54 protein-coding genes (2 of these 54 only partly in view) are annotated in these 54,963 nt (G+C 65.4%); 21 read left to right on the top strand and 33 right to left on the bottom strand.

What is annotated here, in order from left to right:
- From DSD28_RS12100 to DSD28_RS12085, 4 genes are all read left to right on the top strand, one after another.
- Positions 1-1,630 carry the 3' portion of an alpha-D-glucose phosphate-specific phosphoglucomutase gene (locus DSD28_RS12100; RefSeq protein WP_119256649.1) on the top strand. It extends 2 nt beyond the left edge of the window, so 1,630 of the gene's 1,632 nt are visible here — the last part of the coding sequence; the start codon is cut by the window's left edge — 1 of its three bases falls inside, at position 1; the stop codon is at positions 1,628-1,630.
- Between the two features lies 1 nt (position 1,631).
- Entirely contained in the window at positions 1,632-3,605 is a 1,974-nt protein-coding gene (gene glgX, locus DSD28_RS12095) for a glycogen debranching protein GlgX (RefSeq protein WP_119256648.1), read from the top strand.
- A 112-nt stretch (positions 3,606-3,717) separates the two neighbouring features.
- The gene (locus DSD28_RS12090) at positions 3,718-4,206 is read left to right on the top strand and encodes a MaoC family dehydratase (protein ID WP_119256790.1); all 489 of its coding nucleotides are present in this window, start codon (positions 3,718-3,720) and stop codon (positions 4,204-4,206) included.
- Complete coding sequence (locus tag DSD28_RS12085) at positions 4,203-4,727, top strand: GNAT family N-acetyltransferase (RefSeq protein WP_205536197.1); 525 nt, start codon at positions 4,203-4,205, stop codon at positions 4,725-4,727. The genes DSD28_RS12090 and DSD28_RS12085 overlap by 4 nt, the downstream gene beginning before the upstream one ends.
- Before the next feature lie 4 nt (positions 4,728-4,731).
- Here the strand turns inward: DSD28_RS12085 and DSD28_RS12080 are convergent, their stop codons facing one another.
- Genes DSD28_RS12080 through DSD28_RS12060 form a run of 5 tightly spaced genes read right to left on the bottom strand, consistent with a single transcriptional unit; the run spans position 4,732 to position 10,234 of the window.
- Positions 4,732-5,280 carry a sarcosine oxidase subunit gamma gene (locus tag DSD28_RS12080; RefSeq protein WP_119256647.1) on the bottom strand — a complete coding sequence of 183 codons (549 nt, stop codon included), beginning with the start codon at positions 5,278-5,280 and terminating at the stop codon, positions 4,732-4,734.
- Positions 5,273-8,266 (bottom strand): sarcosine oxidase subunit alpha, encoded by a 2,994-nt coding sequence (locus DSD28_RS12075; protein ID WP_119256646.1) that lies wholly within the window; start codon positions 8,264-8,266, stop codon positions 5,273-5,275. The genes DSD28_RS12080 and DSD28_RS12075 overlap by 8 nt, the downstream gene beginning before the upstream one ends.
- A complete protein-coding gene (locus tag DSD28_RS12070; RefSeq protein ID WP_119256645.1) occupies positions 8,263-8,607 on the bottom strand; it encodes a sarcosine oxidase subunit delta in 345 nt (114 codons plus the stop codon). Before DSD28_RS12070 ends, DSD28_RS12075 begins: the two co-directional genes overlap by 4 nt.
- 3 nt (positions 8,608-8,610) lie before the next feature.
- On the bottom strand, positions 8,611-8,970 hold the full coding sequence (locus DSD28_RS12065; protein WP_119256644.1) for a hypothetical protein: 360 nt from the start codon (positions 8,968-8,970) through the stop codon (positions 8,611-8,613).
- Positions 8,971-8,980: 10 nt separating this feature from the next.
- Entirely contained in the window at positions 8,981-10,234 is a 1,254-nt protein-coding gene (locus DSD28_RS12060; RefSeq protein ID WP_119256643.1) for a sarcosine oxidase subunit beta family protein, read from the bottom strand.
- Between the two features lie 339 nt (positions 10,235-10,573).
- Here DSD28_RS12060 and rpsU point away from each other — a divergent pair, with 339 nt between their 5' ends.
- Both rpsU and DSD28_RS12050 read left to right on the top strand, forming a co-directional pair.
- A complete protein-coding gene (gene rpsU / locus DSD28_RS12055; protein ID WP_119256642.1) occupies positions 10,574-10,801 on the top strand; it encodes a 30S ribosomal protein S21 in 228 nt (75 codons plus the stop codon).
- Between the two features lie 296 nt (positions 10,802-11,097).
- Entirely contained in the window at positions 11,098-11,922 is an 825-nt protein-coding gene (locus tag DSD28_RS12050) for a tetratricopeptide repeat protein (RefSeq protein WP_245424822.1), read from the top strand.
- A 53-nt stretch (positions 11,923-11,975) separates the two neighbouring features.
- Here the strand turns inward: DSD28_RS12050 and DSD28_RS12045 are convergent, their stop codons facing one another.
- Complete coding sequence (locus DSD28_RS12045; protein ID WP_119256641.1) at positions 11,976-12,293, bottom strand: hypothetical protein; 318 nt, start codon at positions 12,291-12,293, stop codon at positions 11,976-11,978.
- Positions 12,294-12,469: 176 nt separating this feature from the next.
- On the opposite strand from DSD28_RS12045, the gene DSD28_RS12040 reads away from it, so the two are divergent.
- Positions 12,470-13,039 (top strand): recombinase family protein, encoded by a 570-nt coding sequence (locus DSD28_RS12040; RefSeq protein WP_119256640.1) that lies wholly within the window; start codon positions 12,470-12,472, stop codon positions 13,037-13,039.
- A gap of 303 nt (positions 13,040-13,342) precedes the next feature.
- Here the strand turns inward: DSD28_RS12040 and DSD28_RS12035 are convergent, their stop codons facing one another.
- The 6 genes from DSD28_RS12035 to DSD28_RS12010 all read right to left on the bottom strand — a co-directional run bounded on the left by DSD28_RS12035 (position 13,343) and on the right by DSD28_RS12010 (position 20,138).
- The gene (locus DSD28_RS12035; RefSeq protein ID WP_119256639.1) at positions 13,343-14,740 is read right to left on the bottom strand and encodes an NAD(P)(+) transhydrogenase (Re/Si-specific) subunit beta; all 1,398 of its coding nucleotides are present in this window, start codon (positions 14,738-14,740) and stop codon (positions 13,343-13,345) included.
- 10 nt (positions 14,741-14,750) lie between these two features.
- Complete coding sequence (locus tag DSD28_RS12030; protein WP_119256638.1) at positions 14,751-15,161, bottom strand: NAD(P) transhydrogenase subunit alpha; 411 nt, start codon at positions 15,159-15,161, stop codon at positions 14,751-14,753.
- Positions 15,161-16,315: a Re/Si-specific NAD(P)(+) transhydrogenase subunit alpha gene (locus tag DSD28_RS12025; protein WP_119256637.1), complete on the bottom strand. Its 1,155-nt coding sequence runs from the start codon at positions 16,313-16,315 to the stop codon at positions 15,161-15,163. The genes DSD28_RS12030 and DSD28_RS12025 overlap by 1 nt, the downstream gene beginning before the upstream one ends.
- 83 nt (positions 16,316-16,398) lie before the next feature.
- A complete protein-coding gene (locus tag DSD28_RS12020; RefSeq protein WP_119256636.1) occupies positions 16,399-16,623 on the bottom strand; it encodes an aa3-type cytochrome c oxidase subunit IV in 225 nt (74 codons plus the stop codon).
- Positions 16,624-16,874: 251 nt separating this feature from the next.
- The gene (locus DSD28_RS12015) at positions 16,875-17,648 is read right to left on the bottom strand and encodes an N-acyl amino acid synthase FeeM domain-containing protein (protein ID WP_119256635.1); all 774 of its coding nucleotides are present in this window, start codon (positions 17,646-17,648) and stop codon (positions 16,875-16,877) included.
- A 180-nt stretch (positions 17,649-17,828) separates the two neighbouring features.
- Entirely contained in the window at positions 17,829-20,138 is a 2,310-nt protein-coding gene (locus DSD28_RS12010) for a putative bifunctional diguanylate cyclase/phosphodiesterase (RefSeq protein ID WP_119256634.1), read from the bottom strand.
- A 454-nt stretch (positions 20,139-20,592) separates the two neighbouring features.
- Between DSD28_RS12010 and DSD28_RS12005 the strand changes: the two genes are divergently transcribed.
- A complete protein-coding gene (locus DSD28_RS12005; protein ID WP_119256633.1) occupies positions 20,593-21,372 on the top strand; it encodes a gamma-glutamyl-gamma-aminobutyrate hydrolase family protein in 780 nt (259 codons plus the stop codon).
- Between the two features lie 15 nt (positions 21,373-21,387).
- On the opposite strand, the gene DSD28_RS12000 is transcribed toward DSD28_RS12005, so the two are convergent.
- Complete coding sequence (locus DSD28_RS12000) at positions 21,388-22,587, bottom strand: MFS transporter (RefSeq protein ID WP_119256787.1); 1,200 nt, start codon at positions 22,585-22,587, stop codon at positions 21,388-21,390.
- A gap of 93 nt (positions 22,588-22,680) precedes the next feature.
- Here DSD28_RS12000 and DSD28_RS11995 point away from each other — a divergent pair, with 93 nt between their 5' ends.
- Positions 22,681-23,154, top strand: coding sequence for a winged helix-turn-helix transcriptional regulator (locus DSD28_RS11995; RefSeq protein WP_119256632.1), 474 nt, complete (start codon positions 22,681-22,683; stop codon positions 23,152-23,154).
- On the opposite strand, the gene DSD28_RS11990 is transcribed toward DSD28_RS11995, so the two are convergent.
- The 4 genes from DSD28_RS11990 to DSD28_RS11975 all read right to left on the bottom strand — a co-directional run bounded on the left by DSD28_RS11990 (position 23,108) and on the right by DSD28_RS11975 (position 26,240).
- Positions 23,108-23,539, bottom strand: coding sequence for a hypothetical protein (locus tag DSD28_RS11990; RefSeq protein WP_119256631.1), 432 nt, complete (start codon positions 23,537-23,539; stop codon positions 23,108-23,110). The genes DSD28_RS11995 and DSD28_RS11990 overlap by 47 nt on opposite strands.
- 81 nt (positions 23,540-23,620) lie before the next feature.
- Complete coding sequence (locus DSD28_RS11985; protein WP_119256630.1) at positions 23,621-24,589, bottom strand: 2-hydroxyacid dehydrogenase; 969 nt, start codon at positions 24,587-24,589, stop codon at positions 23,621-23,623.
- A 28-nt stretch (positions 24,590-24,617) separates the two neighbouring features.
- Complete coding sequence (locus DSD28_RS11980) at positions 24,618-25,646, bottom strand: LacI family DNA-binding transcriptional regulator (protein WP_119256629.1); 1,029 nt, start codon at positions 25,644-25,646, stop codon at positions 24,618-24,620.
- Positions 25,647-25,703: 57 nt separating this feature from the next.
- Positions 25,704-26,240, bottom strand: coding sequence for a MarR family winged helix-turn-helix transcriptional regulator (locus tag DSD28_RS11975; RefSeq protein WP_119256628.1), 537 nt, complete (start codon positions 26,238-26,240; stop codon positions 25,704-25,706).
- A 91-nt stretch (positions 26,241-26,331) separates the two neighbouring features.
- Between DSD28_RS11975 and DSD28_RS11970 the strand changes: the two genes are divergently transcribed.
- The 4 genes from DSD28_RS11970 to cysE all read left to right on the top strand — a co-directional run bounded on the left by DSD28_RS11970 (position 26,332) and on the right by cysE (position 30,192).
- The gene (locus DSD28_RS11970) at positions 26,332-27,123 is read left to right on the top strand and encodes a creatininase family protein (protein WP_119256627.1); all 792 of its coding nucleotides are present in this window, start codon (positions 26,332-26,334) and stop codon (positions 27,121-27,123) included.
- Between the two features lie 99 nt (positions 27,124-27,222).
- Positions 27,223-28,347 carry a CobW family GTP-binding protein gene (locus tag DSD28_RS11965; protein ID WP_119256626.1) on the top strand — a complete coding sequence of 375 codons (1,125 nt, stop codon included), beginning with the start codon at positions 27,223-27,225 and terminating at the stop codon, positions 28,345-28,347.
- 31 nt (positions 28,348-28,378) lie between these two features.
- Entirely contained in the window at positions 28,379-29,368 is a 990-nt protein-coding gene (locus tag DSD28_RS11960) for a WD40 repeat domain-containing protein (RefSeq protein WP_119256625.1), read from the top strand.
- A 14-nt stretch (positions 29,369-29,382) separates the two neighbouring features.
- Positions 29,383-30,192: a serine O-acetyltransferase gene (gene cysE / locus DSD28_RS11955; protein ID WP_119256624.1), complete on the top strand. Its 810-nt coding sequence runs from the start codon at positions 29,383-29,385 to the stop codon at positions 30,190-30,192.
- Positions 30,193-30,277: 85 nt separating this feature from the next.
- Here cysE and DSD28_RS11950 read toward each other — a convergent pair whose 3' ends face one another.
- Positions 30,278-30,580 (bottom strand): hypothetical protein, encoded by a 303-nt coding sequence (locus DSD28_RS11950; protein WP_119256623.1) that lies wholly within the window; start codon positions 30,578-30,580, stop codon positions 30,278-30,280.
- A 249-nt stretch (positions 30,581-30,829) separates the two neighbouring features.
- Here DSD28_RS11950 and DSD28_RS11945 point away from each other — a divergent pair, with 249 nt between their 5' ends.
- Positions 30,830-31,996, top strand: coding sequence for a hypothetical protein (locus DSD28_RS11945; protein WP_162911364.1), 1,167 nt, complete (start codon positions 30,830-30,832; stop codon positions 31,994-31,996).
- 3 nt (positions 31,997-31,999) lie between these two features.
- Here DSD28_RS11945 and DSD28_RS11940 read toward each other — a convergent pair whose 3' ends face one another.
- The 3 genes from DSD28_RS11940 to odc2 form a co-directional block, all read right to left on the bottom strand.
- Positions 32,000-32,446, bottom strand: a complete 447-nt coding sequence (locus DSD28_RS11940; RefSeq protein WP_119256621.1) for a glyoxalase superfamily protein — start codon at positions 32,444-32,446, stop codon at positions 32,000-32,002.
- A 189-nt stretch (positions 32,447-32,635) separates the two neighbouring features.
- A complete protein-coding gene (locus tag DSD28_RS11935; RefSeq protein ID WP_119256620.1) occupies positions 32,636-33,223 on the bottom strand; it encodes a GNAT family N-acetyltransferase in 588 nt (195 codons plus the stop codon).
- Positions 33,224-33,312: 89 nt separating this feature from the next.
- Positions 33,313-34,446 (bottom strand): ornithine/lysine decarboxylase, encoded by a 1,134-nt coding sequence (gene odc2 / locus DSD28_RS11930; RefSeq protein ID WP_119256619.1) that lies wholly within the window; start codon positions 34,444-34,446, stop codon positions 33,313-33,315.
- A gap of 601 nt (positions 34,447-35,047) precedes the next feature.
- On the opposite strand from odc2, the gene DSD28_RS11925 reads away from it, so the two are divergent.
- The 3 genes from DSD28_RS11925 to DSD28_RS11915 all read left to right on the top strand — a co-directional run bounded on the left by DSD28_RS11925 (position 35,048) and on the right by DSD28_RS11915 (position 37,652).
- A complete protein-coding gene (locus tag DSD28_RS11925) occupies positions 35,048-35,953 on the top strand; it encodes a LysR family transcriptional regulator (RefSeq protein WP_119256618.1) in 906 nt (301 codons plus the stop codon).
- A gap of 74 nt (positions 35,954-36,027) precedes the next feature.
- Positions 36,028-36,669 carry a DUF1007 family protein gene (locus DSD28_RS11920; protein ID WP_119256617.1) on the top strand — a complete coding sequence of 214 codons (642 nt, stop codon included), beginning with the start codon at positions 36,028-36,030 and terminating at the stop codon, positions 36,667-36,669.
- On the top strand, positions 36,663-37,652 hold the full coding sequence (locus DSD28_RS11915) for a nickel/cobalt transporter (protein ID WP_119256616.1): 990 nt from the start codon (positions 36,663-36,665) through the stop codon (positions 37,650-37,652). The genes DSD28_RS11920 and DSD28_RS11915 overlap by 7 nt, the downstream gene beginning before the upstream one ends.
- Positions 37,653-37,712: 60 nt before the next feature.
- On the opposite strand, the gene DSD28_RS11910 is transcribed toward DSD28_RS11915, so the two are convergent.
- The 4 genes from DSD28_RS11910 to DSD28_RS11895 all read right to left on the bottom strand — a co-directional run bounded on the left by DSD28_RS11910 (position 37,713) and on the right by DSD28_RS11895 (position 40,171).
- Positions 37,713-37,925 carry a hypothetical protein gene (locus tag DSD28_RS11910; RefSeq protein WP_119256615.1) on the bottom strand — a complete coding sequence of 71 codons (213 nt, stop codon included), beginning with the start codon at positions 37,923-37,925 and terminating at the stop codon, positions 37,713-37,715.
- On the bottom strand, positions 37,922-38,614 hold the full coding sequence (locus DSD28_RS11905) for a GNAT family N-acetyltransferase (protein ID WP_119256614.1): 693 nt from the start codon (positions 38,612-38,614) through the stop codon (positions 37,922-37,924). The genes DSD28_RS11910 and DSD28_RS11905 overlap by 4 nt, the downstream gene beginning before the upstream one ends.
- Before the next feature lie 97 nt (positions 38,615-38,711).
- Positions 38,712-39,404, bottom strand: coding sequence for a tellurite resistance TerB family protein (locus DSD28_RS11900; protein ID WP_119256613.1), 693 nt, complete (start codon positions 39,402-39,404; stop codon positions 38,712-38,714).
- A gap of 128 nt (positions 39,405-39,532) precedes the next feature.
- Positions 39,533-40,171 carry a 2-dehydro-3-deoxy-phosphogluconate aldolase gene (locus DSD28_RS11895; RefSeq protein ID WP_119256612.1) on the bottom strand — a complete coding sequence of 213 codons (639 nt, stop codon included), beginning with the start codon at positions 40,169-40,171 and terminating at the stop codon, positions 39,533-39,535.
- Positions 40,172-40,324: 153 nt separating this feature from the next.
- Between DSD28_RS11895 and DSD28_RS11890 the strand changes: the two genes are divergently transcribed.
- Together DSD28_RS11890 and DSD28_RS11885 are read left to right on the top strand one after the other, a co-directional pair.
- Positions 40,325-40,810, top strand: a complete 486-nt coding sequence (locus DSD28_RS11890) for a CYTH domain-containing protein (protein ID WP_119256611.1) — start codon at positions 40,325-40,327, stop codon at positions 40,808-40,810.
- A 54-nt stretch (positions 40,811-40,864) separates the two neighbouring features.
- On the top strand, positions 40,865-41,803 hold the full coding sequence (locus DSD28_RS11885) for a rhodanese-related sulfurtransferase (protein ID WP_119256610.1): 939 nt from the start codon (positions 40,865-40,867) through the stop codon (positions 41,801-41,803).
- A gap of 187 nt (positions 41,804-41,990) precedes the next feature.
- Here DSD28_RS11885 and DSD28_RS11880 read toward each other — a convergent pair whose 3' ends face one another.
- On the bottom strand, positions 41,991-43,364 hold the full coding sequence (locus tag DSD28_RS11880) for a GH1 family beta-glucosidase (RefSeq protein WP_119256609.1): 1,374 nt from the start codon (positions 43,362-43,364) through the stop codon (positions 41,991-41,993).
- A gap of 748 nt (positions 43,365-44,112) precedes the next feature.
- Here DSD28_RS11880 and DSD28_RS11875 point away from each other — a divergent pair.
- On the top strand, positions 44,113-45,012 hold the full coding sequence (locus DSD28_RS11875) for an HD-GYP domain-containing protein (protein ID WP_162911363.1): 900 nt from the start codon (positions 44,113-44,115) through the stop codon (positions 45,010-45,012).
- A gap of 6 nt (positions 45,013-45,018) precedes the next feature.
- On the opposite strand, the gene DSD28_RS11870 is transcribed toward DSD28_RS11875, so the two are convergent.
- From DSD28_RS11870 to DSD28_RS11845, 5 genes are all read right to left on the bottom strand, one after another.
- Entirely contained in the window at positions 45,019-46,203 is a 1,185-nt protein-coding gene (locus DSD28_RS11870) for a Gfo/Idh/MocA family protein (protein WP_119256607.1), read from the bottom strand.
- 181 nt (positions 46,204-46,384) lie between these two features.
- Positions 46,385-47,437, bottom strand: a complete 1,053-nt coding sequence (locus DSD28_RS11860; RefSeq protein ID WP_119256606.1) for a sugar phosphate isomerase/epimerase family protein — start codon at positions 47,435-47,437, stop codon at positions 46,385-46,387.
- Positions 47,438-47,737: 300 nt separating this feature from the next.
- Entirely contained in the window at positions 47,738-48,688 is a 951-nt protein-coding gene (locus DSD28_RS11855; RefSeq protein ID WP_119256605.1) for a substrate-binding domain-containing protein, read from the bottom strand.
- A 60-nt stretch (positions 48,689-48,748) separates the two neighbouring features.
- On the bottom strand, positions 48,749-49,753 hold the full coding sequence (locus tag DSD28_RS11850; RefSeq protein WP_119256604.1) for an ABC transporter permease: 1,005 nt from the start codon (positions 49,751-49,753) through the stop codon (positions 48,749-48,751).
- Between the two features lie 36 nt (positions 49,754-49,789).
- Entirely contained in the window at positions 49,790-51,316 is a 1,527-nt protein-coding gene (locus tag DSD28_RS11845; protein WP_119256603.1) for a sugar ABC transporter ATP-binding protein, read from the bottom strand.
- A gap of 207 nt (positions 51,317-51,523) precedes the next feature.
- On the opposite strand from DSD28_RS11845, the gene DSD28_RS11840 reads away from it, so the two are divergent.
- Entirely contained in the window at positions 51,524-52,555 is a 1,032-nt protein-coding gene (locus DSD28_RS11840; protein ID WP_119256602.1) for a LacI family DNA-binding transcriptional regulator, read from the top strand.
- 109 nt (positions 52,556-52,664) lie between these two features.
- On the opposite strand, the gene xylA is transcribed toward DSD28_RS11840, so the two are convergent.
- Positions 52,665-53,975 carry a xylose isomerase gene (gene xylA, locus DSD28_RS11835; RefSeq protein WP_119256601.1) on the bottom strand — a complete coding sequence of 437 codons (1,311 nt, stop codon included), beginning with the start codon at positions 53,973-53,975 and terminating at the stop codon, positions 52,665-52,667.
- A 27-nt stretch (positions 53,976-54,002) separates the two neighbouring features.
- Positions 54,003-54,963: the 3' portion of a xylulokinase gene (gene xylB / locus DSD28_RS11830; protein ID WP_119256600.1), read on the bottom strand. Its footprint extends 494 nt past the window's final position; the window shows 961 of its 1,455 coding nt (coding positions 495-1,455); its start codon lies off the right edge, out of view; its stop codon occupies positions 54,003-54,005.

Here is a 54,963-nt window from a genome sequence, read left to right as displayed (position 1 = left end):
GACCATCAAGACCGTCCCGACCACGCCCTACAGCGACCAGAAGCCCGGCACCTCGGGCCTGCGCAAGAAGGTCCCCGTCTTCCAGCAGAAGAACTATGCGGAGAACTTCATCCAGTCGATCTTCGACAGCCTGGAAGGTTTTGCCGGCGAAACGCTGGTGATCGGCGGCGACGGCCGCTTCTATAACCGCGAGGTCATCCAGCTCGCCATCAAGATGGCCGCCGCCAACGGCTTCGGCCGCGTGCTGGTCGGCCGCGGCGGCATCCTGTCGACGCCCGCCGCCTCCAACATCATCCGCAAGAACAAGGCCTTCGGCGGCATCGTGCTGTCGGCCAGCCACAATCCGGGCGGCCCGACCGAGGACTTCGGCATCAAATACAATATCGGCAATGGCGGCCCGGCGCCGGAGAAGATCACCGACGCCATCTTCGCCCGCACCAAGTCCATCGACAGCTACAGGATCGCCGACGTCGCCGACGTCAATCTCGACCTCGAGGGCACCCATGAAATCGAAGGCATGACGGTCACGGTCATCGACCCCGTCACCGATTATGCCGAGCTGATGGAACAGCTCTTCGATTTCGACGCGATCCGTGCCCTGCTGGCCGGCGGCTTCCGCATCGTCTTCGACGCCATGAGCGCCGTCACCGGCCCCTATGCCAAGGAAATCCTCGAAAACCGCCTCGGCGCCACCAAGGGCTCGGTCCTCAACTTCATGCCGCTGCCGGACTTCGGCGGCCACCACCCGGACCCGAACCTCGTTCATGCCCGCGCGCTCTACGAGACCATGATGGCCGAGGATGCGCCCGACTTCGGCGCGGCCTCGGACGGCGACGGCGACCGCAATCTCATCATCGGCAAGGGCATCTTCGTCACGCCCTCCGACAGCCTCGCCATGCTCGCCGCCAACGCCCATCTCGCCCCCGGCTATGCCAAGGGCCTCGCCGGCATCGCCCGCTCCATGCCGACCTCCGGCGCGGCCGACCGTGTCGCGGAGAAGCTCGGCATCGGCATCTACGAAACGCCGACCGGCTGGAAGTTCTTCGGCAACCTGCTCGACGCGGGCCTTGCCACGATCTGCGGCGAGGAGAGCGCCGGCACCGGCTCCAACCATGTGCGCGAGAAGGACGGCCTCTGGGCGGTGCTGCTCTGGCTCAACATCCTCGCCGTGCGCAAGGAAAGCGTCATCGACATCGTCCGCCAGCACTGGGCGACCTACGGCCGCAACTACTATTCCCGCCACGACTACGAGGAGGTCGACAGCGATGCCGCGAACGGCCTGGTGGCGAACCTGCGCGACCAGCTCGCCACGCTTCCCGGCAGGAGCTTCGGCGCGCTCAGGGTCGAGACGGCGGACGATTTCGCCTATCACGACCCGGTCGACCAGTCCGTCAGCAAGAACCAGGGCATCCGCATCCTCTTCGAGGGCGGCTCGCGCGTCGTCTTCCGCCTTTCCGGCACCGGCACGTCGGGCGCGACGCTGCGCGTCTATATCGAGCGCTTCGAGCCCGACGCCACCCGCCACGACATCGACACGCAGGAAGCCCTTGCCGACCTCATCGCCGTCGCCGACGAGATCGCCGGCATCAAGAGCCGCACCGGCCGCACCGAACCGAGCGTGATCACGTAAGATGACCTTCACCGCCCCCTCCTTCGCACCGGGCGCCACGCTCTCCGGGGACGGGGTGGAATTCGCGGTCTATTCGCGCGACGCCGCCCGCGTCGATCTCTGCCTGTTCGACAACGAGGGCGAGAAGGAACTCGCCCGCCTCGCCATGGGGCGGGGCGAGAACGGCTTCCACCGCGTCTTCGTCGAGGGCGCGACGGCCGGCACCCGTTACGGCTTTCGCGCCGACGGCGTCTATTCCCCCGACCACGGCCTCTGGTTCGATCCGGCGAAGCTGCTGGTCGATCCCTATGCCAGGGAACTCGACCGCCGCTTCGTGCATGACGGGCGGCTCGCCGTCTTCGGCGCGGAGACGGCGGACATCGTGCCGAAGGCCATCGTCACCCGCGACCGCCCCGTCGCGGTGAAGCCCCCGCTCTTCCGCCCCGGCGGCTTCGTCTATGAAGTCGCCGTGCGCGCCTTCACCATGCTGCACCCGGACGTGCCGGAGACGATGCGCGGCACCGTCGGCGCGCTCGCCCATCCCGCTGTGCTCGCCCATTTGAAGCGCCTCGGCGTCGATGCCGTGGAGCTGATGCCGATCACCGCCTGGATCGACGAGCGCCACCTGCCGCCGCTCGGCCTGTCCAATAGCTGGGGCTACAACCCCATCGCCCTGATGGCGCTCGACCCGCGCCTCGTGCCCGGCGGCATGAAAGAGCTGGCCGACACCGTCGCGGCGCTGCGCGCCGAGGGGATCGGCACCATCCTCGACCTCGTCTTCAACCATTCCGGCGAGAGCGACCGCCACGGCGCGACGCTCTCCATGCGCGGGCTCGATAACCTCACCTATTACCGCCACGTGCCGGACCGGCCGGGTGAATTGATCAACGACACCGGCTGCGGCAACACGATCGCCGGCGAGCACCCCGTCGTGCGCCAGCTCGTGCTCGACAGCCTTGGCCATTTCGTCCGCCATGCCGGCGTCGACGGCTTCCGCTTCGACCTCGCCACCATCCTCGGCCGCGAGGCGGACGGCTTTTCCGCCCGCGCGGCGCTGCTCTCCGAAATCTGCGCAGACCCGCTCCTGAAGGACCGCCTGCTGATCGCCGAGCCGTGGGACATCGGCCCCGGCGGCTATCAGCTTGGCAATTTCCCGGCACCGTTCCTCGAATGGAACGACCGCTTCCGTGACGACGCCCGCCTGTTCTGGCGCGGCGACAGCCACAGGCTCGGCCCCTTCGTCACCGCCTTTGCCGGCTCGGCCGACATCTTCTCCCGCCACGGCGGCACCAGCACCCGCAGCGTCAACTTCCTCGCCGCCCATGACGGCTTCACGCTGGCCGACCTCGTCTCCCATGCGGTGAAATACAACGAGGCGAACGGCGAGGACAACCGCGACGGCCACAACGAGAACCATTCCTGGAACAACGGTGAGGAAGGCGCGACGACCGACGGCATGGTGCTCTCCGCAAGGCGAGCGGACGTGAAGGCCCTGCTCTCCAGCCTCTTCCTTTCCCGCGGCACGATCATGCTGACGGCGGGCGACGAGGGCGGGCGCAGCCAGGACGGCAACAACAACGCCTATTGCCAGGACAATGCCATCACCTGGATGCACTGGGACCGGCTGGACGACGGCTTGATCGAGCACGCCGCCATGCTCTCGGCGATCCGCAAGCGCTTCCCCGCGCTCGGCGACACGGCCTTCCTCACCGGCGAGGGCGACGTCGAATGGCTGACGCTGGCCGGCGCGCCGATGACCGTGGCGGACTGGGAAGCTCCCTTCGCCGGTACGCTCCTCGTTCTCCTCAAAACGCCCGACCGCCAGCAGAAGCGCACCGTCCGCCTCGCGATCGCCATCAACCGCACGCATGGCGAACAGGCGCTCGCCCTGCCGCCGCCGGAAGGGCGGGACTGGGTGAGCCTGCTTGCCGCCAACCAGCCGCCAACCGGCGCGCTTCCTGCGCGCATGGTGGAGATTTTTGTCGAAAACTATTGAAATTCATTGCCCTGACAAACCGCGTCTCTAAGAGCATTCCCAGCAAAAGTGCGAAGCGGCTTTGCGTTCGGACATGCTCTGGAAAAGACCCGATCGATCGATGGAAGACCGGATGCCTGCCAATATTCATTTGAAAGATGTCGCCGCCCTCGTCGGAACGGAGCTGGGCGTATCCCGCTGGTTCACCGTCGATCAGACCATGATCGACCGCTTCGCCGATGCGACGGAAGACCACCAGTTCATCCACACCGATCCCGAGCGCGCGGCGGCCGAAACGCCCTTCGGCGGCACCATCGCCCATGGCTTCCTCACCCTGTCGCTGCTGTCGGCGATGAACTTCGACTGCGTGCCGCGCATCATCGAGCAGACGATGGGCATCAACTACGGCTTCGAGAAGGTCCGCTTCATAACGCCGGTGAAGAGCGGGGCGCGCGTGCGCGGCCGCTTCGTGCTCGACGAGGCCCGCTTCCGCGGCGCGGGCATGGTGACGATCCGCTACAATGTCTCGGTCGAGATCGAGGACGAGCGCAAGCCGGCGCTGACGGCCGATTGGATCACCATCATACAGTTCGATCCGAAGGACCGGCCGGAGGATGTGTGAAGGTCCGCCCCGCCATACAGGAAGACACGGCGGCGCTGGCCACCTGTGACTTCTCCTTTCTCGTCACGCGGGAAGCCATGCCGCCCTTCGAAGACGAGTGGCTCGCCCATGCACGCCCCGTCGAGCCCTACCCCAAGAGCTACGGCTTCGATACGGCCGAACTCGCCTCTTGTCTGGAAGACGAGGACAAGGCGCTGTTCGTCGTCATCGGAGACGAAACGCCGGTCGGTTACATCGCGCTTTCAACGGGCTGGAACAATCTCGCCTTCATCGACGATCTCGCCGTCGATGCCGAATGGCGCGGCACGGGAGCGGCCCAGCGCCTGATGCAGCAGGCAATCCAGTGGACGCGGGAAAAGGGCCTGCCCGGTCTGCGGCTCGAAACCCAGACGAACAATGTCGCGGCATGCCGCTTCTACCTGCGCCAGGGCTTCGTGCTCGGCGGCCACGACCGGCACCTGTACGAAGGGCTGTCCCCCGGCACGCGGGAGACAGCCCTGTTCTTCTACCGTTTTCTCTGAAGGATCAGAGCCCGGCGTCCTCGGCGCCTTCCGCCAGCAGGCCGAAGGCATAGGGCGAGAACGAGCGCCAGCACTCGACCCGGTAATCCTCCTCGCCCGAGCGGAACAGCACGATCTCGATCTTGCCGAGCACCGTGCGCGCCGCTGCGCCGACCGGGAAGACCGCATTGCCGATGTCGAGCGGGCAGCCGCTGGCGATCGCGCCGGCCGCATCCGGGCCGGAGACGATGATCGCCGTATTGCGGTGGGAGACGTCCGTCGCCGAATGCAGCGCGGAAACGCCCGAGGCGATGCCCATGAGGTCCGCCTCGTTCTCGTCGATCAGCAGCCATTCGTCCGGGCCGAGCCAGAGCGCGTGGCGGCCGTTCGCCGAGGCCGAGCCCTTCGGACGCGTCGGCAGCTGCAGGCCGAAGGCCGCCGAAAGGGCGTCGATGGCATCGGCGCCGGTACGCAGCGACAGGCGGGTTGCGGGCGCGGCGGGCGTGACGCGCGCGCCGGCGGAGCCGCCATGGCGGCCGGCAAGCGGCGCCTTGCGAAGAGCTTGATCAGCCATTGAGGCGTCCTCCTTCCTTGTCGATAAACACCATGTCGCTGACCTCGACCGCGATGGTGCGGTCCGGCATCGGCACGTAGAGCGTCTGGCCCATGCGGGCCTGACCGCCGGCAACGAGCGCCATGGCGATCGACCGGCCGCAATTCTCCGACCAGTAGGACGACGTGACATGGCCGAGCATGGTCATCGGCTTCGGCTGGTTCGGATCGGCGACGATCTGCGCCCCCTCTTCCAGCACCACGCCGGGATCCTTCGTCAGGAGGCCGACGAGCTGCTTGCGGCCCTCCTTGACGAGGTCCGGCCGCTTGAGGCCGCGGATGCCCACGAAGTCCGCCTTCTTCTTGGAGACGGCCCAGCTGAGGCTGGCATCGTGCGGCGTGACCGTGCCGTCCGTGTCCTGCCCGACGATGATATAGCCCTTCTCGGCGCGCAGGACATGCATCGTCTCCGTGCCGTAGGCGCAGGCGCCGAGCGGTTCGGCCCGTGCCCAGATGGCTTCCCAGACGGCCTGGCCGTAATCGGCGGGAACGTTGACCTCGTAGCCCGCTTCACCCGTGAAGGACATGCGGAAGAGCCGGGTCGGCACGCCGCAGATCTTGCCTTCGCGCACGCTCATATGCGGGAAGGCCTCGTTGGAGATGTCGATGCCCTCGACCAGCGGCTCGAGGATTTCACGCGCCTTCGGACCCTGCACGGCGATGACCGCCCACTGTTCCGTGGTCGAGGTCAGCCAGACCTTGAGATGCGGGAATTCCGTCTGGAGATAGTCTTCCATATGGTGCATGACGCGCGGCGCGCCGCCCGTCGTGGTCGTGACGTGGAAGCGATCCTCCGCCAGACGCCCGACGACGCCATCGTCGTAGACGAAGCCGTCCTCGCGCAGCATGATGCCGTAGCGGCAACGGCCGGGCTTCAGCGTATCCCAGGCGTTGGTGTACATGAGGTTCATGAACTCGCCCGCGTCCGGGCCGACGACCTCGATCTTGCCGAGCGTCGAGGCATCGAACAGGCCGGCGGCGTTACGCACCGTGCGGCACTCGCGGTTGACCGCGTCGTGCATGGTCTCGCCCGAGCGCGGATAGTACCAGGCGCGCTTCCAGTTGCCGACATCCTCGAAGACGGCGCCATGCGCTTCCTCCCAGGCATGCATCGGCGTCTTGCGCGCCGGGTCGAACAGGTCGCCGCGCGAATGGCTGATCAGCGCGCCGAAGGTGACGGGCGTATAGGGCGCGCGGAAGGTCGTGAGACCGATCTTCGGGATCTCGCGGTTCAGCACTTCGGAGGCGATGGCAAGGCCGTGGATGTTGGACAGCTTGCCCTGGTCCGTCGCCATGCCGTTGGTGGTGAAGCGCTTGATATGCTCGATGGAGTGCATGCCCTCGCGCACGGCAAGGCGGATATCCTTGGCGCAGACGTCGTTCTGGAAGTCGACGAAGGCCTTGACCGTCGTGTCGACGCCGGCGCCTTCGCCGGCACCGGCCATGCCGCCGGTCCATTCGAAGGCGTTCTCGCCGGAAAGCTCGACCTTGCCGCCGCCTTCGTTGCCGGTGGCGCGGGCCATCAGCTCGCCGGCCGCCAGCGATTCTTCGATCGTCGCCTGCAGGCCGTCCGTGCCGTTGCACGAGCCGACCGAAAGGCAATCCTGCGCATAGGTGCCCGGCAGGAAGCGGCTGGTGGCCGCGTCATAGGCGACCTTGCCGCGCGACTGCGAGAAGAGGTGGACGGAGGGCGTCCACCCGGCCGACATCAGCAGCGCATCGACCGGGATCGAGCGCGCCGAGCCACCGCCGTTGCGGGCGACCGACATGGAGGAGACGCGCAGCTTGCCCTTGGTGTCGACCACCGAATGGCCGGCCAGCACCTCGATGCCGAGCTTGCGGGCCTCGGCCAGAACCGCCTCACCGGGCTTCTCGCGGTTGTCCACGATAGCGGCGACGGTGACGCCGGCGCGCTTCAGGTCGAAGGCGGCCTCATAGGCAGAATCGTTCGCCGTATAGACGCCGACCTTGCGGCCGACGGCGACGCCGAAATGGTTGAGATAGGTGCGCGCCGCCGAAGCCAGCATGATGCCCGGCCGGTCGTTGTTGGCGAACACCATATGCCGCTCGATGGAGCCGGTGGCGATGATGACGCGCTTGGCGCGCACCTGCCACAGCCGCTCGCGCGGCAGCTTCCTGTCGGGACGTGCGAGATGATCCGTCACGCGCTCCACGAGGCCGACGAAATTGTGGTTGTAGTAGCCGAAGGCCGTCGTGCGGGTGAGAACGGTGACGTTCTCCATCGCCTTCAGCTTTGCAGCCGCCGCCTGCGCCCACTCATAGCCGTTCTGGCCGTCGATCTTCACCGACAGGTCGTAGTGCAGCGCACCGCCCACTTCCGGCTGCTCGTCGACGATGATGACGCGCGCGCCCGCTTCAGCGGCGGCAAGCGCGGCCGAAAGGCCGGCGACGCCTGCGCCTGCAACCAGCACGTCGCAATAGGCATAGCGGTTGGCGTAGTGATCCGGGTCTTCTTCCGTCGGGGCGACGCCGAGGCCGGCGGCCTTGCGGATGAAGGGCTCGTAGAGCTTTTCCCAGGCCGCCTTCGGCCACATGAAGGTCTTGTAGTAGAAGCCGGCCGCGAAGAACGGCGACATCAGGTTGTTGACGCCGCCGATATCGAAGGCGAGCGAGGGCCAGCGGTTCTGCGACGACACCTTCATGCCGTCGAAGACCTCCTGCACCGGCGCGCGCACGTTCGGCTGGCGGCGGGCCGCGTCACGCGACACGTCGATCAGCGCGTTCGGCTCTTCGGGACCTGCCGAGAGGATGCCGCGCGGGCGGTGATACTTGAACGAGCGGCCGACGAGGTGAACGCCGTTGGCGAGCAGCGCGGAGGCGACGGTATCGCCCTCCAGCGCATCGAACGTCTTTCCGTCGAAGGTGAAACGCGCCGTCTTGGCGGGCGTCAGGCGGCCCTGACCGGCAATGCGATTAGCACCGCTCATTTCGCGGTTCCTTCCGTGGCTTCATAGGTTTCGACGGTTTTCTCGGTGGCGGGCGAAACGCCCGGAATGACGGGCTTCGGCTCGCCGGCCTTGTAGCTCATGTAGAACTTGTCGCTGACGGTATCGCGCGCCGCATTGAAGAAGCGGCCGCAGCCATGGATATGGCGCCAGCGCTCGAAGATCAGGCCCTTCGGATTGTCGCGCAGGAAGAAATAATCCTCGAACGCCTCGTCGGAGATGTCGGCGATATCGGTCGGCCGGGCGATATGCGCATCGCCGCCGTGGCGGAATTCGAGCTCGGAGCGCTCTTCCTCGCAATAGGGGCAGTAGATCAGCAACATGGTTCAACTCTTCTCGTCAGGCTCGATGTAGAGGCCAAAGGCTTTTATATTTCGGTGCATCACGCGCTCGCGCTTTCGGCGCCAGCCTTGTGACAAGTAACCACCAGCTTCCTTCTCCGGCTCAGCGGCATAGTCGTCTCGATATCCGGCCGTGTCGTGCATCGGATGTTTCAGGACGAGCGTTCCAACCCAAGGCATGACTCCTCCGAAAACAAGCGAGAGGAATGCCACAAACGGGAAAACTCCAACCAAAACCTCCGCTATCTCAGAGCCGGTGTGCTGGTGCAGTTGCCCAGCAGCCAGGGCGAGAAGGACCGCACCAGCGCCTCCGAGAAAAAAAAGCTTGTTGGCCTTTCTGGTCATTGGATTCCGCTCAGTGCGCCACGGCCGCGGCCGCTGCCTCGTCGATGAGGCGGCCGGTGCGGAAGCGGTCGAGCGTCAGGCCGGCCGCCAGCTTGTGCGGCTCGCCCTTGGCGATGAGATGGGCGAAGAGATGGGCCGAACCCGGTGTCGCCTTGAAGCCGCCGGTGCCCCAGCCGCAATTGACGAAGAGGTTCGGAACCGGCGTCACGCCCTGGATCGCCGAGCGGTCCGGCGTATTGTCGGTGATGCCGCCCCACTGGCGCATCATCTTGACGCGGCGGAACATCGGGAAGAGCTCGCAGATGGCATCCAGCGTATGCGTGATGATCTGGAGGCCGCCGGTCTGGGAGTAGGAATTGTACTGGTCCGTGCCCGCGCCGATGACGAGCTCGCCCTTGTCCGACTGCGAGATATAGGCATGCACCGAGTTGGACATGACGACGCAAGGGAAGATCGGCTTCATCGGCTCGGAAACCAGCGCCTGCAGCGGCACGGAATGCAGCGGCAGCTTCACGTCGGCCATCGACAGGATGACCGAGTTGTGGCCGGAGGCCGAGACCGCGATCTTCTTCGCGCCGATGAAGCCCTTGGAGGTCTCCACGCCCGTCACCGCGCCGTCGGGCCCGCGGCGGATGCCCTTGACCTCGCAGTTCTGGATGACGTGCACGCCGCGATCGGAAGCGGCGCGGGCATAGCCCCAGGCGACGGCGTCGTGGCGGGCGGTGCCGCCGCGGCGCTGCAGGGCCGCGCCGTTGATCGGGTAGCGGGCCGTGGCGGAGATGTCGAGAACCGGCACGAAGTCCTTCGCCTGCTGCGGCGTCAGCCATTCGTTGTCGATGCCGTAGAGACGGTTGGCGTGGACGTGCCGCTGGAAGGACTGTTTGTCATGGACATTGTGCGACAGCATCATGACGCCGCGCGGCGAGTACATGACATTGTAGTTGAGATCCTGGCTGAGCCCTTCCCAGAGCTTCAGCGAGTGCTCGTAGATGTCCATGCTCTCGTCATAGAGATAGTTCGAGCGGATGATGGTCGTGTTGCGGCCGGTATTGCCGCCGCCGAGCCAGCCCTTCTCGATCACGGCGACATTGGTGATGCCGTGCTCCTTGGCGAGGTAGTAGGCAGCGCCGAGGCCATGGCCGCCGCCGCCGACGATGATCACGTCGTATTCCTTGCGCGGCTCGGGCGAGGTCCACTGTGCCTCCCATCCCTTATGGCCGCGCATCGCCTCGCGGGCGACGGCGAAAACCGAATATTTGCGCATCCCGTGTCCTCGATATCTCGCCGGCAGGCGCCGGCTGTTTCCTGTCCCGATAGAAAGCAAATCCTGACGGCGGACGCCGTATCCTTTGCGACGCATTCGGGCGTAGCTTGTACCACATGCGACATGACCGCGGCGGCGGCCATGAGAGGTTTTTCCCGGCCTTTCGCGCAAAATCCCTAACAACGCGATGCGGGAGACTGGACTTCTGCCGAGCGTTCTGGTATCCGACGCCCCAATCGTCAGCCTTCTGGGCTGCGCGAACGTCACTCATTTGCCTGACGACCCCTCCCTGAACAGGGAATCGCCGGGTTAACAACGAACCAAAGGAACGGGATTCTCGTGCAGGTACTTGTCCGCGACAACAACGTCGATCAGGCTCTCCGCGCTCTCAAGAAGAAGATGCAGCGCGAAGGCATTTTCCGTGAAATGAAGATGCGCGACTATTACGAAAAGCCGTCGCAGAAGCGTGCGCGTGAAAAGGCTGAAGCTGTTCGTCGCGTTCGCAAGCTGGCTCGCAAGCGCGCCCAGCGCGAAGGCCTCATCGGCGGCCGTCCTGGCGCCCGCTGATCGGTCGTCTTTTCGACGTTTTCGGATGCAAGACCGGGCGGGGGCGAAGGGTTTCGCCGCCGCCTTTTTTGACGTGAGCGGAAGATATTCACCATTGTGAAACCCTTCCCGTGCAATTCCCGGCATACCCGCTGCGCACACTTGCCGGAATTGCGTTTCAGGCCGTAGCGTATTCTTCGCGCATGAGGCGCGATGAAGCCGACTTTGAGGATTCGCACTTGGACATGGCTGCATCTACCGGGCTTTCGACCGATCGTCTCTCTTCCTCCTCGTCCGTTCGCATTCGCCGCCCGCTGATGGCCGCCATCGGCGCCGCCTCGCTCGCCCTCGTGCTTGCGGGCTGCCAGTCGACCGCCACCTCGACGGACGTGCTGAAGGTCGAGCGCGCGCAGGGCTCGCAGGAGAACATCTCGTCGCTCTCGGCCGTGATCGCCGCCAACCCGCAGGATCCGGAAGGCTACAACGTGCGCGGCTCGGCCTATGGCCGCGCCGGCCAGTACAGCCGCGCGCTCGACGACTTCAACCGCGCCATCGAGCTGAACCCGCGCTACTACCAGGCCTTCGCCAACCGCGCGCTCGTCCAGCGCAGCATGGGCCGGCAGGCGGAAGCGGCCGCCGACTACAACACGGCGCTCCAACTCAACGCGAACTACGACGTCGCCTATATCGGCCGCGGCAATCTCTATCGCCAGGCCGGCCGGCTCGACGACGCCTTCCGCGACTTCAACCGCGCCATCCAGCTCGATACGACCGATCCGCGCGCCTATCACAATCGCGGCCTGATCTACCAGGCCCGCCGCCAGCACGACAAAGCCATCGAGGACTTCTCCAAGGCCATCTCGCTCTCGCCGAACTCGGCCGAGCCCTATAATGGCCGCGGCATTTCCTACGCGGCGCTCGGCGACGACGACAACGCGTTCTCGGATTTCAATACGGCGATCAACCTCGACGGCAAGCTGGCCGAATCCTGGGCCAACCAGGCGCTCATCTACGAGCGTCGCGGCGACATGGCCAAGGCCTCGCGCTCCTATTCGCAGGCGCTGCGCCTCGACCCGAACTACAAGCCGGCCAAGGACGGCCTCGCCCGCACCCGCGGCGCGGCCAATACCAAGCCCGCCTGACCGGCACGCGCCTCACCGCCTGACCGTCTCACCGCATTGACAGCATGCGGGCGCTACCGCGCCTGCGCCCCCACCTCGAAGGGCTCCGGCCGCAGGTCGGGGCAGAGCACCGTCACCTTCCGCGTTTCGCCGCGCGGAAGATGAGCGACCATGCCGCACATCCTCACGCCGCCTTGCTCTATCCACACGCTCACGATCCCGCCGCGGCCTTCGGCCTTCAGCACCGCGTCCACATGATAGCCGTCCACGAAGGCAGCCTCGACGACCTGCACGACATTCGACTCGCCCGCAGAGAGCAGGACGAGGGACACGACCGGCAGGGCGGCGAGGACAAGGAGCAGAAGCTCCACTTTCAGTTCGGCGAGTTTCATTGGGGCAACGATAAGGAACGTTTTTGTTGATTGTTCCTTTTCGCTGGCGCAAACTTGAATTCTACTTGTTTCCCACGCCATCAGCCGCCCAGTTTCACAAATATATCCCTGCAAATATCCCCGCTCAAAAACGTTCGTTTATGTTGAAAAAAGCAACATGAAACGGAAGGCAGCGCATGGCGAAGAAGATCGGGTATCTGAGGGTGAGCACGATCGACCAGAATCCCGACCGGCAGATCGAAGGGCTCAAGGACCTTTGCGACGAGCTTCACGTCGAGACGCTTTCAGCGGTGAGTCGCCGCCGGCCGGTCTACGAGGCGGTCACCGCCGGCCTTGAGGCCGGCGACCTCCTCGTCATCTGGGACCTCGACCGCGCCTATCGCTCGGCAAGGGACGCGCTGGCCGAGCTGGACGCCCTCCAGCAGCGGGGCATCCATTTCCACATCGCCAAGCTCAGCATCGACACGACGACGCCGACCGGCCGTTTCCTCTACACGGTCATGGGCGGGCTGGCGGAATTCGAGCGGCTGACCCTGTCGCAGCGCACCCGCGAGGGCCTTCTTGCCGCCCGCAAGCGCGGCTCCCGCCTCGGCCGCCCGCCCAAGCTGGACGACCGCCAGCTCCGCCTCGCTCGAGAGCGCCTCAGCCACGGCGAAACCATCACCGCCCTCGCCCGCACCTTCGGCGTCGCCCCCTGGACGATGACCCGCGCATTGCGGCGGGGGAGAAGCCTGCCGGTGAAGTGAAGATCCTCCGCCTGCCGGCATTTCCCCCGCAAGGGGGAGAAAGGTGGAGGCTTGCTCATCGTTCGAAATGGAATACCAAGGGTGCTGCACGTTAAGTCCCTCTCCCTTGTGGGGAGGGATTTAGGGAGGGGTCTTCCCGTGTAACGCCCCGGCTGCGCGGGGCCACCCCCTCTGCCTGCCGGCATCTCCCCCACAAGGGGGGAGAAAGCAAGAGGCTTGCTCATCGTTCAAAATGGAATGCAGAGTGCGTGGCACGGTAAGCCCCTCCCCCTTGTGGGGAGGGGTTGGGGAGGGGTCCTGCCCTCAGTGGTTCATCGCCTTGACGATGTCCTCGGTCATCTTCTTGGCATCGCCCAGCAGCATCATCGTGCCGTCCTTGTAGAACAGCGTGTTGTCGATGCCGGCATAGCCGGAGCCGAGGGAGCGCTTGACGAAGAGGCAGGTCTTGGCCTTGTCGACATCGAGGATCGGCATGCCGTAGATCGGCGAGGACTTGTCGTCGCGCGCCGCCGGGTTCGTCACGTCGTTGGCGCCGATGACATAGGCGACGTCGGCCTGCGCGAATTCCGAGTTGATGTCCTCCAGCTCGAACACCTCGTCATAGGGCACGTTCGCCTCGGCCAGCAGCACGTTCATGTGGCCGGGCATGCGGCCGGCGACCGGATGGATCGCGTATTTCACCTCGACGCCCTGCTCCTTGAGCTTGTCGGCAAGCTCGCGCAGCGCGTGCTGCGCCTGCGCCACCGCCATGCCGTAGCCCGGCACGATGATGACCTTGGAGGCGTTCGCCATCAGGAAGGCCGCGTCGTCCGCAGAGCCCTGCTTGACCGTGCGCTGGACGCCGTCGTCCGCCGCCGCCGCCGTCTCGCCGCCGAAGCCGCCGAGGATAACGGAGATGAACGAGCGGTTCATGCCCTTGCACATGATGTAGGAGAGGATCGCGCCCGAGGAGCCGACCAGCGCGCCGGTGATGATCAGCGCGAGGTTGCCGAGCGTGAAGCCGATGCCGGCCGCCGCCCAGCCCGAATAGGAATTGAGCATGGACACGACGACGGGCATGTCCGCCCCGCCGATCGGCACGATGAGCAGCACACCGAGAGCCAGCGACAGGATCACGATCAGCCAGAAGTCGAAATGGCTTTCCGACAGCGTCAGGCCGACGATGAAGAAGACGATCGCCGCGAGCAGCACGATGTTGATGACATGGCGGTAGGGCAGCATGATCGGCTTGCCGGACATGCGCCCGTCGAGCTTCAGGAAGGCGATGATCGAGCCGGTGAAGGTGATCGCGCCGATGGCCGCGCCGAGCGCCATTTCGACGAGCGCCTGGCCGTGGATCTCGCCGACCTGGCCGATGCCGAAGGACACCGGCGAATAGAGCGCGGCGGCGGCGACCAGCACGGCGGCAAGGCCGACGAGCGAATGGAAGCCGGCGACGAGCTGCGGCATCGACGTCATCGGGATCGAGCGGGCGATATAAGCGCCGGCGCCCCCGCCGATGGCAAGGCCGAGCACGATGAGCACGAGGCCGCCGAAGGAGGGCGTCGCGAGCAGCAGCGTGGTGCCGATGGCGATGCCCATGCCGACCATGCCGAGCATGTTGCCGCGGCGGCTGGTCGTCGGATGCGACAGGCCGCGCAGCGCCATGATGAAGAGCACGCCGGAGACGAGATAGAGGAAGGCTGCGAAGTTTGCGTTCATCGGGCCGGCCTCACTTCTCTTTTTTCTTGTACATCGCCAGCATGCGCTGGGTGACCAGGAAGCCGCCGAAGATGTTGACGGAGGCGAGGATCAGCGCGACGAAGCCGAAGCCGGTCGCAACGCCGGAGAGCGAGATGCCGACGGCCAGCAGCGCGCCGACGACGATGACCGATGAGATCGCATTGGTGACGGCCATCAGCGGCGTGTGCAGCGCCGGCGTCACCGACCAGACGACATAGTAGCCGACGAAGATCGACAGCACGAAGATCGCAAGGCGGAAGACGAAGGGATCGATCGCCCCGCCCGAAACGCCGTGCGCCGCCGCTGCGGCCGCGTCCGGCACATATTCGGAGGCGGTGCGGACGGCCTCCACGGCGCGTTCGAGATCGGTCAGCGCCTTGTCGAGAAGTTCATTCGCCATCACTTGCCCTCCCCTTCATGAACGGCGCCGCCGAAATTCGGATGCACTACGGCCCCGCCATGGGTCAGCATCGTCGCCTTGACGAGTTCGTCCTCGGCATTGACCGAGACCGTCTTCGTTTCCTTGTCGACCATGGTCTCCAGGAAGGTGAGGAGGTTCCTGGCGTAGAGCGCCGAGGCGGAGGCCGGAATGCGGCCCGGCACGTTGAGATAGCCGATGACCCTGACGCCCTCGACCTCGACGACCTTGCCGGCTTCCGAGCCCTCGATATTGCCGCCGCGCTCGACCGCGAGGTCGACGGCGACGGAGCCGGTCTTCATGGCGGCCAGCATCTGTCGCGTCACGAGACGCGGCGCCGGCCGGCCGGGGATCAGCGCCGTCGTGATGACGATGTCCTGCTTGGCGATGTGGTCGGCGACGAGCGCCGCCTGCTTGGCCTGGTATTCCTTCGACATTTCCTTGGCGTAGCCGCCGGCGGTCTCGGCGGCCTTGAACTCGTCGTCCTCGACGGCGATGAACTTGGCGCCGAGCGAGGCGACCTGCTCCTTGGCGGCGGGGCGCACATCCGTCGCGGAGACGGCGGCGCCGAGGCGGCGGGCCGTGGCGATGGCCTGCAGGCCCGCGACGCCCGCGCCCATGACGAAGACCTTGGCGGCGGGCACGGTGCCGGCGGCGGTCATCATCATCGGCATGGCGCGGTCGAATTCATGGGCGGCGTCGATGACGGCCTGGTAGCCGGCAAGGTTCGCCTGCGAGGAGAGGATGTCCATCGACTGGGCGCGCGTGATGCGCGGCATCAGCTCCATGGAGAAGGCGGTGAGCCCGGCCCGCGCCATTTCGGCGATGGCGGCCTCGTTGCCGTAGGGATCCATGGTGGCGATGACGATGGCGCCGGGCTTGTAGCCGGCGATCTCCGAAGCGGTCGGCCGGCGCACCTTGAGCACGACATCGGCCGTCTTCGCCTCTTCCTTTCCGACGATGCGGGCACCGGCGGCTTCATAATCGGCATTAAGGATACGGGAGGCGAGCCCCGCATCGGCCTCGACCATGACGTCGAGCCCCAAAGCCTTCATTTTCTTGACGGTATCAACGGAACCTGCAACGCGGCCTTCGGCCGGATCGCTCTCCCGCGCAACAAAAACACACTGACTCAAACCGTGGTCCTCCCCCCGAGACTGGCCGTGTTGGATCACGGCGCCGGATGGCGCCGCGGCAAACCGAAAATCCGGTTTTCAGATCAACGCAGCAGGAAGTAGCCGACGACGTTGAGAACGATGAGAAGCACGAGCGCGCTGAAGAAGCCGGCGCTGGTGAAGAAGCCGGCGGCCATGGCGACCAGCAGCGCGACGCAGAACATCGTGCCGTACTTGGCGGCATGGACGAAGAGATTGTAGGTCTTCTCGTGCTCCGGATAGTCCATCGGCGCGCCGAGTTCGACCGGTCCGTTATGAAGTTCAGCCATTGTCACCTTCTCCTAAGCAGTCGCACCCGCCAGCCGGAAAGCTCCACCCGATGAGCGCCTAAAACAGGCCGGGCCCAGGACGGGCCGGCGATTCCCTCAAGCGCGAAAGCGCGCGTCTTTCTGGCCATACACAATGGATCGGCAAAGCGCAACGGCAAGGCGCGGCCCCGCTTCGGCCCTGTATCGTTTCCGAAACAAAACGGGCCGGTTTCTTGCGAAACCGGCCGCGTTGCGACATCCGGACGCTGGGTTTAGCGCGCGTAGGCGTTGCCGGAAAGCTGGACCCGCCGATGGGATTCGGCAAGGCGCGCCGTCGGGCGCACGGTGAGCGGGCTGAAGGGCATGTCCTCGCCGCGGGCAAAGAGCATGCGCCGCTCGAAGGGCTCCGACTGGAAGAACGGGAAGCGCGCATAGAGCGAGGAGCGCACGTCCTTGCAGCGGGTCGCCATCAGCATCAGGTCGATGATGAACTTGCCCTGCCGGCTCTTCGGCGAGGCGACGAAATCGCCGTCGAAGACGCGCCGGTAGAAAGCGGAATGCGCCGGCTTGACCATCTGCAACACGCGGTCGGCATCGAAGTAATCCGCCGCCATGGTGGCGAGGCGCAGCGTCAGATACGGGATCGCCGGCATCTCGCTCCAGATTTCCGGATCGGCGGCAAGGCGGACCGGATCGATCAGCGACATGCCCGCATCGAGGAAGGCCTTGACCTCGTCGGGAAACACCTTGCCCGAGGAAGTGACGCGATGGTCCGGCGTCACATGATGCAGGCGCACCGTCGAGATCAGCCGCTCGTCGTGATAGACGCCGAAGACATAGGCCTGGCTGTCGAAATCGACCTCGTCGATCAGCAGGTGGGAATCTTCCGCAAGGTGCATGACGCTGCCGGCCTTGTAGGCCTTGTAGCGGACCCGCGCGACGTCCTCCATGTCCTCACTCGTCTCGACCCGGCGGTATTCCACCCTGTCGAGCAGCCCAAGAAGCTTTTCGGAAAAGCGATTGGTCGCCATTTCCCCGTTGGCCATTTCCGTATCCCCGATCGAAAAAGCCGACCGCACTTTGCCGCCGACTCCATAATCATGGATATAGGACAATTTGTGTAAAATACTATTCATTAACCTTACCATATGGTTAATGCTAAATTTGAACAAACTGATAAATACGCTGGAATTAGAACTTAGCGAAATGACAGGGATGCGGAAAAATCAGGCGACGCGGCGGCCACGGCGGCGCGGTTCATCCGGATTGCCACCGAGGCTCTCGTAGCGGTCGCGCAGCGCCTCGAGCGACATGGGCGCGGCGAAGACATAGCCCTGCACCAGATCGGCGCAGTGATATTTGTTGATGAGCGCGAGCTGCTCCTCGGTCTCCACGCCCTCGACGACGATGCGCAGGCCGAGTTCGCGCGAGAGGTTCACGGTGCCGCGCAGCAGCTTGAAGCGGCGCGGGTCCTCGCCGATATTGCGCACGAAGGACCGGTCGATCTTGATGACGTCGAGCGGAAGCTGGTCGAGATAGCTGAGGCTGGAATAGCCGGTGCCGAAATCGTCGATGGCGATGGTGATGCCGCGGGCGCGCAGTTCCTGCAGGATCGCCTGCACCTTCACCGGCTCTTCCATCAGGCAACTTTCCGTGACCTCGAGATGCAGGCGGTGCGGCTCCAGCCCCGCCTTCTCCAGCGCCTCCGCGACCACCTCGATGATGCCGGTGCCGCGCAGGTCCTGGACGGAAAGGTTGACCGAGACCCCCATATGCGCCGGCCAAGTCGCGCAGTCCGTGCAGGCGCGGCCGATCATGAAGCGCGTGATCTCCGAGACGATGCCCATCTCCTCGGCGACCTGGATGAAGACGGTCGGCGGCACCGGGCCGCGCTCGGGATGCGTCCAGCGCGACAGCGCCTCGCAGCACTCGATGCGCGAGCCGTCCGGCACGAACATCGGCTGGTAGGCGACGGAGAGCGCGTCGCCGGCAAGCGCCTCGCGCAGGTCCTCCTTCAGCTTCTGGCGGTCGACATAGCGCGCGTCCATTTCCTGCTCGAAGACCGTCAGGCTGCCCTTGGCGCGCGACTTGGTCTCGAACAGCGCAAGGTCGGCGCGGATCTGCATTTCCTCCAGTCGGAACTCGTCGCTCGCCACGGTCACGCAGCCCGCGCTGAACGAAACGAAGAGGGTCATACCCTCCACTTCATATGTGCCGCGAAGCTGCTCGTGGAAGCGCCGCATCCGCGCCTCGAGATCGCGCCGGTTCACCTCGTTCGGGAAGAAGAGCACGAACTCGTCGCCCATCAGGTGGCCGGCCAGGACGCGGTCGCCGGTCAATCGTCGCAGCCGCTCGGCGATGGCACAGAGCAGCCGGTCGCCGGTGACATGGCCCTTCATGTCGTTGACATGCTTGAAGTCGTCTACGTCGAGGACCATGACGCCGACCGTGCCCGGCTTCTTGCGCTCGGCCAGCGCCTCCTGCACGAGGTCGGCGAAATAGCTGCGGTTCGGCAGGCCGGTGAGGCTGTCGTAGCGAACCATGTGCAGGATCTTCTTTTCCGCCCGCACCCGCGCCGTCACGTCTTCGAAGATCAGCACGGCGCCGCCCGTCTCGCGCGGGGCGGCGGTGAATTCCAGATAGAGCCCTTCCGTCACCTGCACGAGCGCCCGCGAGCGCTCGCCCTTCAGCAGTTCGTCGAGCTGGCGCAGGATGGTCTTGCTCTGCTCGGCGTTGAAGAAGGTGTTGCGCACGCCAAAGCGCAGCACGACGTCGAGATGGCAATCCTTCAGCCGGTCCTGGCTGCCGAGATGCAGCAGTTCGCAGGCCCGCCGATTGGCGACAAGGATGCGGTGGTCCGCATCCAGCATGAAGAGACCATGCGGCATGTTGTTGAGCGCGGTGTCGAAGCGGTCGGCGATGGTCGCAAGCTCGCGGGCGGCCAGCACGTTCTCGTAGAGGAAGGTGCGCACGCCATTCGCCATGCTGCGCGTCGTCATGGCGAAGGGAATGACGAGCGAGGCGAGGATCGCGTGATAGAAGTCCTGCAGGCCGAGGAAGCCGACCGCGATGGGAAAGCAGGCCGAGAAGACCATGTAGTTGACGGTCCGCGGCGAACCGTAGTTGCGCCCGACGACCGAGACCATGGTGCCGAAGGTCACCGCGATGGTGGCGATTTCCGCGAAGGCGTCGCGGCTAACCAGCAGGCTGTAGCCGCAGGCCGTGCCGAGCGCCAGAGTCGTGCCGACGGCGCCGAGATTGTACCAGTTTTCCCAGTAGCGGATGCCGTCCATGCCGAGCGCGGACTTGTCCACCCGGTCGAAGTACCGCATGCCGATCGCGCGCGTCCCCCAGATCAGGACGATGAGCGCGCTCCAGGCGAGAAAGAAGGGATCGGCGGTCTTGGCGAAAACGAAGGCGAGCGTGATGACATGCGAAATCATGCCCACGAAGAGGGTCTGGCGGTTCCCGTACAGCGAACTGACGAACGACAGGTAGACATCGGCCGGCAGTGTGTCTTGACCCTTATCCTTCATGGACTCGGCACTCCCTATGACGAGCGAGGGTTACCGGCCAAAATTTAATGAATGATTTCGGGAAATTACCCAATAAGACGGGTACGTTTGGACATTATTGCACCCTTCTTCAACCAGGGGAAGCCTTATTCAACCAAATATTGCAAATAACCTCGCTGGAAGAAAGCAATTCAACCTGCCATATCTGCTCGACGCAACTTTCGGACACGGCGGCGACAAAGTATTGCGCCGCGGCACCGGCGAAAAACCGCCGCTGCAAACGTGGATTGCAAATTGGTGGTTAACAACTTGCGTCCGGTTACCCCCTGAAAAGTGATGATGCACGCACGCCGCAGCGCGCCGCATACCGCCCGCGAAGCGCTGCCGCGTCGTCATTTCGCCAGAAAGGGGGAATTGACTGGCGCGGGATTTGATAGCAAATCCTCTTTTGGTATTTCTTTTTCCGGAGCCCATCATGTCGAAACCCGTCGTCGCCATTCCCGCCGATATCCGGGAAATCGAAGGCAACGTCTGGCAGGCCACGCCGAACCAGTATGTCCGCGCCGCCGTCAAGGGCGCCGGCGTGCAGGTCTTCCTCGTTCCGGCGCTCGAGGCCGACAACGATTTCGACGGCATCCTCGACCGGGTCGACGGGCTTCTGGTCAGCGGCTCGCGCACCAATGTCCATCCCTCGCTCTACGGCAAGCCGGCCACCGACGCGGAAGGCCCCTATGACACCGCGCGCGACGCGACGAGCCTGCCGCTCATCGAGCGCGCGCTGGAGCGCGGCATCCCGCTTCTCGCCATCTGCCGCGGCATCCAGGAGCTCAACGTCGTGCTCGGCGGCACGCTCGCCAACGAGATCCAGGAACAGCCCGGCATGTGGGATCACCGCAAGCCCGATACGCCGGTGCTCGACGTCGCCTACGGCATCCGCCAGAAGGTGCTCGTCAAGGAAGGCAGCTGCCTCGCCTCGGTGATCGGCGCGGGCGAGGTGCAGGTGAATTCGCTGCACCGCCAGGCGATCTCCGAAATGGCCCCGCGCCTTGCCGTGGAAGCGGTCGCGGAGGACGGCACCGTCGAGGCCGTCTCCGTCATCGGCGCCAAGGCCTTCGCCGTCGGCGTCCAGTGGCACCCGGAATACTGGGTCGGCTCCGACCAGCCCTCCAACAATCTCTTCGCCGCCTTCGGCCAAGCCGTCCGCGACTACGCCGCCACGCGGCAGGGCCTCGCCCACAGGACGGCCGCGGAATAGGCTGCGAGAGAAGGCTCAACGAGCCCATCTGCGCGTGAATGCCCATAGCAGGAAAGCGGCCCCGCTAAAGGCCGCCCCTGCCAGCGACACCCCGCTCCAGCCAAAATGCGCGTAGCTCGCCGTCGACGTGATGGCGCCGAGCGCGCTGCCGGCTGAATAGAACACCATGTATCCGCCGACCAGCCGGCTGCGCGCTTCGGGCAGGCGCGCGAAGACCAGGCTCTGATTGGTGACATGCACGGCCTGAACGGCAAAATCGAGCAACACGACGCCGAGCGTGAACGCCACGAGAGAAGCCGGCAGCAACCCGATCGGCAGCCATGACAGGCTGAGCAAAGCAAGGGAAAGTCCCGTCGTCCAGCCGGCAAGCCCACGGTCGGCCCAGCGCCCGGCGCTGCCTGCCGCAAGCGCTCCCGCCAAACCGGCCAATCCGAAAAGACCGATGGCCGTATGGCTGAGCGCGAACGGCTCCGCGCCGAGCGGCAGCACCATACCCGTCCAGAGCGTGCTGAAACTCGCAAAGATCAGGAAGGCCAGCCCCGAACGAAGCCGCAGCACCGGGTCGGAAAGGAAAAGCCGCGGAATGGACTTCAGCACCGCGCCATACCGCTCCGCGCTGGCGATCGGCATGTCGCGCGGCAGCATGTGGGCGAGCAGGAATCCCATGAGCAGCATCAGACATGCGGAAGCGAAATAAACAGTCCTCCATCCGCCCATATCGGCCAGCATGCCCGCCACGAAACGCGCCGCCAGAATGCCGACGACCACGCCGCTCGTCACGAACCCCACGGCACGCCCCCGCTCCTGCGGTGGCGCCAGGCTGGCGCTGAGCGCAACCAGCACCTGCACCACGACCGCCAGCAGCCCGAGCCCAACCATGGCGGAAAACAGAACCATGGCATTCGGCGCACTGCCGATTGCGGCAAGGGCAAGGGCCGCAAGCAGCGTCTGGGCGATGACGAGCCTGCGGCGATCGACGAGATCTCCAAGCGGCACGATGAAGATCAGGCCGGCCGCGTAGCCGATCTGGGTCAAGGTCACCACCAGTCCCACTGCCGCCGGATTGATCGCGAATGTCGACGCGATCGCGTCCAGCAAGGGCTGCGCGTAGTATATGTTCGCAACGCTCGCCCCGCAGGTCGCAGCGAAGACCGGCAGCAGCCACCGCGAAAACCCAGCCCTGACCTCGGGAGCGTCCATTTTCAATGCATCCATCGTCTCGGCCTCATCTTTTGGTTCCATGATGAGACCACTTGCCACGACCGTATTCCAGTTCTATTTTAGAACCAGTTTGGATCTGGAGGCAGGATGAAACGAAAGAGCTTTCGCGAAGCCGAATGTCCGGTCGCGCGCACGCTGGATGCGATCGGCGACTGGTGGTCGCTGCTGATCGTCAGGGATGCCTTCGATGGCCTGCGACGCTTCGGCGAATTCCAGCAGAATCTCGGCATCGCCAAGGGCATGCTGAGCACGCGCCTGCGCGATCTCGTGGAGGCCGGCGTGCTTGCTTCGGCTCCGGCTTCCGATGGTAGCGCCTACAGCGAATATGTTCTGACGGCAAAGGGCCGCGACCTGTTCCTCGTCATCGTCGCCCTTCGGCAATGGGGCGAGGACCATCTCTTTCGTGAAGGCGAAGGGCGGTCGGAGCTAGTGGATATCGAGACGGAACGTCCGGTCTCCCGGCTGGCGCTCTATGGCACGGATGGGCGGCAGCTTGCCTGGCAAGACACCCGCGTCATTGCTGCGCGGGATGCGGCATCTCGTCCGCGGAAATCATCGTGATCATCGCATCGGCGGGCTCGACGGCCTCGTAGGCAAGCCCGTCGCCGTCGACGACCGTCAGGATCGCCTCGCCCTGCGCATCCGCGACGACGACCGTGCCGTCGCCGTTGTTGGTCCAGGTCCGCGCTCTTGCAAGTCCCGGCCAGACGGCGTCGCAGTCGGCGGCCGCCTCGAAGCGGGCACTGCGGCTGGAGATCGGGCCGCCGCGCTCGGCAAGGCAGGCCGTGTTCGCTGCAGCGTTGGAAATCGTGTAGCTGTGGGCGGCGGGCTTCGCGGGAATGGAGCCCGAGACGATGGGATCGACCCCGGGGCGCTCCTGCCCCCAATAGGTCCAGAGACCGAACGACACGGCAGCGGCCAGAATGGCGATCGTCAGTGTCTTCATGGGTCTCTCCTTCATCGCGACTCGACGGAAAAAGCATGCGCCAGCAAGCTTGCCGAATGGTTAACGAAGGCTTTCTCGCCCCTACCCGGTTTTTCGCGACAGGGGCGTTTCCGGCACCGGCGTCAGGGCCGCGCCGCGCCCGAACCAGGAGAGGAGATTGTCGGCGACGAGATCGGCCATCGCATCGCGCGTCACGACGGACGCCGAGGCGACATGCGGCAGCAGCGTGGCGTTGGGCGCGGAAAGCAGCGCCTCCGGCACGTTCGGCTCGTCATAGAAGACATCGAGGCCCGCCGCGGCGATGACGCCATCGTGGAGAGCGGCGGCAAGCGCCGCCTCGTCGACCGTCCAGCCGCGCCCGACATTGATCAGCACGCCGTTCGGCCCGAGCGCGCGCAGCACCGCCGCATCGATCGTCAGGTGCGTCTCCGCCGTCTTCGGCACGATGGCGATCAGGATGTCGACGGCCTCCGCCAGCTCCACCAGCGAGGGATAGTAGGCATAGGGCACGCCCTCGCGCGGCCGCCGCGTGTGATAGGCGATCTCGATGCCAAAACCCTTCAGCCGCTCGGCGATGGCAAGGCCGATGCGGCCGAGGCCGTAGATGCCGGCCCGTCGCCCGCGCAGGCTGAGCGGCGTCAGCGGGAACGCGCCCTCCCGCGTCCAGCGCCCTTCGCGCAGCCAGGTTTCGGCCTGCGGCAGGCGGCGCACCGTGTTGATGAGAAGCCCGACGGTGGTATCCGCCACCTCGTCGTTCAGCACGTCCGGCGTATTGGTCACGACGACGCCGCGCCCGGCGGCGGCCGCCACGTCGACGCCGTCATAGCCGACGCCGAAGCTCGCGATGATCTCCAGCGAAGGCAGGTGCTCGATCATCGCCGCATCGAAGCTGCCGGAAACGGCGACGCCCGAAATGCTCGCCGCCTCGGAACGGGCGAGAAGCGCAGGATCGGCCTTCTCGATGCGCACGATGTCGAACGTATCCTTCAGACGGTCGAGCACCCGCTCGCGGATCGTTCCGGGCACGAGAATGCGTGTCTTGGCCGCCATGGCGAAAGCTCCCTCGGTCTGAAATGCCTCAGCCTTCCGGATGCGGCTTCAGCGGTCCGGTCGATTGCCGGATGCGCATTTCCGGCTTGATGAGGTGGATGCCGTCCGGCTCGTGGCTGCCGGAGAGCTTGTCGAGAAGCGCGCGGGCGGCGTTGCGCCCGACCTCCGACTGGCCGTTCCAGACGGTGGTGAGGGCGGGCGTGGCGATCGCCGCCTCCTCCAGGTCGTCATAGCCGGTGACGGAGACGTCGCGGCCGGGCACGAGGCCGGCGCGGGCGATGCCGTTCATCAGGCCGATGGCGACGAGGTCGTTCCAACAGACGGCCGCGGTCGGCTTCTGCGGCAGCGAGAGAAAATGCACCGCCGCCTCGAAGCCGCCCTGCTTGGTGCGCGGGCCCGGAATGCGAAGGCCGGGATCGACCTCGATATTGGCCTTGCGCAGCGCGTTGACATAGCCCTGGTAGCGGTCGCGGCCGGTGGAGGTCTGGTCCGTGCCGCCGACCATGGCGATGGTGCGGTGGCCGAGGCCGATCAGGTGATTGGTAGCGAGCGAGATGCCGTAGCTGTCGTCGCCGCGGAAGATCGGCACGTCGAGGCCGTCGATGGAACGCGCGATCAGGATCGCCGGCATGCCGTTGTCCTCGGCGAGCTGGATATCCTCCGGCGGCGTGCCGATGGCCGGCGACATGATCACCCCGTCGCCGCCGAGCTGCAGCAGTGTCTCGACGAAATTGCGCTGTTTCTCCACCGAATCGTAGTGGTTGGAGAGGATGAAGGTCTGCCGGTCGCGGTCGAGCTCGCTCTCGATGGCCTTGAGGATTTCCGCATAGAACGGGTTCATGATGTCGTGCACGACGACGCCGATGATGCCGGAGCGGGAGGTGCGCAGGCTCGCCGCGCGGCGGTTGTAGATATAGCCGAGCGCGCGCGCCTGTTCCTTGATCCGGTCGCGCGTGGCGGCCGCGACGAGCGGACTGTCCCTGAGCGCAAGCGATACCGTCGCCGTGGAAACGCCGAGCGTCTCCGCGATGGTGGAAAGCTTGATTTTCTGAGCCACGACCCCTCCCCGACGATCACGCAGCAACGCGGCTTTAAAACCGTTTATTTAAACAGTTTAAATGTCGTCGGCAACAGGCTTTTCGCCGTCTCGGGCCGCATCCGGCAGACCGGCATGCAGGTTCTCGTCCATGGCGCGCAGCAGCTTGAGGAGATTGCGCACGTCCTTCTCGCTGAGCCCGTCGGCGGCCTGCCGCTCGCTGAGCCGGCCGGCCTCGGTGATGTGGTCGACGGAGGCGCGCCCGGCCTCGGTGAGATGCACGACGGTGAGGCGCCCGTCCATCTCGTCGGGCTTGCGCTCGACGAAACCCTGCGCCTCAAGCCGGCCGATGGTGCGCGTCATGGTCGGCGCCTTGACGCCGAGCCGCGTGGCGAGCGCCCCGGCCGTCAGCCCGCCCTCCTCGGCAAGCGCCAGGATCACGCCGTCCTGCCCGGCATAAAGGCCCGTCGCCAGAAGATTGCGCGAAAGCACCGTGCGCATGGAGCGCGCCGCATTGACGACCGCGGCGGCAAGCCCGGCACCCGAGACCGCCTCGTGCGATTTCTTCTTCTTGACCTTCTTGCCGTCCTTGCCATCCTTGTGCTTCTTGCCCATGCATCGCCTCCTGCACCGCCCTTGCATCATGGGCGCGGCCTTGTATGACAGAGGACCAAGGCTGGCGGCAAGTAAGGATCGGAGAGACGCCATGGCGCATCCCAAGATGCGGTGGATCGAGAACGACCCCATGCTCACGCCGGAAGACCGCGAAGACTGGATCGCGGTCCTTCCGCTCGGCGCCCATGAGGGCCACGGCCCCCACCTGCCGCTGGAGACCGACACGCTGATTGCGGAGGGCGTCGCCGCCAGGCTGATGGCCGTGCTGCCGCCGCACCTGCCCGTCACCACCCTGCCGGCCGAACCCGTCGGCTATTCGCCGGAGCATCTCGACGTGCCGGGCACCCGCTCGCTCGGCTATGGCGAGGCGATCGAGCGCTGGCTGCGCATCGCGGAGGACCTCGACCGCTTCGGCATCCGCAAGCTCGTGCTGCTCAACGCCCATGGCGGCAACTCGCCCCTGATGACCATCGTCGCGACCGAGGCACGCATCCGGCTCAACATGCTGGTCGTCGCCACCGCCTGGACCCGCTTCGGCCAGCCGGAGGGCTGGATATCGCCGGAGGACAAGGCCATCGACATCCACGGCGGCGATATAGAGACCTCCGTCATGCTCGCACTCCACCCCGAGCTTGTCCGCATGGACAAGGCCGAGCGCTTCGGCTCGCGGCAGGCCGAGTTCGCCGCACGCTTCGCGCATCTGCGCGCCTATGGCCCGCATGCCTTCGGCTGGAAGATGTCCGACCTCAACCCGAAGGGCGTCGCGGGCAATGCAAGCGCCGCGACGGCGGAGAAGGGCGAGGCGCTGCTCGCCCATGCGGTGCGCGGCCTCGTCGCGCTTCTGGAGGACGTCGCGGCCTTCGACGTCGGGTCGCTCCGTTAACGTCGGATCATGCCGCGCGGGGATTTGCGCTGGCCCCTTCGATCTCCTATATCAATGCCAGCGACGGACCCTGGCGTCCGATCATCCTTCGAGGTTCCCATGACCGAAACAGCCCTTCCCAAGCCCATTCCCGTCACCGTGCTCACCGGCTATCTCGGCGCCGGCAAGACGACGCTGCTGAACCGCATCCTCACCGACAACCACGGCAAGAAATACGCCGTCATCGTCAACGAGTTCGGCGAGATCGGCATCGACAACGACCTGATCGTCGAGTCGGACGAGGAAATCTACGAGATGAACAACGGCTGCATCTGCTGCACCGTGCGCGGCGACCTGATCCGCGTGGTGGAAGGCCTGATGCGCCGCCCCGGCCGCTTCGACGCCATCATCGTCGAGACCACCGGCCTTGCCGATCCGGTGCCGGTCGCCCAGACCTTCTTCATGGACGACGACGTGCGCCAGAAGACCGAGCTCGACGCCGTGGTCGCCCTCGTCGACGCCAAGCACCTGCCGCTGCGCCTGAAGGACAGCCGCGAGGCCGAGGACCAGATCGCCTTCGCCGACGTCGTGCTCGTCAACAAGACCGACCTCGTGAGCCCGGAAGAGCTCGCCCGGGTCGAGGCCACGGTGCGCGCCATCAACCCGTCCGCCCGCATCCACCGCACGACCCGTTCGGAAATCGACCTCACCAAGGTTCTCGACCAGGGCGCGTTCAACCTGGAACGGGCGCTGGAGAACGATCCGCATTTCCTCGACCACGATCACCCGGACCATGTCTGCGGCCCGGATTGCGGCCATGACCATCATCACCATGATCACGACCACGATCACCACCATCATGATCATGATCACGGCCATCACCACCACGATCATGACCACCATCACCACGACCACGACCACGGCGTCTCGCCGATCCATGACGTGACGGTACAGTCGATCTCGCTGCGCGGCGGCGAGATGAACCCCGAGCGCTTCTTCCCCTGGATCCAGAAGATCACCCAGACGGACGGCCCGAACATCCTGCGCCTCAAGGGCATCATCGCCTTTGCCGGCGATGACGAGCGCTATGTCGTGCAGGGCGTGCACATGATCGTCGAGGGCGACCACCAGCGCGCCTGGAAGGACGGCGAGACGCGCGAAAGCCGCCTCGTCTTCATCGGCCGCGATCTCGACCGCGAGAAGATCGAGCGCACGTTCAAGGCCTGTGAGGCGCAGAAAGCATGATGCCGGAAAGCGTGAAGGAAAAGACCCGATAATGCCGACAGTCGCGCCTCTCGATCTCGACGGCCACGTCATCGCGGCCGCCTTCCTCGGCGACGTGCCGTTCTTCGCCACCGCCTCCGGCGCCATCCACCGCCTCGACCAGGGCGAGAAGGTCACCGAGGCCCATGACGGCCTGCTCGCCTGCGTGCGCGACGAGGCGAACGACACGCTGGTCACCGGCGGCGAGGACGGCAAGGTGCTGCGCATCGCCGCCGACGGCAGCGCGACGCTTCTGGCCGAAGTGCCGCGCAAGTGGATTTCCGTCGTCGCCGCCGGCCCGCAGGGCGCGGTCGGCTTCGCGGAAGGCCGCACCGCGCGCGTTCGCCTTGCCGACGGCACGATCAAGGAATTCACCGAGGCCCGCTCGGTCGAGGGCATCGCCTTCGCGCCGAAGGGCCTGCGCATCGGCGTCGCCCGCTACAACGGCGCGTCGCTGCACTGGGTCGCCATGGCCGCTCCGCCGGTCGATCTCGAATGGAAGGGCGCGCATACCGGCATCACCTTCTCGCCGGACGGCCGCTTCGTCGTCACCAGCATGCAGGAAAACGCCCTGCACGGCTGGAAGCTCGATGCCAAGCCCGGCGCCGAGACCCGCCACATGCGCATGACCGGCTATCCGGCCAAGGTGAAGTCGCTTTCCTGGTCCGCCAAGGGCAAGTGGCTCGCCTCGTCGGGTGCACCGGCCGCCATCGTCTGGCCCTTCTCGGCCAAGGACGGCCCGATGGGCAAGCCGCCGCTCGAACTCGGCACCCGCGCCGATGTCATGGTCACGGCCGTCGCCTGCCATCCGGGCGAGGACGTCGTCGCCATCGGCTATTCCGACGGCATGGTGCTCGCCGCCCGCTTCGCCGACAGCCGCGAGGTGCTGCTGCGCCGGCCCGGCAAGGGCGCCGTCACCTCCATGGCCTGGAGCCGCAACGGCAAGCTTCTCGCCTTCGCCAGCGAAGCCGGCGATTGCGGCGTCATCGACCTCGCGGGATAGGAACAGGAAGAGCCATGCCCGAGGCGAGCCTCCACGCGTTTCCGGCCAAGGGCTGGCCGGAAAGCACCGTCTGGGCCGAGGTCCACGCGGCCGCCGAACGCCGCGCGCTGGAGCAGCCCTATCTCGCCGAATTCATGATGCCGGTCCTCAGGGCCTCCACCGGCCGGCAGATGCTGATCGGCGCGCTCGCCGCGCGCCTTTCCCATTCCCCAGGCGACCGGGCGCTCGCCGCGCAGATCCTCTCCTCCGTCGGGGACGAAACGCTTCTCGGCGAGACGGAAGCCGACATCGCGGCGGTCGTCTCGCGCGACCCGGCAAGCCCCGATCCGCTCGTCGCCCTTCTCAATTTCAAGGGTTTCCAGGCCCTGCAGGTCCACCGCTTCTCCCACCGCCTGTGGCGGGACGGCAGGATCGAGGCGGCCCGCTGGCTCTCCTCGCAGGCCTCCCTCGTCTTCGGGCTGGATATCCATCCCGGCGCGCGGATCGGCCGCGGCATCATGCTCGACCATGGCCTCGGCATCGTGATCGGCGAAACGGCGGTCGTCGAGGACGACGTCTCCATGCTGCAGCACGTCACGCTCGGCGGCTCCGGCCGCGACAAGGGCGACCGCCATCCGAAGATCCGTCGCGGCGTCCTCATCGGCGCCGGCGCGAAGGTCCTCGGCAATATCGAGGTCGGCGCCTATAGCAAGGTGGCGGCCGGCAGCGTCGTGCTCGAGGCCGTTCCTCCCTACAGCACCGTCGCCGGCGTTCCGGCAAAGGTCGTGCGCACCCACGGCGCCGGCGAGATGCCGGCCGTGACGATGGACCAGCGGATCGACTGATCCCCCTCCCCGGCAATCGAAAACCCGGGAGAGCGGAGCTCTCCCGGGCCCACTGGCCGCAGGGACAGGGCGGGGGGAGGTGCGGTCAGTGTTTACGGGACTTGCAGCCGCAGTCGCTGCCGCCGCCGAGGATGCCGAGGGCATTGCCGTTCAGGATGCCCGACAGCGTGCCGTTGAGGCTGTTGTTGAGCACGCCGTTCAGCACCTTGTTATTGTCGTTGTCGCTGAGGATATTGCCGACGCCGACGCTGGGGGCGATGACGATGCCGCCCGCCTTGGTGTTGTTGCCGCTGAGGATGCCGAGGCCGAGCAGGCCGCCGGCGGAAGCCTGGCTGGCGCCGGCAAGAGCGATGACGGTTGCGATGACGATGATGCGGGTCTTGTTCATGATCTCTCTCCTTTGGTTGTGCACCTCATTGATGCACAATCGAGAGTAATATAAGCACCGCTTTACTCAACCCGATTTGCCAATCATGGCAAAGAGTTAACCATAACGTCGACAAGTTTAACAATTCCTGACCTCATACAATTTATAGTATATAAAATTGCATTACACGGTTGAATTTCAACCATTGGAAGAATTTTTAACCATGCAACCCTAGGATTCCGTTCCAGAAACGGACAGGGGCAGAAACCGATGCGTTCTCTTCATGGCTTGCTTTGTGCGGCATTGATCGTCGCTTTCTGCAACCCGGCAATTGCCGATTCAACCGTCGATTACAGTATAGGCGGCGGGCGCACCTCGAATGTTTTCAAGGATCCGACACTGCTTTCCTCTCCTTTCGGCGAGGCGAAGCTCGCCTTTCGCGGCAGCCTTTCGCTGGAGGACGCGCAGCTCGCCTATGGCCTGACGGCGAGCGTCCGGCGCATCGCGCGCTACCATTTCGCCGACGAGCGGCGGGCGGGCGTCGAGATCGGCTATATGCGCGAGCTCGGCGAGGGCGTGAAGCTCACCCTCAAGGCCGGTATCGAGCACCGGCGGGACGGCGATCTCTTCCTCGCCCTGCCCGGCCTCCTGATCGGCTACAGCAAGGCCGATATCGCCGGCGCCGCGAGCGCCGGCATCACCGCCGAGCATGGCGGCGGCAAGAGCCATTTCACCGCCGCCCTTTCCAGCCTCGACCGGGGCAAGGTGGATTTCACGCTGGCCGGCCTGCCCCGCACGCAGCTCGAGGCCGACAACCGGCTCTTCGACCTCACCGCCGGCCATATCCGGCCGCTTCTCGGCGGCGAGATCGGCGCGACGCTGCAGTATCGCACGAACCGCATCCCCGCCGGCCAGCAGGACCGGCTCGGCCGCTATCCCGCCCATGCGCTGCGCGGCTCGCTGGCCTATGGCCGCACCTTCGCCGAGGCCGTCACGCTGATGGCCGAGGCCGGCGTCCTGCGCATCGGCAGCCCGGAACTCGGCAGGACGGTCGAGCAAAGCCGCCCCTTCCTGAAAGCGGAACTTGCCGTCCAGCTCCCGCGCGACACCATCTTCAAGGCAAAGCTCGCGCGCGACATCCAGCTCGCCGATATCGACGACCCGCTCGGCGAGGACGTGCGCACGGTCGGCCTCTCGCTGGAAACGGCGCTGACGGAAAAGCTCAAGCTCGGCCTTGCCTTCGAACACGCCTATAGCGACTGGCTCTACTACGACTACCGCACCCACACGACCGCGACGACCGCGACCCTCACCTATACGCTGGCGAAGGGCGCGGCCGTGGCGCTGGAATACAGCCACCTCGTCCGCCGCGAAACGGACAAGGCCGCCGACTTCAAGGTCGACGGCCTCGCGATGCGGCTCTCGGGCTCGTTCTGAGGCTCACCATTCGAGTTCGAGATGCGGCCGGCCGTTCGAGGTCTTCTCGATGGTCCGCCCCGTCTCGTCGATGGTGCAGCTCACGCGCTGGCGGAAGGCCGAGAAACTTTCGAAGGTCACCACATCCACCGGCTCGTCGAAATGCAGCGTCATGCGGTAGCGGCCCGGCTGGCTGGTGATCGCCTGAATGCCGAGAACCTCCGCATCGAACGGCTGGCCGAGATAGTGGCCCCGCACGCGCGAGCCCAGCATCCACGGATCGAAGGGCGGCCGGTTGCCGACGGCGGCATGCAGCGTGTTCCAGTCGCGAAAGCCGTATTGCGCGGCGATCAGCTCCAGTGCGCGGGAATGGGAAATGTCCTGCCCCTCGGCGGAAAAGCGCGCGCGCAGCCGCTTCGCCTGGTCCTTCAGGGCGTCGAGGGATGGTAGTGGCGTCGATGATGGACGCATGTCGTCTCTCCAGTCGGTGCATGCGTCGTTTCGGAGGGAGTCCGCATTGCCGCCGGTTCGCATGCCTGATGCTGGAAGACCGATCGTTTCTGAGAGAGACTTCACCAAAGCTTGCGCTCGCGGACGGCAGGGGCTCTCACCCTGCCGTCCTGATAACGCAGCAAACCGGAAAAGTCAAATTGCGCGGGGTCAAGCCGCCTTGCGCAACGGCGCCGAAAGACGCCGGCCGCTTGCGACGAGCATGCCGGCCGCGCCGGCCAGCCAGCCGTCCTTCAGCTCCAGCGCCAGGAAGCGGCGGCGCTCGAAGGGGCCGGGCATGACGAAATGCTGCGCCCTGTCGGCGAAGAAACCGAAGCGCTCGTAATATTCCGGATCGCCGACCAGCAGCACCGCGCCGTGCCCGCGGTCGCGGGCCTCGGTGATCGCCGCGCGCATCAGCGCACCGCCGATGCCCTTGCCCTCATGCGCGCAATCGACGGCGAGCGGGCCGAGCAGCAAGGCCGGCACGGCATTGCCATCGGCATCGACACCCGCCTCGACATCCCACAGGCGCACCGTCCCGATGACATGGCCATCCGCATCGCGCGCGACGAGGGCGAGGCCTTCGGCCGGCAGGCGGCCCCGGCGCAGCTTTTCCGAGGACTTGCGGAAGCGGGCCTCGCCCATGACGCGGTCGAGCAGGCGCTCGCGCGCGACGACGTCGCCGGCATTTTCCCGGTCGATGGTGAAGGCGGCATGCGCGAAGAACGCGCGGACAGAATCAAGAACAGTGGCCATCTTGGCCTCCCGAACTCAAAACCGATTCAAACGGTATCGAAAACTGATTGTGAAGCTGGCGCTCCCGCAGGGACGGGAGCGCCCGGTCGTCAGATGACGTAAGCCTTGAGCGGCTCGAAGCCGTTGAAGGCGACGGCCGAATAGGTCGTCGTATAGGCGCCGGTGCCCTCGATCAGAACCTCGTCGCCGATCGAAAGGGTGATCGGCAGCGGATACATGTTCTTCTCGTACATCACGTCGGCCGAATCGCAGGTCGGGCCGGCGAGCACGCAGGGCTCCATCTCGTCCGCGTCGCGCTCGGTGCGGATCGGGTAGCGGATCGCCTCGTCCATGGTTTCGGCGAGGCCGCCGAACTTGCCGATATCGAGGAAGACCCAACGGTGGTTGTCGTTGTCCGACTTCTTCGAGACGAGGACGACTTCCGCCTTGATCACACCCGCATTGCCGACCATGCCGCGGCCCGGCTCGATGATGGTTTCCGGGATCTGGTTGCCGAAGTGCTTCTTCAGCGCACCGAAGATCGCCTGGCCATAGGCTTCGGCGGACGGAACGTCGCGCAGGTACTTCGTCGGGAAGCCGCCGCCCATGTTGACCATCTTCAGCTCGATGCCCTGCTTGGCAAGCTGCACGAAGACGCGCTTGGCATCGGCAAGGGCCGAATCCCAGGCGTCGAGCTTCGTCATCTGCGAGCCGACATGGAACGAGACGCCGTAGGACGTGAGGCCGAGCTGGTGCGCGTAGACGAGCACGTCGACGGCCATCTGCGGCACGCAGCCGAACTTGCGCGACAGCGGCCATTCCGCGCCTTCGCCATCGGTGAGGACGCGGCAGAACACGCGGGCGCCGGGGGCGGCACGCGAAATCTTCTCGACTTCCTCATGGCTGTCGACGGCGAAGAGCGAGACGCCGAGCGCATGCGCCTTGGCGACGTCGCGTTCCTTCTTGATCGTGTTGCCGAAGGAGATGCGCGAAGCGGTCGCGCCGGCATCGAGCGCCATTTCGATTTCGGCGACGGACGCGCAATCGAAGTTGGAGCCCATGGAGGCGAGGAGGCGCAGGATTTCCGGCGCCGGGTTGGCCTTCACGGCATAGTAGATGGCGCTGTCGGGCAACGCATGGCGGAAGGCCTTGAAGTTGTCGCGCACGACATCGAGGTCGACCACGAGGCACGGGCCGTCGGGACGTCGGGTGTTCAGAAAGTCGATAATACGTGCAGAAGCCATCTCGGTATTCCCCATATCCAGGTTGCTCCGGGGAAACCCCAGAGGACAAAGGGCAGATGCGGCAACGCTCTGGAACCAGCCGGTGGAGACCCCGGAACCAAGCATGCGCAAATGCGCGAACGGTGAACCAAAGCCCGCCTAGGCTTCAATTCGGCTTTGTCTGCCATGGATTGGTGGGAAACCCGACCGCACTTCCGGCAATGAAGGTGTGCCTCTTCAGTAACCCCGGCTGATGGAAAGCCGGCAGACACCAGAAAGGCCCGCACCGTCGTTGCTTCAAGATGTCCTCGCATTTCCCGGTTGGCCGGAATAGCGACTGGAGCGGTTAGGTCCAGGTACCTTACCGATGATCCTCACCAAATCGAGGGTCGGCGGACACCCACAGGCACGTGCGACTTTGGGCAAGCGCGGAGATAAGAAGAATCGCTGTCGTAATCAAGAGGTTTTTTGCAGGCTGCTATTGAAAATATTGTGACAGCCACGACATTCGCCGGACTGGTTTTCGAAGATCGTTTATAACATGCCGGCCACCGCATTTCGGCCGGAGGCTCGCCGACCTCGCATCCCGCCGGGATGGGCGCGGGCAGCCAAGTGGGGATACATGGATACACTGACCCGAATCCGGGCCTTTATCGACGTCGTCGACGCCGAAGGCTTTTCCGCCGCCTCGCGCAAGACCGGCCGGTCCAAGGCGCTGCTGTCGAAATATGTGCGCGAACTGGAGGACGAGCTGGGAACGCTCCTGCTCAACCGCACCACCCGCCAGTTCTCGATGACCGAGGCGGGCCATACCTATTACCGCACCGCCTCCGACATCCTGAAGGAGATCGACAACCTCGCCGATCTCGTGCGCGAGAAGAACACGGACCTGCGCGGCAAGCTGAAGGTCTCCGCCCCCCGCACCTTCGTCGATGCCGATATCGGCCAGTCGCTGATCGATTTCGGCCGCGAGCATCCCGAACTCTCGCTGGAGATCGTCTCGGACGACCGCTTCGTCGATCTCGTCGAGGAAGGCTTCGACGTGGCGATCCGCATCACGCGGCTGGAGGATTCCGCCCTCATCGCCCGCAAGCTCGGCGACTTCTACCTGAAGATCTGCGTGACCGAGGAATTCCTCGAACATGCCGGCCCGATCAACCATCCGAGCGATCTCGCCCGCCTGCCCTGCATCATCGACACCAACGGCAGGTCGCACAGTAACTGGCGCTTCATCGACGACAAGGGCGCAAGCTTTTCCGTTCCGGTCGCCGGCCATATCGAGGTGAACAGCCCGACGGCGGCCGTGCGCGCGGCGGCAAGCGGCCTCGGCGTCGCGCAGGTGCCGGCCTTCATCGCCCGCCCGTGCCTCGATTCGGGCCGCATCGTCTCGATCCTGGAGGATTATCTTCCGACGGACCGCGGCATCTATGCGATCTATCCGCACCGGCGCTACCTGCCGGCCAAGGTGCGCACATTCGTCGATTTCCTGCACGCCTGGTTCCGCCGCAATCCGGGCGTGGAAGCATAGCAAGGTCCCAATTCCGACCCATTTCCGTTCCATTCATCCGGCCGATTCACGCCGCCCGGGAGGTTTGAAAACCCATGCGATTCCTTCCTCTTCTCGTCGCCGGCACGGCCCTTCTTGCCCCCGTCGCCGCGCTGGCGCATCCGCACATCTTCGCCGAAGCCCGGCTGGAGGTGGTCGCGGATGAAGGGGGCACGATCAGCGAGCTGCGCAATGTCTGGCGCTTCGACGAGATGTTCTCGGCCAGCGTCGTCATGGATTTCGACAAGAACAGCAACGGCCAGCTCGATCCGGACGAACTGGCCGAGGTCGGCAAGACGGTGCTCGAATCGCTGGAGGAGTTCAACTACTACACGACGATCACCGAGGACGGCAGGACGCTGAAGGTCGCCAAGCCCGACGTCATCAATGTCGACTTCAAGGACGGCCAGCTCCTGATGTTCTTCACGGTCAAGCCCGGCGAAGTCATGCCGCTCAAGGGCAAGCTCACCTTCGGCGTCTACGATCCCACCATGTATGCCTCGATGGACTTCGCCTCCGATAGCGACCTCGTGACCGTCGGCGACAAGCTCGATGCCTGCAAGCACCAGGTGGTGCGGCCGGATCCCGACGAAGTGCTCTCGCAGAACCAGAGCAGCCTGACCGACGCCTTCTTCAACGACCCGACCGGCACCGACATGTCGAAACTCTTCGCCACCCGGCTGGAGGTCACATGCTGAGTCGCGGCCGTGCCCTTTCGCTCGTCACGCTGGCTCTTGCCGTCGCGGCGACGGCAACCCTCGCCCACGCCCAGTCGCCGCTCGGCATCGGCTCGGCGGAGCCCGGCTTCAACACGACCGGCGCCTTCGGCGGCCTCTTTGCCTGGATCAACGCGCAGCAGCAGGGCTTCTACCGGCTGATGACCGGCGCACTGAAGGATATGCGCCAGAACCCCTGGGCGGCCTCGACGCTCGTGACCCTTTCCTTCGCCTACGGCGTCTTCCATGCCGCCGGCCCCGGCCACGGCAAGGCGGTCATCTCCTCCTACATGCTGGCAAACGAGGTGGAGTTGAAGCGCGGTGTCGCGCTTTCCTTCCTCTCCTCCATCCTGCAGGGCGTCGTCGCCATCCTGCTGGTGGGCGCCGCCTATCTCTTCCTGCGCGGCACCACGGTCTCGATGACGGATGCGACGCGGGCGCTGGAAACCGGCAGCTATGCCCTCATCGCCCTCTTCGGAGCCTGGCTTCTCTTCCGCAAGCTCCGCCCCGCCCCCCGCGTCTCCAGGCTCGGCGTGCAGGCAGTCGAGGTGCACGGCCATGCGCATCATCACCATCATGCGGGCGAAGTCTGCTCGACCTGCGGCCACGCCCATGCGCCGGACCCGTCGCTGCTGAAGGGCGATCGCTTCGCGCTGCGCGAGGCGTGGTCGGCCATCGTCGCCGTGGGACTGCGCCCCTGCTCGGGCGCGCTCATCGTGCTGAGCTTCGCGCTTCTGAACGGCCTCTATCTCGGCGGCGTGCTCGCCGTGCTCGCCATGTCGATCGGCACGGCCATCACGGTCTCGACCCTCGCTACGCTCGCCGTCACCGCCAAGGGCGCGGCCGTGCGCTTCGCCGGCAACGGCTCGGCGGCGCTGCGCGTCGGCACCGCCATCGAGATCACCGGGGCGGCGCTGGTGATGATCATGGGGCTGCTCCTGCTCGGAGCCTCGCTGCAGGGCTAAAGCAATTCCAGCAAAAGTGCGAAGCGGTTTTGCGTTCGGAATTGCGTTGAAACAGACGTTCTAGTTGCCGCGCTTGCGCTGATAGCGCGCCCTGAGCCAGAAGACGAGGAAGAAGCCGAGCACCAGCAGTGCGCCGAAGGCGCCCGCCAGCCACGGCGAGACATTGCCGAGCGCGACCATCATGCGCGGCAGGAAATAGAACACCACACCCGTGCCGAGCAGGATGAGCAGCGCCGCAAGCGCCGCCGACTTTCCCTTGGCCTCGCCGCTCACGCCGCGTCCGCCTTGGCGATCTCGGCGCGGATATCCTCCAGCCTGCGCTTCTGCCGTCCCTCGGCATCGAAGTTCTCCGGCAGGAGCCAGGCATCGAAGGCCTTGGCGACGACCGGCCATTCGCTATCGATGATCGAGAACCAGGCGGTATCGCGGTTCTCGCCCTTGGAGAGCATATGCTGGCGGAAGACGCCTTCGAAGGTGAAGCCGAGGCGGGTGGCGGTGCGCTTGCTGGCCGCGTTGTCGTTGTGGCATTTCCACTCGTAGCGGCGGTAGCCGAGATCCTCGAAGACATGCTTGGCGAGGAGATACTGCGCTTCGGTGGAGAGCGGCGAGCGCGACATGCCGCCGCCATGGGCGATGCCGCCGATCTCGACGACGCCGTTGGCCGGATCCGGCCGCATGTAATGCGCCATGCCGGCCGGCTTGCCGCTCGCCTTGTCGACGATGACCTCGCGCACCCAGCCGGACCTGATCGCGCCTTCCGACCACGTGTCGAAACCCTCGATGCCCGAGAAGTCGGCCTGCGTGAAGTAGCGCAGCAGCGGGTTGATCGCCATGCCGCCGAAGGCATCCCAGAGCGGCTGGAGGTGCTTGGCGCGATCATAGGGCTCGATGCGCACAGTGCGCCCTTCGAGCGTCACCGGCGCCGGCGGCGGGCAACCTTTCCAGTCCTTGAGATCGCGCATGAAAATCCTCCTTCGGTCTTGCCGAAGGGATAGAACAGCCGGCGGGCCGAAGCAATCGGCAAAGCAGGGAGCGGCGTTCGGCCGCTCCCCGTAAATGTCAGACGGTCGCGGCCGAAACCGTCGCCTCGATATGGTCGACCAGCGCATCGGCAAGGCCGAGGCGCCCGGCGAGAAGATCGAGATAACCGCGCTCGGCGCGCGTCTTCGGCTCTATGGCAAGGCGCGAGGCGGTATAAAGCTCGACACGCTGTTCCTCGGTCGTCGCGGCCGCGACGATCGCGTCGAGATCGACCGGATTGGCAAGCTCGTCCTCGAGGAACCGGGCGGCATCGGCGCCGAGCCCGGAGACCTTCAGCTTGTCCATGATGCGGGCGCGCTCGGCATCGTCGATATGGCCGTCGGCGCGCGAGGCGGCGATCATGGCACGCACGAGGACGAGGGCGAAATCGGTGCCGACCGCCTCGGGATGGAAGCCGGAATCGGCCGGCGGCGGCAGGAGCTCCGGCGTGCCGGCCTGCGCGGTATCCGCCGGGTTCTGCCCGTCGCGATAATTCTTGTAGGCCTGGTAGCCGAGGCCGGCGATGGCGGCGAGGCTGCCGAGCTTCAGCGCCGAGCCCGCGACCTTGCGCCCGCCATCCGTGCCGAGCAGCACGCCGGCAATGGCGATGGTGGCAAGCGGATTGTCCTTGGCGAGCTGGGTGACCTGGCCGGCGCGGTCGCGCACGGTTCCGCCCGCGCCCGGCACCTGCGAGCCGAGGAACTGGTCGAGCAACGTCTTGGGGTCGAACATGGGCGTCTCCGTTTCTCCTGTCGCGGCAAGAAGCCGGCTGCAAGGCAAGATAGGAGTGCCCCCTTCAAATTACAAATGCATGACGGGCGGCCGATGGCCGCCCGTCCGCAATTCCGTCGATCCTGCCTTCAGCCCTTGAGGGCGGCGGCTTCCGCGGCAAGCTTCTCGATGCCCGCCCAGTCGCCCTTGGCGACGAGATCCTTCGGCGCGACCCACGAGCCGCCGACGCAAACGACATTCGGCAGCGAGAGATAGTCGCGCGCATTGGAAAGCGAGATGCCGCCCGTCGGGCAGAACAGCGTGCCGGCGAGCGGCGAGGACAGCGACTTGAGATAGGCCGCTCCGCCCGCCTGCTCGGCCGGGAAGAACTTCATGACCTGATAGCCCTCCTCGCGAAGGCCCATGACCTCGCTGGCCGTGGCCGCGCCCGGCAGCAGCGGGATTTCGGAATCCGCCGCCGCATCGATCAATTCCTGCGTCGTGCCGGGGCTGACGATGAACTGCGAGCCCGCCTCGACCGCCGCCTCGTACTGCGCGGCATTGAGGATCGTGCCGGCACCGGCGACGGCGCCCTCGACCTCGTTGGCGACCGCGCGGATCGCCTCCAGTGCGGCCGTCGTGCGCAGGGTGATCTCGATGGCCTTCAGCCCGCCGGCGACCAGCGCCCGCGCGAGCGGAACCGCCGTCTTGACGTCGTCGACGACCAGCACCGGCACCACCGGCTGCAGCTTCAGGACGGAAAGGAGCTTGGCGTTTTTCTCGCGCATGGCACCACCTTTTAAAACGATTGAAATGAGAGCGGCATACCGCGTCCGCGACGTCGTGTCGAGCCTAAAGCATGATTCATGGCCTTGTCATGACACACTTATCGTGTAGTGTTTGCCTCGCCCAAGCCCATCTCCAACAGCGAAAGCATGCCTATGGCAAAAGAGATCGAGCGGAAGTTCCTGGTATCGGGGCAACGATGGCGCAGCTCTGCAAACGAGGGCATCGCCATAAGGCAGGCCTATATCGTCGCGCAGGACGACCGGTCGCTGCGGGTTCGCCTCTATGGCGACGGACGGGCGCGCATCACGCTGAAGGTCGGCCATGCCGCGCTGGTGCGCGACGAATACGAATTCGACATCGATCGCGACGAGGCCGAGGACATGCTGCGCCATGCAGTCGGCAAGGTCATCGAGAAGGTGCGCTACAAGGTGCCCCATGAAGGCCATGTCTGGGAGGTCGACGTCTATGACGGCGCCCATCGTGGCCTGGTGATCGCCGAGGTCGAGCTCTCCTCGATCCACGACGAGCCGGAACTGCCAAACTGGGTGGGCCGGGAAGTGACCGGTGAAAGCCGCTATTCCAACCAGTCCATGGCGCTCGGCATCAGCAATGGCGCGAGCCTTCGCCAGCTCGCCTGATCCGTTACACCGCGCCGCATTGCCTGAAATGCGCCAAAGCTGTATGTGGCGGCCATGACAAACACGATCTCTTCGCCCGCTGGAAACGACGGCTTCCTCGTCGCCGCGCTCTATCATTTCGTCTCGGTTCCCCGCTTTGCCGAACTGCGTGGTCCCCTGCAGGCGCTCTGCGAGGAACATAGCGTGCGCGGCACGCTGCTGCTCGCCCATGAAGGCATCAACGGCACCATCGCCGGGCCGGATGCCGGCGTCCAGGTCGTGCTTTCCTTCCTGCGCGCCCAGCCGGAATTTTCCGGGCTGGAGCACAAGGAAAGCCGCGCCGGCGACATGCCCTTCCTGCGCATGAAGGTGCGGCTGAAGAAGGAGATCGTCACCATGGGCGTCGAGGATATCGATCCCAACCGCTCCGTCGGCACCTATGTGGCGCCGAAGGACTGGAACGCGCTGATCTCCGATCCCGACACGATCGTCATCGACACGCGCAACGACTACGAGACGGCCATCGGCATCTTCAAGGGCGCGGTCGATCCGAACACCAAGACCTTCCGCGAATTCCCGGACTGGGTGCGCCAGAACACCGGCCTGCACAACAAGCCGAAGATCGCCATGTACTGCACCGGCGGCATCCGCTGCGAGAAGGCGACCGCCTTCATGAAGGCCGAGGGCTTCGACGAGGTCTACCACCTCAAGGGCGGCATCCTGAAATATCTCGAGGACGTGCCGCCGGAGGAAAGCCTGTGGGAGGGCGCCTGCTTCGTCTTCGACGAGCGCGTCTCCGTCACCCATGGCCTCGAAGAAGGCGAGCACAAGCTCTGCCGCGCCTGCCGCCATCCGCTGACCGCGGAGGAAATCACCTCCCCGCTCTACGAGGCCGGCGTTTCCTGCCCGCATTGCCATAGCGAGCGCAGCGAGGAAGACCGGATGCGCTTCCGCCAGCGGCAGAAGCAGATGGACCTCGCGAAGAAGCGCGGCGAGCGGCATCTGGGGAAATAGCGGCGGGAAGCCGCCCCTCATCCGCCTGCCGGCACCTTCTCCCCGCAAGCGGGGCGAAGGGACGGATGCAATGCCTGTTTCCAACCACAAGCCTTTCGTGATGGGAAAGGCGTGCCTCCTGCGCCTTCGCCCCGCTTGCGGGGAGAAGGTCGCGGCAGCGGGATGAGGGGCGGGCATCCCCATTTGCTCAGCCCGCGCGATGGTTGCCCTTCGGGAACTGCCCCGCCAGCGCGCCATACCAGTGGCCGCTCTTCTTCACCGTGCGCACCTGCGTCTCGTAATCGACATGCACGATGCCGAAGCGCATGCGGTAGCCTTCCGCCCATTCGAAATTGTCCATGAGGCTCCAGGCGAAATAGCCGCGCATCGGGTAGCCCTCGTTGATGAGGTCCGCCGTCACGCCGAGATGGTCGGCGATGTAGTCGAGGCGGGGCTGGTCGTCCACCGTGCCGTTCTCCACGCCCATATTGTAGCAGGCGCCGTTTTCCGTGATGTAGCAGTCGGGCAGCGTGTAGTCGGCATTGAACTTGCGCACGAGATCGCCAAGGGCAGGCGCATAGACCTCCCAGCCGATATCCGTCTTGATATCCGCCACCGGCGGGGCCGGCACGGTCGCCGGGAACTCCGCGGTTTCAGCCGGATCGTCGGCGACGCGCATGGGCGTGTAGTAGTTGAGGCCCCACCAGTCGAGCGGCTGGGCGATCGTTTCCATGTCGCCGGGCTCGATGGCGGGCATGCGATGGCCGAGGGCGGAGAGGAAGCGTTCCGGATATGCACCCTTGAAGACCGGGCCGAAGAAGACGCCGTTGTGGAAATCGAAGGCGCGGTCGGCGGCCGCCTTGTCCGCCGGGCTTTTGCTGCCCGGATAGATCGAATGGGCGTTCAGCACGAGGCCGACGGGCAGGTCCGGCCGCTCGGCGCGGATGGCCGAGACGCCGAGGCCATGGGCGAGATTGGTGAAATGCAGGGCGTGCAGCGCCGCATCCATGTTGCGCTCGCCGGGCGCGTGGATGCCGTAGAGGTGGCTGAGCCAGACGGAGCACCAGGGCTCGTTGAAGGTCGCCACGGCATCCAGCCGGTCGCCGAGGCGGGCGATGACGGTCCTGGCGTAGCGCTGGAAGGCATAGGCGGTCTGCCGCGCGGTCCAGCCGCCCTCTCCCGCCAGCATCAGCGGCAGGTCCCAATGATAGAGCGTGGCATAGGCCTTGATGCCGCGCGCCTTCAGGCCGTCGACGAGGCGGTCATAGAAACCGAGCCCCTTCTCGTTCACCGGTCCCGTGCCCTCGGGCACGATGCGCGGCCAGGCGATGGAGAAACGATAGGCCTCGACGCCGAGCGACTTGATGAGATCGAGGTCTTCCTCCAGCCGGTTGTAGTGATCGCAGGCGACATCGCCGTTATGCCGGCCGAAGACGCGGCCCGGCATGTTGGAGAAGGCATCCCAGATCGACGGCTTGCGGCCGTCCATCTTCGCCGCGCCCTCGATCTGGAAGGCGGCGGTCGCCACGCCGAAGAGGAAATCGCCGGGAAAGCGGTCGGCAAGGGTCTTGGGGTCGATCATCGGTCTTCTCTGTGCCGGGAGGGTTTTTGCCGTGTGAACGGCACCTGTAACGTTGCAGTATCGCCATTTCATGAAAAGTCAATCGCGAAGCATACCGAACGGCCCGCACGCCGAAACGCCGGGTGGATGTTCTGCCATCGGACGGGGCGCTGGAAGCTGCCTCATCTGAAATGGTTTAGTGTGGCACCTTTCAGCGCCCCGTTCAGCGGTTTGTGCTCGCGACTTGGGTCCCTCTGCAAGGGCGGAAGAAGAGGATGTTGCTCGCCGGTTTCCGGCATGGGCCTTTCCGTTTTTGCATCCGCCCAGCGCTCCATGGCGAAACGGACGGAAGGGGTTTCCTTCCGGACGGTACCCATCCCGGCGGACGATGCCGACGCATCCGCCGTCTCCTGCCCCCTTGTGTGCCGCACAGGCACGCCCGGCGCGCCGTTCGGGGCGTGAAGCGAAAGGGTTGGTCCGAGGCCCTGCCGCTTCCCCCGTGTCGCCGGAGGGAGACCATTTTCCGCGAGCCCGGTGCGAGAGGTTCTGCGTCTTCCCCTCCCGCCCCGCGCCGACCCCGCCTCGCTGCAACGCCTTGCAGTGTATCCGTGGCGGGATGGGGGGATTGTAGGCACAGCTTCGGAGGGCGGGGAAAATCGTGCCGCGATTTTTCCTGGCGGCCGGTGCGAGGCCGCGGGAAAAACAGCGGTCACTTAAACAACGATTAGGAATTCACCCTCAAAATGCCGGGGTGGCTGGAGACAGATGCGTGGTACGGCGAATTCCGAAACATCTCGTTCGCAAGGGCATGTTCATCGAATCCGTGGAATGCCCCGATACCGAATTTTCCGGTCGCCGCTTCCTCGTCCAGTCCGACGACACGCTGCGCGCCATCCTAGCCACCTCGGCCACCTATGCGCTGGTCAATCCGCAGAAGAGTACTGTCGATATCGACGGTGCCGCTCCCTCGACATTGCAGGCGGAAGAGCGCCAGCGCACGATCGAGACCGTGGCGCAAGCGACGCAAACGCTGCGCGGAAGCTTCGATGCGGTTCGCATGGGGCAATTGCAGGTGGAGGCGCTGAACCCGGTCGCGGACGAGATTTCCGACCGGATCGAGGCTTCGCCCGATATCTTCCTCAAGGTCACGCGCCTCAAGAGCAAGGACAAGGGCACCTATGTGCATTCGCTGGCGGTGAGCGCGCTGATGATGCGGCTTGCCCGCGCGCTCGGTTATGCCGAGGACGCGATGCGCGAGCTCGGCGTCGCCGGGCTGCTGCACGATGTCGGCAAGCTGATGGTGCCCAACGCCATTCTCAACAAGAACGGCGGGCTGGAGGCGGCGGAACGGCGGGTGGTGCGCAACCATCCGGAAATCGGCTATCGCCTGCTGAAGGAACAGGGCAATGTCTCGGAGATAATCCTGGACATCTGCCGGTATCATCACGAGGCGCTTGACGGCAGCGGCTACCCGGCCGGGCTCAAGGCCGACAGGATCGGCCCCGAAATCCGTCTCGCCACGGTCTGCGACGTCTTCGAGGCCCTGACGAGCACCCGCCCCTACAAGCGTCCCTGGACCGCCAGGGACGCGCTGAACTGGATGTTCGACCGCGAACAGCTCTTCGACAAGAAGATGGTCATCCGCCTCGGCGGCATCTTCGCCGACTAAGCCGCCTTACACCTTTACCCAGGCCCCGTTCTTCTTCGACGACTGCACGCAGGCATCGACGAAGAGCATGCCCTTGAGGCCGTCATCGACCGTCGGATAGGTGACGGCCGGATCGACCTTCGCGCCGCTGCGCTTGGCATGGATGGCGCGGGCGGCCTCGGAATAGATATTGGCGAAGCCTTCGAGGTAGCCTTCCGGGTGGCCCGAGGGCACTCGGCTGACGCGGGCGGCGGCCGGGCCGGAGCCTGCGCCGCCCCGGGTAATGAGGCGCTTCGGCTCGCCGAAGGGCGTGTACCAGAGATAGTTCGGATCGGCCTGCACCCATTCGAGGCCGCCCCTGGTGCCGTAAACGCGGACCTTGAGGCCGTTCTCATGGCCGGGCGCGACCTGGCTGCACCAGAGCGTGCCCTTCGCCCGCACGCCGTCCTTCTCCTTGAAGCGCATCATGACATGGGCGTTGTCATCCAGCCGGCGGCCGGGCACGAAGCTGTCGAGATCGGCGGTAAGCTCCTCCAGCTCGAGGCCGGAGACGAAGCAGCCGAGATTGTAGGCATGGGTGCCGATATCGCCGGTGGAGCCGCCCGCGCCGGATTTCGTGGGGTCGGTGCGCCAGGCGGCCTGCTTCTGGCCGCTGCTCTCGATATCCTCGGTCAGCCAGTCCTGCGGATATTCCATCTGCACGAGGCGGATCGCGCCGAGCTCGCCGTTCCGGATCATCTCGCGGGCCTGCCGGACCATCGGATAGCCGGTGTAGTTGTGGGTGAGCACGAAGAGGGCGTCGCTCTCTTCCGTGAGCTTCTTCAGCTTGCGCGCGTCGGCCAGCGTCGAGGTCAGTGGCTTGTCGCAGATGACGTGGATGCCGCGCTTCAGGAATTCCTTCGCGGCCTCGTAATGCACATGGTTCGGCGTGACGATCGCCACCGCCTCGATGCCGTTCTTCAGCTTGGCCTCGCGGATCGCCATCTCCTTGAAGCTGCCATAGCTGCGCGACGGGTCGAGCCCGAGTTCGCGCGCCGACTGCTCGGCCTTTTCCGGCGAGGACGAGAGCGCGCCGGCGACAAGCTCGTAATGATCGTCGAGCCGGGCGGCGATGCGGTGCACCGCACCGATGAACGCGCCCGAGCCGCCACCGACCATGCCGAGCCGGATGCGGCGCTCCCGCGTTTCGTTTGCGCTTCCTTCGATTGCCATTGGGTGTTTCCTCCTAGGTGTTGCTACGGGAGGCTCACCCCCCTCTGTCACTTCGTGACATCTCCCCCACAAGGGGGGAGATTGACTGGTGCCATGTCGGATATGGCAACACCCCGCCGCATCCGATCTCCCCCCTTGTGGGGGAGATGCCCGGCAGGGCAGAGGGGGGTATCCCCGACCTTCAAAGCCCGAGCATGCGCCGGTTGGCGGCCTGGTCCGTGCCGGCGTCGGCGAAGTCGTCGAAGGCCTTTTCCGTCACGCGGATGATGTGTGCCTTGACGAATTCGGCCCCTTCGCGGGCGCCGTCTTCAGGATGCTTCAGCGCGCATTCCCATTCGACCACGGCCCAGCCGGCGAAATCGTTGGCGGCCATCTTGGAGAAGACGGCGCCGAAATCGACCTGGCCGTCGCCGAGCGAACGGAAGCGGCCGGCGCGGTTGACCCAGCTCTGGTAGCCGCCGTAGACGCCCTGCCGGCCCGTCGGGTTGAACTCGGCATCCTTCACATGGAACATGCGGATGCGGTCCTTGTAGATGTCGATATTGTCGAGATAGTCGAGGCACTGCAGGACATAATGCGAGGGATCGTAGAGCATGCAGGCGCGGGCATGGTTGCCGGTACGCTCCAGGAACATCTCATAGGTGATGCCGTCGTGCAGGTCCTCGCCCGGATGGATCTCGTAGCAGATGTCGACGCCGTTCTCCTCGGCATGGTCGAGGATCGGCTTCCAGCGCTTCGCCAGTTCGTCGAAGGCGGTCTCGACGAGGCCGGCGGGGCGCTGCGGCCAGGGATAGACGAAGGGCCAGGCGAGCGCGCCGGAGAAGCTGGCCATCGCATTGAGACCGAGGTTCTTCGACGCCGTCAGCGCCATCTTCACCTGCTCGACGGCCCAGGCCTGCCGCGCCTTCGGATTGCCGCGCACTTGCGGCGCCGCAAAGCCGTCGAAGGCCTCGTCATAGGCGGGATGCACGGCGACGAGCTGGCCCTGCAGATGGGTGGAAAGCTCGGTGATCTCGACGCCGTTCTCGCGCGCCTTGCCGGCGAACTCGTCGCAATAGGCCTTGGATTCCGCCGCCTTCTTCAGGTCGATCAGGCGCGCATCCCAGGTCGGGACCTGCACGCCCTTGTAGCCGATATCGGCCGCCCATTTGGTGATCGAGTCCCAGGAATTGAACGGCGCGGCATCGCCGGCGAACTGTGCGAGAAACAGGCCGGGGCCCTTGATCGTCTTCATTTTCGGCTTCCTCCCATGGAGCTGGCCATGGTCGCGGCCAGTCGATGATATTTTTGCGGTACGTACCGCAGAGCGTGGAAAGCTATCGGCCTTTGGCCGGGCGGGCAATGCGGAATTATCGATGTCGGTGGAATGTGAGGCGATGGATGACGCGGCACGGATATCCGGCAGTGTTCGCCACATCCTACCATCTCTCCTTCGTCGTGGTCGGCTTGACCCGACCACGACGAAGGAGAACGTGGCGCGGTCATGGACAAACCGCCCGGGCCGAAAACCCGGGCGGCTCGCTTCGTCGTCAGATCAGAACGGGGAATCCGGGAAGTAGAAGTCCTTCGCGTTGTCCTTCGTCACCAGCGTGGCGTCGATGGTGTAGACGCCGCGGACCGGGACCTGGCCGTAGAAGTTGGCGACGGTCATTTCGAGCGCGGTGCCGACCATTGCCGGCGGATAGAGCACGTCGACCGGGATCATCTTGTCGCCGTCCATGACCTTCTTGATCATGTCCTTCGAGCCTGCGCCGGCGACGACATACTGGATGTCCGTGCGGCCGGCCTGCTCGATGGCCTGGAGGACGCCGACGGCCATGTCGTCGTCCTGGCACCATACGACGTCGATCTTCTGGTACTTGGTCAGGTAGTCCTGCATGACCTTGAAGGCGTCGTCGCGGTTCCAGTTGCCGTACTGGCGATCGAGGATCTTGACGCCCGAGCCTTCGATGCCCTTGTCGAAGCCATCCTGGCGCTGCTGGTCGATCGGGATCGCCATGCCGCGGATGACGACGACTTCGGCATCCGGCGTCGTGGTCTTGATATATTCGCCGGCTGTCTGGCCGAGGGCGAAGTTGTTGCCGGCGACATAGAGGTCACGCACGGAATTGTCGTTGGTGCTCGGCGCACGGTCGACCAGCGCGACGAAGGTGCCCTTGCCCTTGACTTCCTTGATGGCGTTGACGAGCGGATCCGGGTCGGTCGGCAGGATGACGAGCGCGTCGATGCCCTGCGTTTCCAGGTCCTGCACGGCATTCGCCTGGCTTGCCGGATCGGGCGAGGTCTTGACGATGACGTTGAGGCCCGGATTGCGCTCCATCAGGAGCTTGGCGACGCGCTCGGCATGGTAGACGACGCCGGAGGTCCAGCCATGGTCGGCGGCCGGGATCGACACGCCGATCGTCACCTTCTTGTCTTCTGCGTGCACGGCGCCGGCGATGAGCGCCATGGCGGCGACCGTCAGGCCCAAAAGTTTCTTGCGCATGAGTTTCCTCCCAAAAGCAGGTCTGTTTTCTGACCGGGCGACCCGTTGACCCGGCTAGTCCTACGACTTCCGCACCAGCGAGCGCTGGACGAGCATCGCAATGATGATGATCGCGCCCTGGATGGCCCCGATCAGATATTCGCTGATGAAGTTGGAGAGCAGCATGATGTTGCCGACCAGCTCGAGAATGAAGGCGCCGCAAATCGTGCCCCAGACGCGGCCCGCCCCACCCTTCAGCGCCGTGCCGCCGACGACGACCGCGGTGATCGCCTGCAATTCCCACAGGATGCCCGTGGTGGCGGAGGTCGAGCCGAGGCGCGGCACATAGAGCAGCACGGCGATGGCGACGCACAGGCCCTGGATGACGAAGGCGATGGTGCGCACGCGGTTGACCGGGATGCCGGAATAGCGCGCGACGTCGCTGTTCGAGCCGACCGCCACGACATGACGGCCGTAGCGCGTGCGGTAGAGCACGAAAGCGGCGATGGCCGTGACGACGAGGATGACGACGATCGGCACCGGCACGCCGAGGATGTAGCCGAAATAGGCCGGGCGATACATCGCCTGCAGTTCCGGCTCGCGCAGCGTGATCGCGCCGCCCTGCGACAGCCAGGTGGTGAGGCCGCGATAGATGCCCATCGTGCCGAGCGTGGCGATGAAGGGCTCGATCTTGCCGACCGTGGTGATGAGGCCGTTGGCAAGGCCGCAGACCGCGCCGATGACCAGCGTCAGCACGACGGCGGCGGCAAGCATCATGCCGGGATCGGCGATCACGCCCGAATTCATGAAGAGGATCATGATCGAGGCGACGAAGGCCACCATCGACCCGACCGAGAGGTCGAGGTCCCCCGAGGAGATGACGAAGGTCGCGCCGACCGCGATGATCGCGATGAAGGCGCTGCGCGTCGCGACATTGGCGAGGTTGTTGAGCCCGATGAAGTTGGGGTTCACCAGCGCGCCGACGATGAGGAGCAGCGCGAGCGCGGCAAAGGGCGCGACGGCCCTCAGATCCACATCCCGCCAGCTTCGGCCCCGCGGCTTCGTTTCGACTGCGTCTTCCGTCATGTTCGTCCCCGACGTAATTCGTTGTTCTGGCGGCGATCAGGCCGCGGTCTTTTTCTTGAGGCCGGCCGAATAGCGCATGATCTCCTGCTCGGAGATCTCCTCGCCTTCGAGAATGCCGACGATCCGCCCTTCCCGCATGACGGCGACGCGCGTGCACAGGCCGATGATCTCCGGCATCTCCGAGGAGACGACGACGATCGACTTGCCGTCACGGGCGAGCGCCGAGATGAAATGGTAGATCTGCTGCTTGGTGCCGACATCGATGCCGCGCGTCGGCTCGTCGATGATGATGACGTCGGGCTCGGTCTCCATGACCTTGGCGAGCAGCAGCTTCTGCTGGTTGCCGCCCGACATGCGGCCGGCGACGACGCGCCCGTCGCGCACGCGGATATCGAAGCGGCGGCGGGCGCGCTCCAGCGCGGTCGCCTCGCTCTTCGGGCTGAGATAGCCGTAGCTGCCGTGCTTCTCCAGCGATTGCAGCGTGAGGTTCGCCGTCATGCGGGAGTTCAGCAGCAGGCCCTTGTGCTTGCGGTCCTTGGTCATATAGGCGATGCCGACGCGGTTGGCGGCATGGACGTCACCGCCCGGCACGCTCTCGCCGCGCAGCCTGACCTCGCCGGCTGTGCGCGCCCGAAGACCCGCAACGGCCTCCATCAATTCCGAGCGGCCGGAGCCGATCAGGCCGGAAAAGCCGAGGATCTCGCCCTTGCGGACCTCGAAGCTCGCATCCTTGACATAACCCGTCGAAAGCCCCTCGACGGCGAGCGTGACTTCCTCGTCGACGCTCGGCTCCTGCTTGGCGGGATAGAGGCTGGAAAGCTCGCGGCCGACCATGAGCTGGGCGATGGATTCGCCATCCAGAATGCTGGTCGGCGCCGTCTTCACCCATTGGCCGTCGCGCAGCACCGTGACGCGGTCGGTCAGCTCCATCACCTCGTCCAGCTTGTGCGAGACGAAGACGAAGGACGTGCCCTTTTCGCGCAGCTTGCGCACCTGGCGGAAGAGGTAGTTCGTCTCCTCGCGGGAGAGGACGGCCGTCGGCTCGTCCATGAAGATGATACGCGCGTCACGGCTGATGGCTTTCGCAATCTCCACCATCTGCTTGTCGGCGATGGAGAGCGAGCTGATCAGCGCATTCTCATCGACATGGGAGCCGAGCTGGTCGAGCACGCGGCGCGTCTCGGCGCGCATGAACTTGCGGTCGAGCACGCCGAAGCGCGTGACCTCGCGGCCGAGGAACAGGCTCTCGGTGACGGTGAGATGTTCGGCGAGATTGAATTCCTGATGGATGATGACGATGCCGAGCGCTTCGGCCTGCCCGTTCGGCGGCAGCTTCACCGGCTGGCCGTCCAGCAGGATCTCGCCGGAGGTCGGCTGCTCGAAACCGGAGAGGATTTTCACCAGCGTCGACTTGCCGGCGCCGTTCTCGCCCATGAGCGCGTGGATCTCGCCGGCGCGAAGCTCGAAATTGACGCTGAACAGAACCTGTACGCCATTGAAAGACTTGCTGATACGGCGTGCAGCGAGAACGACGGGAGCCCCGTCGGCAGCGTCCGGATTCATCGATTTTCTCCCTGCGGCTCCCTACCGCTTGAGCATGATGTAAACCTTTACACTGGCTATGTAAAGGTTTACATCATTGGATATCAGGAATTTTCACCAAGCGCCGTTTGACCCTCGGGCCAGTCTGTGTAGTGTCCCCCGCACTTCGTTTGTTTGACGCGGTTTCGGGCGTCTTCCCGGACCTGCCATCGCTAAGTGAGAGCCAGTTTGTCGACGTCCAGCCCTGCCACGATCGAGGATGTAGCGCGCATCGCGCAGGTCTCGATCGCGACCGTTTCAAGGGCGATCCATACCCCGGAAAAGGTGGCGAACTCGACGCGGCTGAAGGTCAACCAGGCCATCGCCATCACCGGCTACACGACCAATGCGATGGCGCGCAGCCTTCGCCTCGGCCGGTCGAACATGATCCTCGTCGTGGCGCCCGATATCGGCGACCCGAACTTCTCCAACATCCTCGTGGGCCTGGAAAACGAGGCACGGGCGCATGGCTACGGCATCCTCATCGGCCATACGCAGAACGATCCGCAGCGCGGCCTCGAATATCTGAAGTTCCTGAATTCCAACCAGGCGGCGGGGCTGATCCTCTTCACCGGCATCCTGCCCTTCGGCCACCAGAGCATGACCGCGCGCCTGCCGCCCAGCGTCGGCGTCTTCGAGCCGGTCTATAATGGCGGCATCCCCTATGTCGGCGTCGACGATATCGAGGGCGCGCGCAAGGCCGTCGACCTGCTGATCGCCGAGGGCCACCGCAAGATCGCCTTCATCGGCGATTCGCGCACGCGCCTTGCCTATAGCCGCCGCCGGCAGGGCTATGACGAGGGGCTGGACGCCGCCGGTGTGCCGCCGCGCGACCGCCTCATCCTCGAAGGCGACGGCACCATCGAGAGCGGGCGCCTCGCACTCGAACAGCTCTTCATGCGCGACACGCTGCCGAGCGCCTTCATGTGCGTGAACGACCAGACGGCCATCGGCGTGATGATCGGCCTCGGCGCGCGCGGTTACGACATTCCGACGGACTTTTCCGTGACCGGTTTCGACGACGTGCCGCAGGCGACCTTCATGTCGCCTTCCCTCACCACGATCCGCCAGCCGCGCACCGCCATCGGCAAGAGCTCGATGGCGCTTCTGCTGGAGCTGCTTTCGGGGAGCGAACCGCCGGAAGCCGAAATCCTGCTGACGCCGGACCTCATCGTGCGCAATTCCGTCTCCACCCCGGCGCGGCGGTTTTTGAAGCGGTAGCTGTCTCAGCCGGCATGGGTGCGGGCCAGAGAGGGTATCTGCGGCGAATGTTTCAGCCCGCAACGAAAAAGGGCGCCATTCGGCGCCCCTCTCGATATCGCAAAGCCACTCAAACGTAGCGGTTGACCACGTTTTCCAGCAGTTCCTGCCGGCCGGAGCGCGGCTGCGGGTTGATGCCGCCGGAAAGCACATAGGCCTCCAGCGCTTCCAGCGAGGAACCGCCGGAAAGGATCTTCTGCGCATCCGGCTTCTGCCAGCCGGCATAGCGCTCGGCGAGCGGGCCGGAGAGCGCCTTGTCCTCGACCATTTTCGCCGCCGCCTTCAAGCCGCGCGCGCAGCAATCCATGCCGCCGATATGGCCGATGAGCAGATCCGCCGGGTCGATCGATTGGCGGCGCAGCTTGGCGTCGAAATTGGTGCCGCCGGTCGTGAAGCCGCCGCCGGCGAGGACCTGGTAATAGGCGAGCGCCATTTCCGGCACGTTGTTGGGGAACTGGTCGGTATCCCAGCCGGACTGGTAGTCGTTGCGGTTCATGTCGATGGAGCCGAAGACGCCGAGCGCATTGGCGAGCGCCAGCTCGTGCTCGAAGGAATGGCCGGCGAGGATCGCATGGCCCTGCTCGATATTGAGCTTCACCTCGTTTTCCAGGCCGTACTTCTTCAGGAAGCCGTAGACCGTCGCGACATCGTAGTCGTACTGGTGCTTGGTCGGCTCCTGCGGCTTCGGCTCGATGAGGATCGCGCCCTTGAAGCCGATCTTGTGCTTGTATTCCACCACCATGTTGACGAAGCGGCCGAGCTGGTCGAGCTCCTGGCCGATATTGGTGTTGAGCAGCGTCTCGTAGCCCTCGCGGCCGCCCCACAGCACGTAGTTGTCGCCACCGAGGCGCTGCGTCGCGTCGATGCAGGTCTTCACCGTCGCGGCGGCGAAGGCGAAGACATCCGGGTCCGGATTGGTCGCGGCGCCGCCCATGTAGCGGCGGTTGGAGAAGAGGTTCGCCGTGCCCCAGAGCAGCTTGACGCCGGTCGCGGCCTGCTTTTCAGCGAAGTAGTCGACGATCTCGTTGAGGTTCTTCGTGTTTTCGACGAAGTCCTTGCCTTCCGGGCGCACGTCGGCGTCATGGAAGCAGTAGAAGGGAACGCCGAGGAGCTGGAAGAATTCGAAGGCGACATCGGCCTTCAGCTTCGCAGCCTTCATCGTATCCTCGAACCACGGGCGCTCGAAGGTCTGGCCGCCGAAGGGGTCACCGCCCGGCCAGACGAAGGTGTGCCAGTAGGCGACGGCGAAGCGCAGGTGATCCTCCATGCGCTTGCCCATGACGATCTCGTCGGGATTGTAGTGACGGAAGGCGAGCGGATTGGTGCTCTCGGGACCTTCATACTTGATCTTGGCGATATCGCCGAAGAAGCCGGTGGCCATGGGTGTCTCCTCTTGAATGGTCGTTGATCAGTAGGCGGCGCGGATCGCCGGATAGAGGCGGCGGTAGCGCTGGTAGGCATCCTCGTAGGCGGCGGTGAGCGCGGCCTCGGGTTCGATGGTTTCGGCGGTGGCGGGCGCGGTCAGCACCTCCATCGGGTTCGCGCCCGTCGCGGCGATGAGGCCGAGGCGGGCGGCACCGAAGGCGGCGCCGAAATCGCCATCGGCCGGCAGGTCGACGGGAAGGTCGAGGGCCGTCGCGATGGACTTCAGCCAGTAGCGCGAGCGCGAGCCGCCACCGATGGCGGTGACGCGCGACAGGCGCGTGCCGGCGGATTTCAGCGCTTCGAGATTGTCGCGGAGCGCGAAGGACACACCCTCCAGCACCGCCTGCGTCAGCACCGGACGGCCGCTCTCATGGCCGAGGCCGAGGAAGGCGCCGCGGATGGTGGCATCGTTGTGCGGCGTGCGCTCGCCGGAGAGATAGGGCAGGAAGGTGACACTGGACGGCGCCTTCAGCGCCTCGCCGAGTTCCTTCGTGAGATCGGCGGCGGAAGCGCCGGTGACGCGGGAATGCCAGTTGAGCGCATCGGTCGCCGAAAGGATGACGCCCATCTGGTGCCAGGTATTGGGCAGTGCGTGGCAGAAGGCGTGCACGGCGCTTTCCGGGTTCGGCAGGTAGCTGGCATTCGCCGCGAAGAGCACGCCGGACGTGCCGAGCGAAACGAAGGCCGTGCCCTCGCGCACCGTGCCCATGCCGCAGGCCGAGGCCGCGTTGTCCCCTGCCCCGCCGGCGACGACGACGCCTTCGCCGAGGCCCCATTTCGACGAAAGTTCCGGCCGCAACGTGCCGGCCGGCTCGGTGCCTTCCACGAGACCAGGCATCTGGCGCTCTTCGAGGTCGGTCGCGGCCAGCAGTTCGGCGGACCATTTGCGCGCGCCGGTATCGAGCCAGGAGGTGCCGGCGGAATCGGACATTTCGGAGAGGTGC

This window comes from Shinella zoogloeoides, from assembly GCF_003574625.1.
In the GTDB taxonomy this organism is placed as follows: domain Bacteria; phylum Pseudomonadota; class Alphaproteobacteria; order Rhizobiales; family Rhizobiaceae; genus Shinella; species Shinella zoogloeoides_A.
Note: the sequence above shows the minus strand (reverse complement) of the source record. Positions and strands in the feature narration are given on the sequence as shown.

What these genes read in the sequence shown, in the direction of transcription:
- glgX (WP_119256648.1), top strand. Translation starts at nt 1,632, where the DNA reads ATGACCTTCACCGCCCCCTCCTTCGCACCGGGCGCCACGCTCTCCGGG.
- DSD28_RS11880 (WP_119256609.1), bottom strand. Translation starts at nt 43,364, where the DNA reads ATGATCGACCCCAAGACCCTTGCCGACCGCTTTCCCGGCGATTTCCTC.
- DSD28_RS12020 (WP_119256636.1), bottom strand. Translation starts at nt 16,623, where the DNA reads ATGGCTGAACTTCATAACGGACCGGTCGAACTCGGCGCGCCGATGGAC.
- DSD28_RS12080 (WP_119256647.1), bottom strand. Translation starts at nt 5,280, where the DNA reads ATGGCTGATCAAGCTCTTCGCAAGGCGCCGCTTGCCGGCCGCCATGGC.
- DSD28_RS11895 (WP_119256612.1), bottom strand. Translation starts at nt 40,171, where the DNA reads ATGCGCGAGAAAAACGCCAAGCTCCTTTCCGTCCTGAAGCTGCAGCCG.
- odc2 (WP_119256619.1), bottom strand. Translation starts at nt 34,446, where the DNA reads ATGGCTTCTGCACGTATTATCGACTTTCTGAACACCCGACGTCCCGAC.
- DSD28_RS11965 (WP_119256626.1), top strand. Translation starts at nt 27,223, where the DNA reads ATGACCGAAACAGCCCTTCCCAAGCCCATTCCCGTCACCGTGCTCACC.
- DSD28_RS11990 (WP_119256631.1), bottom strand. Translation starts at nt 23,539, where the DNA reads ATGAAGACACTGACGATCGCCATTCTGGCCGCTGCCGTGTCGTTCGGT.
- DSD28_RS12030 (WP_119256638.1), bottom strand. Translation starts at nt 15,161, where the DNA reads ATGGCGAATGAACTTCTCGACAAGGCGCTGACCGATCTCGAACGCGCC.
- DSD28_RS12000 (WP_119256787.1), bottom strand. Translation starts at nt 22,587, where the DNA reads ATGGATGCATTGAAAATGGACGCTCCCGAGGTCAGGGCTGGGTTTTCG.
- DSD28_RS12065 (WP_119256644.1), bottom strand. Translation starts at nt 8,970, where the DNA reads ATGACCAGAAAGGCCAACAAGCTTTTTTTTCTCGGAGGCGCTGGTGCG.
- DSD28_RS11940 (WP_119256621.1), bottom strand. Translation starts at nt 32,446, where the DNA reads ATGCGTCCATCATCGACGCCACTACCATCCCTCGACGCCCTGAAGGAC.
- DSD28_RS12015 (WP_119256635.1), bottom strand. Translation starts at nt 17,648, where the DNA reads ATGGCCAACGGGGAAATGGCGACCAATCGCTTTTCCGAAAAGCTTCTT.
- DSD28_RS11935 (WP_119256620.1), bottom strand. Translation starts at nt 33,223, where the DNA reads ATGGCCACTGTTCTTGATTCTGTCCGCGCGTTCTTCGCGCATGCCGCC.
- DSD28_RS11850 (WP_119256604.1), bottom strand. Translation starts at nt 49,753, where the DNA reads ATGACGGAAGACGCAGTCGAAACGAAGCCGCGGGGCCGAAGCTGGCGG.
- DSD28_RS12035 (WP_119256639.1), bottom strand. Translation starts at nt 14,740, where the DNA reads ATGAACGCAAACTTCGCAGCCTTCCTCTATCTCGTCTCCGGCGTGCTC.
- DSD28_RS12005 (WP_119256633.1), top strand. Translation starts at nt 20,593, where the DNA reads ATGTCGAAACCCGTCGTCGCCATTCCCGCCGATATCCGGGAAATCGAA.
- DSD28_RS11900 (WP_119256613.1), bottom strand. Translation starts at nt 39,404, where the DNA reads ATGTTCGACCCCAAGACGTTGCTCGACCAGTTCCTCGGCTCGCAGGTG.
- DSD28_RS12040 (WP_119256640.1), top strand. Translation starts at nt 12,470, where the DNA reads ATGGCGAAGAAGATCGGGTATCTGAGGGTGAGCACGATCGACCAGAAT.
- DSD28_RS11950 (WP_119256623.1), bottom strand. Translation starts at nt 30,580, where the DNA reads ATGAACAAGACCCGCATCATCGTCATCGCAACCGTCATCGCTCTTGCC.
- DSD28_RS12010 (WP_119256634.1), bottom strand. Translation starts at nt 20,138, where the DNA reads ATGAAGGATAAGGGTCAAGACACACTGCCGGCCGATGTCTACCTGTCG.
- DSD28_RS12070 (WP_119256645.1), bottom strand. Translation starts at nt 8,607, where the DNA reads ATGTTGCTGATCTACTGCCCCTATTGCGAGGAAGAGCGCTCCGAGCTC.
- DSD28_RS11920 (WP_119256617.1), top strand. Translation starts at nt 36,028, where the DNA reads ATGCGATTCCTTCCTCTTCTCGTCGCCGGCACGGCCCTTCTTGCCCCC.
- DSD28_RS11905 (WP_119256614.1), bottom strand. Translation starts at nt 38,614, where the DNA reads ATGCGCGATCTCAAGGACTGGAAAGGTTGCCCGCCGCCGGCGCCGGTG.
- DSD28_RS11985 (WP_119256630.1), bottom strand. Translation starts at nt 24,589, where the DNA reads ATGGCGGCCAAGACACGCATTCTCGTGCCCGGAACGATCCGCGAGCGG.
- DSD28_RS11870 (WP_119256607.1), bottom strand. Translation starts at nt 46,203, where the DNA reads ATGGCAATCGAAGGAAGCGCAAACGAAACGCGGGAGCGCCGCATCCGG.
- DSD28_RS11855 (WP_119256605.1), bottom strand. Translation starts at nt 48,688, where the DNA reads ATGCGCAAGAAACTTTTGGGCCTGACGGTCGCCGCCATGGCGCTCATC.
- DSD28_RS11860 (WP_119256606.1), bottom strand. Translation starts at nt 47,437, where the DNA reads ATGAAGACGATCAAGGGCCCCGGCCTGTTTCTCGCACAGTTCGCCGGC.
- DSD28_RS12075 (WP_119256646.1), bottom strand. Translation starts at nt 8,266, where the DNA reads ATGAGCGGTGCTAATCGCATTGCCGGTCAGGGCCGCCTGACGCCCGCC.
- DSD28_RS11845 (WP_119256603.1), bottom strand. Translation starts at nt 51,316, where the DNA reads ATGAATCCGGACGCTGCCGACGGGGCTCCCGTCGTTCTCGCTGCACGC.
- DSD28_RS11945 (WP_162911364.1), top strand. Translation starts at nt 30,830, where the DNA reads ATGCGTTCTCTTCATGGCTTGCTTTGTGCGGCATTGATCGTCGCTTTC.
- DSD28_RS11925 (WP_119256618.1), top strand. Translation starts at nt 35,048, where the DNA reads ATGGATACACTGACCCGAATCCGGGCCTTTATCGACGTCGTCGACGCC.
- DSD28_RS11970 (WP_119256627.1), top strand. Translation starts at nt 26,332, where the DNA reads ATGGCGCATCCCAAGATGCGGTGGATCGAGAACGACCCCATGCTCACG.
- DSD28_RS12050 (WP_245424822.1), top strand. Translation starts at nt 11,098, where the DNA reads ATGGCCGCCATCGGCGCCGCCTCGCTCGCCCTCGTGCTTGCGGGCTGC.
- DSD28_RS11960 (WP_119256625.1), top strand. Translation starts at nt 28,379, where the DNA reads ATGCCGACAGTCGCGCCTCTCGATCTCGACGGCCACGTCATCGCGGCC.
- cysE (WP_119256624.1), top strand. Translation starts at nt 29,383, where the DNA reads ATGCCCGAGGCGAGCCTCCACGCGTTTCCGGCCAAGGGCTGGCCGGAA.
- DSD28_RS11915 (WP_119256616.1), top strand. Translation starts at nt 36,663, where the DNA reads ATGCTGAGTCGCGGCCGTGCCCTTTCGCTCGTCACGCTGGCTCTTGCC.
- DSD28_RS12045 (WP_119256641.1), bottom strand. Translation starts at nt 12,293, where the DNA reads ATGAAACTCGCCGAACTGAAAGTGGAGCTTCTGCTCCTTGTCCTCGCC.
- DSD28_RS11975 (WP_119256628.1), bottom strand. Translation starts at nt 26,240, where the DNA reads ATGGGCAAGAAGCACAAGGATGGCAAGGACGGCAAGAAGGTCAAGAAG.
- xylA (WP_119256601.1), bottom strand. Translation starts at nt 53,975, where the DNA reads ATGGCCACCGGCTTCTTCGGCGATATCGCCAAGATCAAGTATGAAGGT.
- DSD28_RS11890 (WP_119256611.1), top strand. Translation starts at nt 40,325, where the DNA reads ATGGCAAAAGAGATCGAGCGGAAGTTCCTGGTATCGGGGCAACGATGG.
- DSD28_RS12060 (WP_119256643.1), bottom strand. Translation starts at nt 10,234, where the DNA reads ATGCGCAAATATTCGGTTTTCGCCGTCGCCCGCGAGGCGATGCGCGGC.
- DSD28_RS11995 (WP_119256632.1), top strand. Translation starts at nt 22,681, where the DNA reads ATGAAACGAAAGAGCTTTCGCGAAGCCGAATGTCCGGTCGCGCGCACG.
- DSD28_RS12090 (WP_119256790.1), top strand. Translation starts at nt 3,718, where the DNA reads ATGCCTGCCAATATTCATTTGAAAGATGTCGCCGCCCTCGTCGGAACG.
- DSD28_RS11885 (WP_119256610.1), top strand. Translation starts at nt 40,865, where the DNA reads ATGACAAACACGATCTCTTCGCCCGCTGGAAACGACGGCTTCCTCGTC.